Genomic DNA, 54930 nt, shown 5'->3' on the forward strand with positions numbered 1-54930 from the left:
CGCAACTCCCGGCCACTGCTCCAGGGCTTCCCCACCAGTGGGCCGCGCATCCTGGTGGGCCCCGGTGAGAACGCCGGTGTGGTGGACCTGGGCGAGGGCCAGCGCCTGGCCTTCAAGATCGAGAGCCACAACCACCCCTCGGCGGTGGAGCCGTTCCAGGGAGCAGCCACCGGCGTGGGCGGCATCCTGCGCGACATCTTCACCATGGGCGCCCGGCCGATCGCCCTGCTCAATGCCCTGCGCTTCGGTCCCCTCGACGACGAGCGCAACGTGGGCCTGATGGAGGGAGTGGTGGCCGGCATCGCCCATTACGGCAACTGCGTGGGCGTGCCCACCGTGGGTGGGGAGGTGGCGTTCGATCCCAGTTACTCCGGCAACCCGCTGGTGAATGCCATGGCCCTGGGACTGATGGAAACCGAGGAGATCGTCTGCTCCGGTGCCGTCGGTGTGGGCAATCCGGTGGTGTACGTGGGCAGCACCACCGGTCGCGATGGCATGGGTGGCGCCAGCTTCGCCTCGGCCGAGCTGAGTGCGGCCTCCCTCGATGACCGTCCGGCGGTGCAGGTGGGTGACCCCTTCCTGGAGAAGGGGCTGATCGAGGCCTGCCTCGAAGCGTTCCAGAGTGGCGATGTGCTTGCCGCCCAGGACATGGGGGCCGCCGGCCTCACCTGCAGCTGCTCGGAGATGGCCGCCAAGGGGGGGCTGGGTATTGAGCTGGATCTCGACCGCGTTCCCGCTCGGGAGAGCGGCATGAGCGCCTATGAATTTCTGCTCAGCGAGTCGCAGGAGCGGATGCTGTTCGTGGTCAGGCCGGGCTGCGAGGAGGTCCTGATGGCCCGTTTCCGTCGCTGGGGCCTCCAGGCCGCCGTGGTGGGTCGCGTCCTGGCCGACAACGTGGTGCGGGTGCTGCAGGGCGGAGTGGTGGCGGCGGAGGTGCCGGCCAGCGCCCTCGCCGATGACACCCCGATCAACCACCACGAGCTGATCAGCGAGCCCCCGGCCGCCATCTCGGCCCACTGGCGCTGGAGTGAGGCCGAACTGCCCGCGGCCAGCGCCAGTGGCCTCACGCCTGCGGCCGGTCCCCTGGTCGGCCAGCCGCTGGACTGGGGCGCCGTGCTGCTGCACCTGCTCGATGACCCCACCATCGCCAGCAAGCGCTGGGTCTATCGCCAGTACGACCACCAGGTGCAGGCCAACACGGTGATGCCCCCCGGTGGTGCCGATGCGGCCGTGGTGCGCCTGCGCCCCCAGCGGGGTGAGGGCGCCATGGGAACCGTCAGCCGTGGTGTCGCCGCCACCGTGGATTGCCCCAACCGCTGGGTGGCCCTGGATCCCGAACGGGGCGCGCTGGCGGCGGTGGCCGAAGCCGCCCGCAACCTCAGCTGCGTCGGGGCTGAACCCCTGGCGGTCACCGACAACCTCAACTTCCCCTCCCCGGAAACTTCCACCGGCTACTGGCAGCTGGCCATGGCCTGCCGTGGCCTCTCGCAGGCCTGCCTGGCCCTGGAGACCCCCGTCACCGGTGGCAATGTCTCCCTGTACAACGAAACCCGGCGGCCTGACGGCGGCCTGCAGCCGATCCACCCCACTCCGGTGGTGGGGATGGTGGGGCTTGTGCATGACCTTGACCACGTCACCGGCCTGGGCTGGCGGGCCCCGGGCGATCAGATCTGGCTGCTGGGGGTGCCCCTGGCCGCCAGCGACGGCGATGACCGCCTGGGCCTGGCGGCCTCCAGCTATCTGGAGAGCGTCCATGGCCTGGCCACGGGCCGGCCTCCGCTCACCGACCTGAAGCTGGAGCGGGCGGTGCAAAGCCTGCTGCGCCAGGCGATCACGGCGGGTCTGGTGGCCTCGGCCCACGATCTCAGCGATGGGGGCCTGCTGGTGGCGGCCGCTGAGTGCTGCATCGCCTCCGGCCTCGGCGCTGCCCTTGATCTTGACGCTGCTGGGGGGCGCCTGGATCGTCTGCTCTTCGCCGAAGGGGGCGCCAGGGTGCTGGTGTCGCTCAAGCCCGCCCAGGAGCAGGCCTGGCGGCAGCTGCTGGCGGCGCAGCCGCCGCTGGCTTCCGAGCTGCTGGCCACACCGATCGGCCGGGTGGCCGGTGCCGATGCAGCCCTGAGCTGCGTGCACAACGGCACCGCTCTGCTGGCCGTTGGGGTGGAAGAGCTGCGGGCGAGCTACGAGAATGCCCTGCCGCGCCGACTGGCCGCGGCCGGCTGAGGCACAATGCAAAGGTAAAAGAAAGGTGAACGGGCCTGTGGCAAGTGCGCACCCCACGCCGGAACGGCCCGACCGGATGGAGGAGGCCTGTGGGGTCTTCGCCGTCTACGCCCCTGGCCAGCAGGTGGCCAACCTCACCTACTTCGGTCTCTACGCCCTGCAGCATCGCGGCCAGGAATCGGCGGGGATCGCCGTGTTCAACGGCGACAAGGTGCGCCTGCACAAGGACATGGGCCTGGTGAGCCAGGTCTTTGATCAGGACGTGCTGGAGCGCATGCCCGGTGATCTGGCCGTGGGCCACAACCGCTATTCCACCACCGGCAGCAGCCGGGTCTGCAACGCCCAGCCGGTGGTGCTGATGACCCGCCTCGGCCCCTTCGCCCTCGCCCATAACGGCAACCTGGTGAACGTCGAGGACCTGCGCCTGTCGGTGCAGGCCAGTGAGATCCAGTTCACCTCCACCACCGATTCCGAGCTGATCGCCTTTGCCCTGCAGCACGCCGTTGATGGCGGGCTGGGCTGGGAGGAGGCGATCCGCGATGCGGCCGGCCGTTGCCGCGGAGCCTTCAGCCTGGCGATCGGCACCCCCGCTGGACTGTTCGCCCTGCGCGATGGCCACGGGGTGCGGCCCCTGGTGTTCGGCCACATCGGCGACAAGCACCAGGGGCAGTGGGTGGTGAGCAGCGAAACCTGCGGACTTGACATCATCGGTGCCGCCTACGACGGTGACGTGGGTCCTGGTGAACTGATCCGCTTCAGTGCCGGAGATCCGCTGCCGGCCCGCCAGCGCTGGTGTGAGGAGCCCACCAAGCTCTGCATCTTCGAGATGATCTACTTCGCCCGGCCCGACAGCCGCTTCTTCGGCGAATCCCTCTACAGCTATCGCCACCGCATCGGTGAGGTGCTGGCGCGGGAAACGGCGGTGGAAGCCGACATCGTCATCGGCGTGCCCGACTCCGGGATTCCCGCCGCCATCGGTTTCTCCAAGGCCAGCGGCATTCCCTTCGCCGATGGACTGATCAAGAACCGCTACGTGGGCCGCACCTTCATCCAACCGACCCAGGCGATGCGGGAGGCGGGGATCCGCGTCAAGCTCAACCCCCTTCCCGATGTGCTCTCCGGCAAGCGGGTGCTGGTGATCGATGATTCGATCGTGCGCGGCACCACCAGCCGCAAGCTGGTGCAGGCGCTGCGCGAAGCCGGTGCCACCGAGGTGCACATGCGCATCAGCTCGCCGCCGGTCACCCACCCCTGCTTCTACGGCATCGACACCGACAACCAGGATCAACTGATCGCTGCGCGCTTCAACCTCCAGGAGATCACCGATCACCTCCAGGTGGATTCCCTCGCCTACCTCAGTCAGGAGGGCATGCTCGAGGCCGCCCACGACAACGCCTCACATTTCTGCACCGCCTGCTTCGATGGCAACTACCCGATTGAGATGGACGATTCGGTGCGTTCCAGCAAGTTGATGCTGGAGCCCACCGGCCTGGCCGCCCGGGTCTGAGCTGGGTTGCTCAGCTGAGCACCTCAGCTGAGCAAAGGCACCAGTTCCAGCACGGTTTCACTGGCGGAGCAGGGCCAGGATGGCTCATCCGCGCCCTGCTCGGCTGTGCTGAGTGGCAGGTCGGCCACCGCCAGCCGCAGGCTTCGGCCTGTGGAGAACCTCAGCGCCATGATCGCGGCGCTGCCAGCCTGCAGATCCACCAATTCGTCTTCCCGCTGGCGGAAGCGCAGGCCGATCTGACCCAGGTCGCCCCGTTCGCAGCGGCGCAGGCTCTCCACCTCCAGCCGCTTGAGCTGGCTGTGGCGGCTGACCAGCAGCACATCGGTCCCGGGGTCGACGCAGGCCGCCCCCACCACGCGTTCGCCCGGCAGCAGGCGCAGCAGCATCGGGCCCTGGGCGGCCTTGCCCATCAGCGGCAGGGTCTCATCAGTCACCGCCAGCCTGAGCAGGCGGCCGGTGCTGCTGGCGACCACCAGGTCCTGACCGTCCCTGCAGGGCACGACCCGTCGCAGCTGCACGCCGTCCTTGAGCTTCAGCACGGTGGCGGCCCGGCCGGAGAGCTCGCTGAAGGTCTCGATCGGCAGCCGTTTGAAGCGGCCGTCGCTGCTGAGCAGACCCAGGGTGCCCGTGGAGTGCTGCGGCAGGGGCAGCACCTCCACGATCGGATCACCCTGCAGACTCTCGGGCAGAAATTTCTCCAGGGACCCGGGCTGCTGGGCTGCGAATTCCCAGCGCAGCATGGCCACCCGGCCACTGGCGCTGAAGGCCAGCAGCGAGGGCTTCTCGGCCACCGGCAGGATCAGGCGCGCCGGCGCTGGATGCTCCCCCAGCTCCGCCGCTGCATCGAGGTGCAGCCGGCCCAGCACCTGGGGTGCCACGATCCGCACCACCCCATCGGCCTGAATCAGCAGCCGTCCATCCCCGGGCAGAGCCTCAAGGGCCTGTTGGCGTTGCAATTCGGTGTTCGGCCGCACCGCTGCCGCCCGTTGGGCCACCAGGTCGTCGCCGCCGGCCACGAGCCGGGTGCGGCGGGGGGTGGAGAAGCGTTTTTTGAGGGCCCTGAACTCGGCCACCATGGCGTCGAGCAGGGCCGGCCGATCGTCGAGCAGGTGGCGCAGCCGCTCCCGCTCCGCCACCAGCTCCCCCGATTCCTTGCGCAGCCCGTCCTGCTCCAGGCTGGTGAGCCGGCGCAGGGGCATCGCCAGCACGGCATCGGCCTGCCGTTCGCTCAGGTCGAAATGCACCTGCAGACTGGCTCTGGCGCTGGCGGCGTCGCTGGCGGCCTGGATCCGCTCGATCACGTCCGGCAGAGCATCGAGGGCGCGGATCAGGCCTTCCACCACCTCCAGCCGGTCTTCGGTGCGCCGCAGGGCATGGCTGGTGCGGCGGATCAGGGTGTGCTCCCGATACTCCAGGAAGTGGTTGAGCATCTGGCGCAGGCTGAGCTGCTGGGGCTGGCCGTTCACCAGGGCCAGCAGGATCGCGCCGAAATTGCTCTGCAGGGAGGTGCGCCGCTGCAGGTCGCTGAGCACCTTGCTGGCTTCGGCGTCGCGACGCAGCTCGATCACCACCCGCATTCCTTCCCGGTCGCTCTCGTCGCGGATGTCGGCGATGCCGCCGATCTTGCCGTCGTTCACCTGGTCGGCCAGCTTCTCGATCCAGCCGGCCTTGCTCAGTTGATAGGGCAACTCGGTGACCACCACGGCGCTGCGCCGATGTCGGCCCTTGCCGGGCTGCACTTCCTCGATGTGGGCGATGCCACGCATGGGGATGCTGCCGCGCCCCTGCAGGTAGGTGTCGCGCACACCGCTGCCCACCAGCACCTCGCCGCCGGTGGGGAAATCAGGCCCGGGCACCAGTTCCAGCAGTTTCTCGTCGGGCAGCTCCGGTTTGCGGATCAGGGCGATCAGGGCCTCCACCACCTCCCCCAGGTTGTGGGGGGGAATGCTGGTGGCCATGCCCACGGCGATGCCTGAGCAGCCGTTGAGCAGCAGGAACGGCAGCTGGGCTGGCAGCACGGTGGGCTCCTGCTGGGAGCCGTCGAAGTTGGAGGTGAAATCGACCGTTTCGTTGCCGATCTCATCCAGCAGCGCCTGGTGGGCAATCGGTGCCAGCCGGGTTTCCGTGTAGCGCATGGCGGCCGGTGGGTCGTCATCGACCGAGCCGAAGTTGCCGTGGCCATCCAGCAGCGGATGGCGACTGGCGAAGGTCTGCACCTGGCGCACCAGGGCGTCATAGACCGCCTGGTCGCCATGGGGGTGGTATTTGCCGAGCACATCGCCCACCACCCGGGCGCATTTGCGGTAAGGGCGATCTGGGGTCAGCCCCAGTTCATGCATGGCGAACAGGATGCGGCGCTGCACGGGCTTGAGGCCATCGCGCACATCCGGCAGGGCGCGGCCCACGATCACGCTCATGGCGTACTCGAGGTACGAACGCTGCATCTCCTGATGCAGGGCGATGGGCTGAACGCGCTCCTCGGCCATCCGGTTCTGAGGTCTGAGGGCGGAAGGCGCTCAGCCTACAGATCCCGTCTGGTGGGACCCATTCCTAGCGCTGGATCTCAGCGCCGGCTTCACTCCTCGCCGGAGTCTTCGCCCTCGCTTGTGCCGGTGGCATTGGCATTGGCCCGGTCGGTGGCGGCTTTGATCGCCGGGTTCTCGAGCAGCAGGCGGGCGCTGCTGCGCAGCTTCGGACCCCAGAGCTGTTCCTTCTGGTAGGCCTCCAGGACGTAGTTGGGTTCGATGGCCAGGGCCTCACTGGCCATGTCCAGGGCTTCCTGCTGATCACCCGGCCGGGTACTCAGGGCCGTGGCCAGGGCGAGCATCGGTTCGGCGGCCTTGGGGTTGATCTCCAGGGCCCGGCGCCAGCGCCGGATGGCATCGTCGTTGCGGCCGAGCTCGAACAGCACCAGCCCCTGGTTGTTGATCGCCTCCCAGAAATCCTTGCGCAGGCCCGAAGCCCGCTCAAAGGACCCCAGGGCCGTCTGGGGATTGTTGAGCAGCAGGTGGGCATTGCCCAGGTCGAAATGGGCGCCGGCATTCTTGCCGTCGAATTTCAGCCCGGTTTCCAGCAGACCCACCGCCTCTCCGGGTTGGCCATCGCGCAGGGCCAGGGAGCCTTCGGCGAACCAGATGCCGGGGTTGCGCGGATCGAGCTGCTTGGCCCGCGCCAGAGACTGAGAGGCGTCCTTGATCTGATTGCTGCGCAGCTGCGCTTCCGCCAGCAGCACCCAGCCGCGGGGATCGTTGGGCAGCAGCTGCACCGTCAGACCCGCCAGCCGGGCCGCATCATCGGCCTGACCCAGCCGCAGCAGGCGGGTGGCCGCCTGGGCGATGCCCAATCCAGCCGCCTCCAGTTCCTCGCTTCTGGGCACATACACGTAGGGCACCAGAGCCTGTGCCGAAGCGGCCGGGCCGATCGCCAGGGCCAGAGCCAGAGGAGCCGTCGCCAGACATTTCAACCAGCGCGGAGCCATGCCAGGGTCTCGATCCATGGCTCAGCCTAAAGGTCCACTTCTGGGGTACTGGGCCGGGCCGACCGCAGATTGCGCCGCCACATCCAGGGTTTGATCCGGCGCAGGGCTGATCCCCGCAGCCGCTCATCCCAATCGGCATCACTCCAGCCGAGGGCTTCGTCGGCCTGCAGGTTCAGCAGCCAGTCCCTGGGTTGCAGGTCGGGATCCTCCGAGCTGGGCAAGGGTTGCTGGTTCCAGGGACAGACGTCCTGGCAGATGTCGCAGCCCGCCACCCAGGGACCCATGGCCTCCGCCATGGCGGCCGGAAGGGTCTCGTCCCGGTTCTCAATCGTGTGATACGCGAGGCAGCGATTGGCATCCACCACAAACGGTTCGCTGATGGCGCCGGTGGGGCAGGCATCGAGGCAGCGGCTGCAGCGGCCGCAGAGGGGTTCAGAGGGAGCGTCGCCGGGGAGATCGGCGGTGGTGAGCAAATGGCCGATCAGCATCCACGACCCCCGGCGGGGGTGGATGAGGTTGCCGTTCTTGCCGATCCAGCCCAGACCCGCCTGCTCGGCCCAGGCCTTGTCCAGCAGGGGTGCGCTGTCCACGCAGGCCCGCCAGCCCACGCCGGGACACTGGCCCTCCAGCCAGCGCCCCAGTCGGCGCAGGCGCCCATCGATCACCCGGTGATAGTCCCTGCCCCAGCCGTAGCGGGCGACAGCCAGGCTGCCGGGCGCTCGCGTGCTGGCCACGTGATAGTTCAGTCCCACCGCCAGCAGGCTGCGCACGCCCGGCAGCAGGCTGCTGATCTGGCGGCGGCGGGGATCGGCCATCCAGGCCATGCCCGCCTGGTGACCGGCCTCCAGCCAGCGTTCCAGGGCCGCATGGCGCAGGGGCATCCGTCCATCGCCCGGCAGGGTGGCCAGGCCCACCGGCTCGAATCCCAGCGACCTGGCCTGGTCCTTGAGCGCCATCGCCAGTTCCAGCCGCCGAGGCTCAGGGCCGGCAGACGATTTTGGCTGTGGGGGATGGCCTGATCTCACCCGTAGAGTTACCTCGCTTGATCGCCATCCTGCTTTGACTCCTGCGTCCACCGGCCGTCTCGGCTACCTGTTGCGCTGGCTCGGCCTCACCCTCGTTGTGCTGCTGGGGCTGCAGCTGGCAGCGGTGGCCTCGGCCTGGAGCTGGCAGGAGGAAGCGTTTCGTCAGATGGTGATCGAGCGCCTGATCACCCAGTCGCCCATGGCCCTGGTGGGCCTGCTGCTGGCGCTGTTCGGTTCCCGCCTCGATCAGACCGAGGCCCGCACTCCCCTGCGCTGGCTGGTGGCGGCCCTGGCGGCCCTGCTGGCCATTGGCCTGGCGGTCTCGGTGCCGGTGGCCATCAGTGGCGATGGCGCGCTGACCGCCAAGACCGAGCAGACCCTCACCGCCCAGCGCAGCCAGCTGGAGATGGCCAGGCAGCAGAGCCAGAACCCCCAGGTGCTGGAGCAGCTGGTGCGCCAGGCCGAGCAGTCGGGGCAGGTGCCGCCCCAGGCCACCCAGGAGCAGAAGCAGCAGGCGGCCCGTGGCTTCATCGACCGCCAGTTGCAACAGATGGAGCAGCAGGTTCAAGAAGCGGAGCGGGCCCAGGGCATGGCGGTCAATCAGCGCCGCTTCGCCGGCACCGGCTCGGCCGCTGTGCTGGCCGTGGCCTTCACCCTGCTGACCCTGGCCGCGTTGCTCTGAAAGTCATCGGAACCGCCCCGCCTGCTGCTGGACCCCCAGGCGGCTGGCTAGGTTGCTCTGAACAATCCGAACACCGGACAACCGAGACCATCCTTGGTGCAGTCGACCCCCAGACCTGATCAACCCCTGGGGAAGCGCTTGCAGCAGGACCTCAAGAATGATCTGATCGCCGGTCTGCTGGTGGTCATTCCCCTGGCTACCACCATCTGGTTGGCCACCACGGTGAGCCGCTTCGTGCTGGCTTTTCTCACCTCGATTCCCAAGCAGTTCAATCCCTTCAACACCCTCAATCCACTCCTTCAGGAGTTGATCAACCTGGGGGTGGGGTTGCTGGTTCCCCTGCTGGGAATCCTGCTGATCGGCCTGATGGCCCGCAACATCGTCGGGCGCTGGCTGCTGGATTTCGGCGAGGGGACTCTCCAGCGCATTCCCCTGGCGGGCTCGGTCTACAAGACCCTCAAGCAACTGCTGGAAACCGTGTTCCGTGACAACTCCACCCGCTTCCGCCGGGTGGTGCTGGTGGAATATCCCCGCAAAGGTCTGTTCGCCCTTGGCTTCGTCACCGGGGTTCTGGGCAATGCGATGCAGGGGGGCTTTGATCAGCCGATGCTGAGTGTGTTCATTCCCACGGCTCCCAACCCCACCACCGGCTGGTACGCCGTGGTGCCGGAAACCGCGGTCCGTGATCTGGACCTTTCGGTGGAGGATGCCTTCCGCACGATCATCTCCGCGGGGATCGTCAGCCCTGATGATGAGCGTGAAACTCCGGCCAGCCGCAGTTTTTCCAGCTTGCTGGCCCAGCTGCGCGCTCCCGTCTTCTCCTCCGTTCCGCCCAACAAGTCCTGATCCGCGGCCTGCCACCCTCGCCCCACCTGATGTCGAGTCGATCCGTCTCCCGAGAACTGGCCCTGCTGATGCTGGGCCAGGTCAATGACCGCGTGCCACCGGCTGATCTGCCGCTTGAGAGCCTGCTGCAGCAGGCCCTCTCCAGCCTGGCTCAGCATGCGCGCGAGGCCCTCGACAACTCCGAGCTCGATCTGCAGCAGGCGCAGCAGCACCTGCTGGAGAGCGAACTGATCGATGGGGCTGAGCAGATGCCACGGGTGCGGGATCTGCTGCAGCGGGGTCTCACCCATGCCGAGCAGGCCCTCAACCGGCTTTCAGCCAGCCTGGAGTTGCCGCGCCTGTTGATGCTCGCCGATCAGAGCGAGATCCGTGAGGGGGCGATCGCCCGGACCCGCGCTGTGCTGCAGGAGCGCGATGTACTGGATTCCCGCCTTGATGGGGTGATGGAGGGCTGGCGCCTCGGCCGCTTGCCCCGCATCGACCGCGACATCCTGCGGCTGGCGGCTGTTGACCTGCACACGTTTGGAACCCCTGCTCCGGTGGCCTGCAACGAAGCCGTGGAGCTGGCCAACCGCTACAGCGACGAACAGGGCCGCCGGATGATCAACGGCATCCTGCGCCGCCTCACCACCTCCGTCTCCTGAGCCACCATGGTCTTCGACTGGTTCCGGCGGCGCACGACCAGCAGCGAGCCGGCGGCTGAACCGGCCCCGGCGCCAGAGGCGCCAACACAACCTTCAGCTGAGCCCCCTGCTCCGGCCGCGCCAGCCGCTGAGCCCGCACCCCAGCCGGCCGCCGAGTCCTCCGCTCCCGCTGTGGATCAAGGCGCGCTGGAGTGGGCCCGCCAGGCCTATGCCCGCCTCAAGGCGGAGCAGGAGCGCAGCCAGCAGGCCGCTGAACCGACGCCGGAACCTGTTGCGAGCGAGGTGCCTCCACCGGAACCCTCTGTTGCTGCAGAGCCGGAGACATCCCCGCAGCAGCCTCCAGAGCCGGAGGCGCCCCGCCTCGCCGGTCCCTCTCTGTTGGAGCTGGCGGCGGCCAGTCGGGCCGAGCGCCAGCAGACCGTGGTGGCGCCCAGCACGGCTCCCCCCGCCGAGGAGGCGAGCCCCCAGCTGGGCTCCTTCGATGCCGACTTCACCTGGTCCGCCGAGGTGCTCGCGGCCCAGGGCCGGAGCGTTGATCAGGTGTCGCTTGAGGAGATCGACTGGCTCAGTCGCCTGCGCCGCGGCATGGAGAAGACCCGCCGCGGCCTGGTCACCCAGCTGCTCGACAATCTGGGCGACGATCCCCTCACCCCTGAGGTGCTCGACGATCTCGAAACCAGCCTGCTGCGCGCCGATGTGGGCGTGCAGGCCACCGACCATGTGCTCGAAGCCCTGCGCCGGCGCCTGAACGAAGAGGTGGTGGAGCCGGCGGAAGGCCTTCGCTTCCTCAAGGAGCAGCTGCGCGGTTTGCTGGACACACCGATCACGGCCAGCGGCGAGCCGCTGCTGGCTCCCCGGCGGGATCGGCTCAACGTCTGGCTGCTGGTGGGGGTGAATGGAGTGGGCAAGACCACCACCCTGGGCAAGCTGGCCAATCTGGCGGTGCGCAGCGGCTACAGCTGCCTGATCGCCGCCGCCGACACCTTCCGCGCCGCCGCCGTCCAGCAGGTCAGTGTCTGGGGCGAGCGCAGCGGTGTGCCGGTGATCGCCAACCCCAGCGCCAATGCCGATCCGGCTGCCGTTGTCTACGACGCCATCGGCGCGGCCCGCTCCAAGGGCACCGAGCTGGTGCTGGTGGACACCGCCGGCCGGCTGCAGACCAAGCACAACCTGATGGAGGAGCTGAGCAAGGTGCGGCGCATCATCGACAAGCTGGCCCCGGAGGCGGCGGTGGAATCGCTGCTGGTGCTCGACGCCAGCCAGGGGCAGAACGGTCTGCGCCAGGCGATGGCCTTCGCCAGTGCCGCCGGTCTGACCGGTGTGGTGCTCACCAAGCTCGATGGCAGTGCCCGGGGGGGCGTGGCCCTGGCGGTGGCCTCCGAAGCCGGGCTGCCCATTCGTTTCATCGGCGCCGGCGAGGGCATCCGCGACCTGCGGCCCTTCAACAGCTTTGAGTTCGTCGAGGCGCTGCTCTCCAGCTGAGCGGACGGCCGGAGGGAATCCTGCTACCGTTCGGCCCCTGCAGCCGCCTGTTTCGAGCCGCAGGCCGCCAGCTCGCGTGCCCCTGCCACCGCCCCGGCCCCATCAGGTCCTCACGGCATCGGCTTCCCTGCGGCAACTGCTCGACAGCCTCAGCCGGGAGCAGCGGCGCAACCAGGAGTTGCTGGCCTCCCTGGGCTTCGCCCTGCGCAGCTTCACCAACCTGAACCGCTTTCTGGAGCTGGTTCCCCTGGTCTCCTCCCGGCTGGTGGGCGCTGAGGCCAGCTTGCTGGTGGTCTTCCACCCCGATGGCCGCCTCTGGCTGGAGCACACCCAGGCCAGCCCCGCGGCCCGCAGCGCTGAACTGGTGCGGCTGCTGGCGGAGCTGGATCTGCCCGCCGGTCTGGTTGAGGAGGAGGAGGTCTCCCGGCTGGATCTGCAGGTGCGCCGGCTGCTGGGGGAGGCGGAGCTGTTTGGCACCTCCGTGGTGGCCCGCAACCGGGCGCGTGGACGCCTCTATGTCTTTGGCAGCAGCGAAGGGCTGAGCTGGAGCGATGTCCACCGCCGCCACGTGCAGCTGGTGGCCGACCTCACGGGGGTGGCGATCGAAACCGAGCAGCTGCAGGACGACCGCCGCCGCCATGAACGCCTCGATCGCCAGCTCAACACCGGCGCTGAGATCCAGGCCCAGCTGCTGCCCGATCAGTGTCCGGTGATCGAGGGGGTGGAGCTGGCCGCCCGCTGCCGACCGGCCTTTGAGGTGGGGGGCGACTACTACGACTTCATTCCGACCCGGCCCCAACTCACGGGTCGTCGCCGCGAAACCTCCCGCTGGGCCCTGGTGATGGGTGATGTCATGGGCAAGGGGGTGCCCGCCGGTCTGCTGATGACCCTGTTGAGGGGGATGCTGCGGGCCGAGGTGCTCAGCGGCCATGCTCCCGACCGGATCCTGCACGACCTCAACGAACTGGCCCAGGAGGACCTGGCCCAGTCGCACCGTTTCGTCACCCTGTTCTATTCCGACTTCGACCCCCGCAGCCGCCTGCTGCGCTACGCCAACGCCGCTCACAATCCACCCCTGCTCTGGCGGCATCAGGGCCATGGGGTGGAGCGGCTCGATGCCCCAGGACTGCTGATCGGCCTGCAACCGCAGGCCGACTACGGCTGTGAACGGGTGCTGCTGGAGCCCGGAGATGTGGTGCTCTACTACACCGATGGGGTCAGTGAAGCGCTCGGCCTCAGCGGTGACCGCTTCGAGGAGGAGCGCCTGCAGCGGCACCTCGCCGAAGCCTGCCGGGCCGGCAAGGGCGCCCAGGCTGTGCTCGATACTCTCTTCGAGCGCCTCGACCGCTTCGTGGGCGCTGACCGCCAGCTCAGTGACGATGCCTCGATGGTGGTGCTGAAGGTGCGCGAGGAGGTGATGCTCCCCTCCCTGCCCGGCTGAGGGCGGCCCCGCCCAAGGCGCCCCGGCAGGGAATCCCCCAGGCTCGGATGCGAAGCTGACCCTTCGCGGCATGGTTCGGCTTCGATGGCGGCACAGGCTTCCCAACCGGCGCGATGGAGTGACCGTTTCGAGGAAGGGCTCCACCCGGCGATCGAGCGCTTCAATGCTTCGATCGGCTTCGACATCACCCTGCTGCAGCAGGATCTCGATGCCTCCATCGCCCACGCCCGCATGCTCGGCCGTTGCGGGGTGATCAGCGTTGCCGAGGCCGACCAGCTGATCGCAGCCCTCGAAACGGTGCGCACCGAGGCGGCCGAGGGCCACTTCCGCCCTGGCCTTGAAGACGAAGACGTTCACTTCGCGGTGGAGCACCGCCTGATCGCCCTGATCGGGCCCCTGGGCAAGAAGCTGCACACCGGCCGCAGCCGCAACGACCAGGTCGGCACTGATCTGCGCCTCTGGCTGCGCCAGGCGATCGATGGCCTCGATGCCGGTCTGCGCCGCTTCCAGCAGGCCCTGCTCGACCAGGCGGACAGCCACCTGCACACCCTCATTCCCGGCTACACGCACCTGCAGCGGGCCCAGCCCCTCTCCCTGGCCCACCACCTGCTGGCCTATGTGGAGATGGCTGAACGCGACCGCCAGCGCCTGGCGGATGTGCGCGGCCGGGTGAACATCTCGCCCCTGGGGGCAGCGGCCCTGGCCGGTACGCCGGTGCCGATCGACCGGCGCCTGACGGCCAATGACCTGGGCTTCGAGGCGATCTATGCCAACAGCCTCGATGCCGTCAGCGACCGCGACTTCGCCGTGGAGTTCAGCGCCGCCGCCAGCTTGATCCTGGTGCACCTCAGTCGCCTCTCGGAGGAGGTGATCCTCTGGGCCAGCGAGGAGTTCGGCTTTGTGCGCCTCACCGACCGCTGCGCCACCGGCAGCAGCTTGATGCCCCAGAAAAAGAACCCCGATGTGCCTGAGCTGGTGCGCGGCAAGGCCGGCCGGGTGTTCGGCCACCTGATGGGCCTGCTGACGATGATCAAGGGGCTTCCCCTGGCCTACAACAAGGATTTCCAGGAGGACAAGGAGGCCCTGTTCGATGTGGTGCGCACCACCGCGGATTGCCTCGAAGCGATGGCGATCCTGCTGGAGGAGGGCATCCGCTTCCGGCCTGAGCGGCTGGAGCAGGCCGTGGCGGCTGATTTCTCCAATGCGACCGATGTGGCCGACTACCTGGTGGCCCGGGGGGTGCCCTTCCGCGAGGCCTATCAACTGGTGGGCGGCCTGGTGAAAACCTGCCTCAGCGAGGGGCTGCTGCTCAAGGATCTGCCCCTGGAGCGCTGGCGGGAACTCCATCCCGCCTTCGAAGCCGACATCCATGCCGCCATCGAGCCGCGGCAGGTGGTGGCCGCCCGGCGCAGTGAGGGGGGCACGGGCTTTGAGCGGGTGGCCGAGCAGCTCCAGCGCTGCCGAGAGCGCCTCGGACCGCAGCCGGAACCCCAGGCCCCAGCCCCCTAGAGGCCCCGCTGCTCCAGCTCCAGGGCCGCGGCCTCCAGCACCTCGGGCCCGGCGCTGCGCTCCCCCGCCCGCTCCCCCAGCCGGCGGCGCCAGTGCCGGGCCCCCGGCACCCCCTCCACCAGGTGCACCAGGTGGCGGGCGATCGGCCAGAGCCGTCCGCCGGCCCCGCACCAGCGGCTGGCATGGGGGATCAGACCCCGCACCACCGCTGAGGCCGAGGCCAGAGGCCGCCCATGGCAGCCGAACAGCTCCTGGTCGACCGTGGCCCAGCGCAGGGGATGCTCGTAGGCGGCGCGACCCACCATCACCCCATCCACCTGCGTGAGGTGCTCCTGGCAGGTTTCCAGGTTGAGCAGGCCGCCATTGATCTCGACCGTCAGCTGGGGCCGGTCCCGTTTGAGCTGATGCACCAGGTCGTGGCGCAGGGGCGGAATCGTGCGGTTCTGCTTCGGATCCAGGCCGTGGAGCCAGGCCTTGCGGGCATGCACGCTGAAACGGCTGGCCCCGGCGCCGGCCACGGTGTCCACGAAGGCCAGCAGCAGCTCGTAGCTGTCCTGATCATCGATGCCGATGCGGTGCTTGACCGTTACCGGCAGGGGAGCGGCGCTGGCCATCGCCTCCACGCAGCGGGCCACCTGATCCGGGTCCGCCATCAGGCAGGCCCCGAAGCGTCCCTGCTGCACCTTGGGGCTGGGGCAGCCCACGTTGAGGTTGATCTCGTCATAGCCCCAGGCGGCCGCCAGCTGGGCCGATTCCGCCAGCAGCGCCGGATCGTCGCCCCCCAGCTGCAGGGCCAGGGGGTGCTCCTGGGGATCGAAGTCCAGCAGGGTGTCGCGGCGGCCGTGGTGCAGGGCCTGGGCCACCACCATCTCGGTGTAGAGCAGGGCGCGACGACTGATCTGCCGCATCAGCACGCGGAAGTGCCGATCGGTGCAATCCATCATCGGCGCCACACTGAAGCGGTAGGCCCCGGCAACGGGCGTCGTCGCGTTCTCTCCCTGCCCCATCCGCCCATGCTGCCTGTCGACTGGTCCCTGGTGGTCGCCGGGGGCGGACCCGCCGGCTACATGGCGGCCATCACCGCCGCGGAGCAGGGGCTGGCGGGGGTGCTGCTGCTGGAGGCCACGCCCCAGCCGCTGGGCAAGGTGCTGATCAGCGGCGGCGGGCGCTGCAACGTCACCCATGCCTGCTGGGATCCCCTGGCCCTGGTGGGCCACTACCCCCGGGGCTCGCGGGCCCTGCGTGGACCGTTCAGCCGCTTCGCCACCGGCGACTGTCTGGCCTGGTTCGCCGAGCGGGGGCTGGAGCTGGTGGAGGAGCCCGATGGCCGCCTCTTTCCCCGCAGCAACCGCGCCAGCAGCGTGGTGGCCGTGCTGGAGGCCGCCGCCGCCGCCGCCGGGGTGATCGTCTGGAGGGGGGCCTCCCTGCGCCAGGTGGATGTGCGCGCGGGGGGTGGCTTCCAGCTGACGCTGCGGCTGGCGGCGGGGCTGGCCCCCGGGGCTTCCAGCCCCGTTGGCGCCGATCGCCTGCTGTTGGCCACCGGCGGCCATCCCAGTGGTCGCCAGCTGGCGGGCCAGCTGGGCCATGGCGTGGTGGCGCCGGTGCCTTCCCTGTTCACCCTGGCCCTGGAGGCCAATCCCCTGGCGGCCCTGCGCGGGGTGGTGATGGATCCGGTGGGACTGGAGTTGCGCCTGCCCTGCGGGCGCTTTCGCGAGCGCGGGGTGCTGCTGATCACCGGCTGGGGGGTGAGTGGTCCGGCCACCCTGAGGCTCACCGCCTTTGCGGCCCGGGCGCTGAAGGAGTGCGGGTACCGCGGTGAGCTGCGCCTCGACTGGAGCGGCGGCAGCAGCGCCGAGGAGCTCAGTCAGCTCTTTTCGGCCGCCCGCAATGGGCAGGCCCGCCGCCAGTTGCTCAATGCCCGCCCCTGGCCGGAGCTCAGCCGCCGCCTCTGGATCCACCTGCTGGAGCGCCATGGGGTGGCCCCCGACCAGCGCTGGGCCGACCTGCGCCGGCGCGACGAGGACAGGCTGGTGGCTGCCCTGCGCTCCAGCTCCTACGCGGTGGGTGGTCGCGGCCCCTTCGGCGAGGAATTCGTCACGGCCGGCGGCGTGCGTCTGGGGGAGGTGAACCTGGCCACGATGGAGAGCCGCAAGCAGCCGGGCCTCTATTTCGCCGGTGAGCTGCTGGATGTGGACGGGGTCACCGGCGGCTTCAACTTCCAGCACTGCTGGACCAGCGGCTGGCTGGCCGGCGGCGCCATCGCAGAGGCCGCCCGGGAGGGATTGGCAGCGGCAGTGCGTTCAGCGGATCTTGTCGAAGACGGAGAACATCGGTAGGTACATGGCCACAAGAATGGCCCCCACGATCAAGCCGACGATCACAATCATGATCGGCTCCAGCAGCGAGGTGAGTGCTTTGACTGCCACGGCCACTTCGTCGTCGTAGAAATCAGCCACTTTGGAGAGCATGGCATCCATTTCTCCGGTCTCTTCGCCGATGGCCAGCATGCTGAGGGCCATCTCCGGAAACACGTTCTTGCGCGCAAGGGCCACACTCACAGGAATGCCGTCCTGAATTTCCAGACGGCAGCCCTCGATCGCATCGGCAATGATTGAATTACCGGAGGTGTCTCGAACGATCTCCAGGCTCATCAGAATCGGCACACCTGCTCTGCTCAGACAACTGAGGGTTCGGCAGAATTGAGCTGTTTCGGTTTTCTGAATCAGATCACCGAACAGGGGAATCTTGAGGATGAAACCATCGACTCTGCGCTGGCCCAGGGGAGTTTTATAGAAGCCGATGAACAGCCATCCGACCAGGATTAAAATGGCGACCAAGACCAGGGAAAACGCTGAGCGCAGCAGCGCACTCAGATTCACCATCATCTGGGTGAACACCGGCAGCTCCGCACCCAGTTGCTCGAAGATATCGGCGAAGCTGGGGATCAGGATCATCGTCATGCCGAGGAACACGACAATGGCGATCAGCAGCACGATCAGTGGATAGGCCAGGGCTCCTTTGATCTGATTCTGGAGCTTGGCGTTCTGCTCCAGCACCAGGGCCAGCCGCTTGAGGGTTTCATCGAGAACCCCACCGAGTTCTCCGGCTTCGATCATGGCCATGGTGATCCGATCGAAGACCCTGGGCCAGCGGCGCAGCGCCATCCCCAGGCTCATCCCCTGGCTCACATCGCCGGCAACGGCTTCCAGGGCCTGCCGGAACATCGGCTTCTTCTGTTGCCTGGCCACCAGGGTGAGGCCGCGCACGATCGGCACCCCTGAATCCACCAGTGCGGAGAGCTTGCTGGCGAACAGCGCTTTCTCGCGGACGTTCGGCCTGGCCTGGAACAGCGTCCCCAGATCCCGGCGGGCCCCACTGGTGCGCCCCTGGTGGTCGCTTGCCGGCAGCGATGGGCTGGATTCCAGGGGCAGCAAGGAGCTGGCGGCAATGCCCCGTCGGCGCAGGTTCCGTTTGGCGCTGGCCAGATCGGGGGCCTCCAGCTGGATCAGCTTCTGCTGGCCCCGTCGGTTGGTGTACGTGGCCCTGAAGGCAGGCATGTGGAGCTCTGATCAGAGCGAGTGGCCCAGCAGCCGATTCAACTCATCCGGCTTGCTGGAGCGGTTGCGGGCCTCCTCCCGGGTGATGGCTCCCTGTTTGACCAGCTCCGCAAGAGCTTTCTCCATGGTCTGCATGCCCTGCTGGCCGCCGGTCTGAATCTGCGAATAGATCTGAGCGGTTTTCGCTTCTCGGATCAGGTTTGCCAAGGCCGGCGTGTTGATCATGATCTCCTGGGCCATCACCCGGCCCCCGCTGGGGCTGGAGGACGAGCTTCTTCCGCAGAGCGTCTGGGCAAAGATCGCCGCCAGGCTGTTGCTGAGTTGGCTGCGGACCTGCGCCTGCTGGCCTGCCGGGAACACATCCACCATGCGATCCACAGTCTGGGCGGCGGAACTGGTGTGCAGGGTGGCGAACACCAGGTGACCGGTTTCGGCAGCGGTGATGGCCAGCTGAATCGTTTCGAGATCACGCATTTCCCCCACCAGAATCACATCGGGATCCTCACGTAATGCTGCCCGCAGGGCATTGCTGAAACTTTTGGTGTCCTCGTTGAGCTGACGCTGATGGATCAGGCTCCTGTCGGCGGTATAAATAAACTCGATCGGATCTTCGATCGTGATGATGTGCTCGGCCCGGCTGTGGTTGATGTGATCCAGAAGGCAGGCCAGGGTGGTGCTCTTGCCCGATCCGGTGGGGCCCGTCACCAGCACCAGCCCCGAAGGCCGCTTGGTGATGTCCACCACCACCGCAGGCAGGCCCAGCTGCCGGGGTGTGGGCACCTGGCTGTTCAGCGCCCGCATCGAGGCGGCGAAGCTGCCGCGCTGGCTGAAGACATTGATGCGGAAGCGGGCCAGATCGCGCAGGGCGTAGCCGCAATCGAGTTCCCAGGTCTGCTCCAGTTGCTGGCGCTGGCTGGCGCTGAGCATCGACAAGATCATGCGATTGCAGACTTCCTCGCTGAGGGCCTGCTGCCGCATCGGTCTGAGTTCCCCGTTGAAGCGCCCGTAGGGTTGATGACCGGCCGAGAGGTGAAGGTCGCTGCCCTTCTGCTTCACCAGCTCTTCCATCAACTCCTCGATCTGGGGCTCCATCGGGACCGCGGCGGATTGATCTGAATTCTGAGCGTCGTCGTGATGGCCGGCAACAGTCAGCCGCGCAGAGTCAGGCAGTAGGGGCACTCCAGCCATTCATCCCTGAGACCCGCCCCGCAGCCCTGGCAGGTCAAGGTGGTGAGGGCCTGGGCGCGCCGCTGCGAGTCCAGTTCGGTGTCGGTGAGCAGCATCCGCTCCACTTCCTCGAGCGTGGTCTGGCCCTGCCGCACCAGCTCCAGGCCATAGACCAGCAGCGTTTTCATGCCGCTCTGGATCGAGAGCTTGCGGATCACATCGGTGCTGGCGCCCTTGGCGATGGCGCTGGCGAGCCCGTCGTTGATGGTCAGCACCTCATAGACGCCGATGCGGCCCTTGTACCCCCGCCCCTGACAGCTGGAACAGCTGCTGCCGCCGGCTCCGGGGCCCCGCTGAGCTCTGTGGAACGTGATCGCCTGTTCCTGGCTGGCGAAGAGGCCGAAGTGGCCCAGTTCCTCCTCCCCTGGGTGATACGGCACCCGGCACGATGCGCAGACCTTGCGCAGCAGCCGCTGGGAGACGATCCCGATCAGGGAGGCACTCACCATGAAGGGTTCCACGCCCATGTCGTTGAGCCGGGCGATCGCACTGGGGGCGTCGTTGCAGTGCAGGGTGGTGAGCACCAGGTGGCCGGTCAGGGCCGCCTCGATGGCGGTCCTGGCGGTTTCGCCATCGCGGGTTTCGCCCACCAGCAGCACGTCCGGGTCCTGGCGCATGAAGGCCCGCAGGGCGGTGCTGAAGTCGTAGCCCTTGTCGCGGTTCACCTGGGTCTGGGTGATGCCCCTGAGCACGTACTCAATCGGATCCTCAACCGTCGAGATGTTGATGCCCGGTTGGTTGCGCTCCGAGAGCAATGAATAGAGCGTGGTGGACTTTCCTGATCCCGTGGGCCCGGTCACCAGCACCATGCCGAAGGGCCTTGAGCCCATCGAGCGCACGCTCTTCAAGCTGGCTGGCTCGGTGATCAGCCGGTCCAGGCCCAGGCGGGTGCTGCCGCTGTCGAGCAGACGCAGCACCACCTTCTCCCCCCAACGGCCCGGCAGGGTGCTCACCCGCAGTTCGATCGTGCGGCCGCGGAACAGGCGGCGGATGCGGCCGTCCTGGGGCATCCGCCGCTCGGCGATGTCCAGCTCGGCCATGATCTTGAGGCGTGAGGTGATCGCCGGCGCCAGGCTCCTGGGCAGCTGCTCCACTGGATGCAGCACCCCATCCTGGCGAAAGCGGATCCGCAGCCCGTCCTCCTCCGGCTCCACGTGGATGTCGCTTGACTCCGCCTCCATCGCCTGGACCAGGATGCGGTTCACCAGGCTCACCACCGGCGAGGCGTCGGAGTCCTGCAGGCTCTCCTCCAGATCCAGCTCCCGCTGGTGCCCGTCGGCAATCTCCTCCAGGCGGCTCTCGAGGCTGAGGCCCTCCAGCAGTGAGAGGCCGCTGGGCTGTGGTGCCAGGGCGGTGTCGTCGCTGGGGTGCTGGCGATGGTCAGCCATGGTCTGCTGCAGGGCCTCGCCGATCTCCTCCTCCAGGGCCAGGCGCAGCTCCGGGGTGAGGCCGCTGGCCAGCACCGACTCCTCCAGTTGCCGTCGCCGTTGGGCCGGCCAATCGCTGGGGATCGCAATCTGGAGCCGCTCCCCCTGGCGATCCAGGGGCAGAGCCAGCCACTCCCGCCACTGCTGGGCTGTGATCGTCGGACAGGCCTCAGCAGCCCGCGGATCGGCCCGTTGCAGTTCTTCGGGCCGCAGCAGCTGTTCGCCGCTGAGCAGTTCGGCCTCCAGGCGCCTGTGCTGGAGGGTCCTGGCGGCAGGAACCGGGCGTGTGCTCGAGGGGGTCATGGCCGGGGCGGGGCCGAAGGGAGCAGGTGCGGGCTTCCGCCGCTTGTGGGAGGAGCCCATCGACCAGCAACATGTTTAAGACCGATTGGCGTTGCAGTCAGCATGAGCGGCGAAGCCACTCCCTTCCCCCAGGACCTCTCCGCTGAGGCGGACTCCCTGATTCAGGACCTTGCTCAGTCGGGGGGGGACTCTCCGGCTGACACCGGCCCCCAGGAGCCGGTCTCCGGCGATCCGGCGGCTGCCGCGGCCGAGGCGGCCGGGCAACCCCCGGCCCAGCGATTGGCGGCCGAACTGGAGACCCTGCGGCGGGAGCACGAGACCCTGCGCTCCCAGTACATGCGCATCGCCGCCGACTTCGACAACTTCCGCAAGCGCCAGAGCCGCGATCAGGAGGACCTGCGCCTGCAGATCGCCTGCTCCACCCTCAGCGAGATCCTGCCGGTGGTCGACAACTTCGACCGCGCCCGCCAGCAGCTCGATCCCCAGAGCGAGGAGGCCCAGGCCCTGCACCGCAGCTACCAGAATCTCTACAAGCAGCTGGTGGAGGCCTTCAAGCAACTGGGGGTGGCCCCGATGCGGGTGGAGGGAGAACCCTTCGATCCCAACCTGCATGAAGCGGTGCTGCGGGAGCCCAGTGACCTGGTGAACGAGGACCTGGTGATCGAGGAACTCCAGCGCGGCTATCAGCTGAATGGGCGCGTGCTGCGCCATGCTCTGGTCAAAGTCTCGATGGGACCGGGCCCCGGGGCCTCGCAGGGGGCCCCGCCCCTGGCCCAGGACGGGACAGCGGGTGGTGAGGAATCCAGCTGATGGCCGAGTACTACGACCTGCTGGGGGTGTCCCGCGACGCAGACGCCGACACCCTCAAGCGGGCCTACCGACGCCTGGCCCGCCAGTACCACCCCGACATCAACAAAGAGCCCGGCGCGGAGGACCGCTTCAAGGAGATCGGCCGTGCCTACGAGGTGCTCGGTGATCCCCAGACCCGGGCTCGCTACGACCAGTTCGGGGAAGCGGGCGTGTCCGGTGCCGGCGCTCCCGACATGGGCGACATGGGCGGGTTTGCCGACCTCTTCGATACGTTCTTCAGTGGTTTCGGTGGTGCTGCAGGTGCTGGCGCTGGGGGCGCCCCTCGCCGCCGTGGCCCCCGCCAGGGGGATGACCTGCGCCTCGATCTGAGCATCAGCTTCAACGAAGCGGTCTTCGGTCAGGACAGGGAGGTGCAGATCCGCCACCTGGAAACCTGCGCCACCTGCAAGGGCAGCGGCGCCAAGAGCGGCAGCGGCCCCACCACCTGTGGCACCTGCGGCGGCCAGGGACAGGTGCGCAGGGCCACGCGCACCCCCTTCGGCAGCTTCACCCAGGTGGCCCCCTGCCCCACCTGTGAGGGAACCGGCCAGGTGATCGCCGACCCCTGCGGCGCCTGTGGCGGCCAGGGGGTCCAGCAGGTGCGCAAGAAGCTGCGGATCACCATTCCCGCCGGCGTCGATTCCGGCACCCGTTTGCGGGTGGCTGGCGAGGGCAATGCCGGCCAGCGGGGCGGCCCCGCCGGTGATCTCTACGTGTACCTGTTTGTGCAGGCCCACGACAAGCTGCGCCGCGACGGGATCCACATCCACTCCGATGTGGCGGTGAGCTACCTGCAGGCCATCCTGGGCGACACCATCGAGGTGGACACGGTGGACGGTGCGGCCACCCTGGAGATTCCAGCGGGCACCCAACCCGGCACCACCCTCACCCTCAGCGGCAAGGGCGTTCCCAAGCTGGGCAATCCGGTGGCCCGCGGCAACCACCTCTTCAACGTCAAGGTGCAGGTGCCCACCAAGCTCAGCAGCCATGAGCGGGAGCTGCTGGAGCAGCTGGCTGGCCACCATTCCAACAAGGAGCATCCCCACAAGAGCGGTCTCTTCGGCGGGCTGTTCGGTTAGCGCCATGGCCCGCCTGTGACCTTCAGCCCTGCCTCGGGCTCTCCGCCCGCGCAACCCAGCCGCCGGCTGGACCTGCGTGGTACCCCCTGCCCCCTCAACTTCATCCGCAGCCGGCTGGCGCTCGAGACGCTGGCGGCGGGCGAGTGGCTGCAGCTCGACCTCGACGCCGGCGAACCCGAGCGCATGGTGGCTGAGGGCCTGCGCCAGGAGGGGCATCGGGTTGAGCAAGGGCCCGGGGCCGCCCCGGAGACCACCGAGACGGCAGGCCAGGAGGGCGTTCAGTTGTGGATCTGCCGCCATGGGGGCTGAGGTCGGGCCCAGGGCCGAGGGGGAGAGGGCGATGGTTCAGGGTCTGGTCACCGCGATTCAGGCCAACTTCTGCCAGGTGAACCTGGAGATCCCCGGCCCCGGCGGACTGGAGCAACTGCTCTGCACCCGGCGCAGCCGGCTGGGTCAGGCGGGAACGCGCATCCATGTGGGTGATCGCGTGGGCCTGGAGGGGATCGACTGGCCGGCTGGTCGTGCCGCCGTGGGCGACCTGCTGCCGCGCACCAGCCTGCTGGGGCGTCCACCGGTGGCCAACTGCGACCGCATCGTGGTGGTCATCGCCATGGCCGAGCCCGAGCCGGATCCCGAGCAGCTCAGCCGCTTTCTGCTCACCGCCGAGCACAGCGGCCAGCCGGTGGAGGTGGTGTTCTCCAAGGCGGATCTGGTTCCTCCCGCTCAGCTCGAGAGCTGGCGGCAACGGTTGATCAGCTGGGGCTATGAGCCGATGGCGGTCAGCACAGCCAGTGGCGACGGGCTGGTCCGCCTCAGGGAGCGGCTCACCCAGCCCGGCATCGCCGTGGTCTGCGGTCCCTCGGGGGTGGGCAAGAGCAGCCTGCTCAATGCCCTGGTGCCGGCCCTGGCCCTGCGGGTGGGCCGTGTCTCGGGTCGGCTCCGGCGCGGACGCCACACCACCCGCCACGTGGAGCTCTTCCCCTTGGCCGCCGGGGCCCTGATTGCCGACACCCCTGGTTTCAACCGGCCCGAGCTGCCCCGTGATCCCGCTGTGCTGCCGGCACTGTTTCCGGAGATCGTCGCTGCCCTGCGGGAGGGTTCCTGCCGCTTCAGCAATTGCCAGCATCGCGGGGATCCCGGCTGCCGGGTGGGCACCGGCTGGGATCGCTACGCCTTCTATGCCGAGGCCCTGGCGGAGTTGCAGCTGGCCAGCGCTGCGGCTCTGGAAAGCCGCCCCCAGCGGCCCTCCAACCGGCTTTCCCGCCGCCGTCAGCGTCAGCAGGCTCCGGATCTGGGCTGATCGGATGGTCGATCGTCCTGGGTTGCTTCAGCCCCCCAGGCCGGGCAGGTTGAGGCCACCGGTGAGTTCCTCCATTCGCTCCTTCATCGTGCCGGTGGAGACGTCGTAGGCGGCCTTGAGGGCCTCGAGGGTGGCGGCTTCGGCCACCTCGGCGCCATCGGCCAGCAGTTCGGGGGAGAGCCGCACCTTCAGCGGTTGCTGATTGCCGGTCAGCCAGACACTGGCGCGGCCATCAGCGCTGCTGCCCTCCAGTTCCATGGCATCGAGCTCCTCCTGGAGCTTCTGGGCATCCTGCTGGATCTGCTGGGCCTTGCGGAAGGCTTCGGTCAGCTGTCCGAAGTTGGGGAGTCCGAAGCCGGCCATGCAGGAATCAAGAGCGCTGGTTCAGGCTACGCCGCAAGGGAAGTCTCCCAGGCGCTTCACCTCGGTGTGCAGCTCGATGCCGTGGGCGCTGAAGACCCGCTGCTGCACCAGCCGGATCAGTTGCTCGATGTCGCCGGCAGAGGCGCCGCCGGTGTTGACGATGAAATTGGCATGGATCGGCGAGACCATGGCCCCTCCGAGCGCCAGACCCTTGAGCCCCAGCTGCTCGATCAGCTGGCCGGCCTTGCGTGGCTCCGGGTTGCGGAAGACGCTGCCACAGCTGGGTTGCTGGTAGGGCTGGCTGCTGGTGCGGCTGGAGAGGTTGGCGCTGGTGCGCCGGCTGATCTCGGCGGGCTCATGGCCGGAGCTGAGGCGAAACCTGGCCGAGAGCACCAGCAGGGGTTCCCGCTGCAGGCGGCTGTGGCGGTAGGCGAAGTCCAGCTCGCTGGCCTGCAGCACGAAAGGGTCGCCCTCGCCGCTGGGATCGAGCACCGTGACCTCCTGGAGCCAGTCCGCCGTGCAGCCCCCCTGGGCGCCGGCATTCATCACGGCGGCACCGCCCACGGTGCCGGGGATGCCCACCGCCCACTCCAGGCCGCTCAGGCCAGCGCGGGCCGCCTTGCGCGCCAGGGTCGGGATCGGCTCTCCGGCCTGGGCCTCCACCAGACCGCTGGCCGCATCGATCACGCTGCCCTGCAGCTTGCGGTTGCAGAGGGTCAGTCCCGCCAGGCCGCCATCGCTCACCAGCAGGTTCGAACCGGCTCCGATCAAACGCAGGGGCAGGCCCCCGGCCAGGGCCCAGCGGGCCAGGGCCATCAGCTCATCGCCGCTGGCCGGTTCAGCGAACCATTCAGCCGGGCCGCCCACCTTCCAGGTGGTGTAGTCGGCCAGGGAGACCTGGCTCAGGGCTGGCGCGTGGGCCGGGGTGAGGGGCACGGTTCAGGCCGCCACTCGGGCGGTGGGCGCATCGGGTGCATCGGGCGACTTCAGTGGCTCGAGGGCCTCAAGTCGAGACCAGAGGCCGTTCACATCGCCCGCTCCCATCACCAGCACCAGATCGCCGGGCTGGCTGCTGCGCACCACCTGTTCAGCCAGCTGGTCCAGGCTGCCGCTCACCTTCAGTGGCAGCTCAGGCCGGAGTTGGTGTAGGCAATCGGCCAGGATCTGGCTGTCGACACCGGGAATGGGCGCTTCGCCGGCGGCGTAGAGCGGAGCGAGCAACACCGTGTCGGCGAGGGCGAGGGCAGCGGCGAACGCATCCAGGAATTCGGCGGTGCGGCTGTAGCGGTGGGGCTGGAACACGGCCACCAACCGCTGGGGCACCTCCGGCAGGGGGCTGCGGCCGCTGGTCACCATCAGGCGGGCCATGTGCAGCGTGGCCTCCACTTCGCTGGGGTGGTGGGCGTAGTCATCGACCACCTGGCGGCCGGCCCAGCCACCGCGAAAGTCGAAGCGGCGCCCCGGGGAGCGCAGGGTTTCCATCGCCGTGGCCAGGGCGCCGAAGGGCACCCCCTCGAGGCGGCAGGCCGCCAGGGCGGCGGTGGCGTTGCTGAGGTTGTGACGGCCGGGCAGGGGCAGGTTGAAACGCCCCACCAGCTCCCCGCTTTCGTAGAAGTCGGCCACGGTGCCCTCTCCGTGCTCCTCCACGGCCAGGGCGGCGAACTCCACCCCCTCGCTGCGCTCGTTGGACCACCAGGCTCCGGGCTGGAAGTGCTGGCTGAGCACCGGACAGTCGGCATTGGCCAGCAGGGAGCCGCAGCCGGCGGCGAAGCGCTGGAGCGTCTGGATCAGAGCCTCGAGGTCGGGGTAGTGATCGGTGTGATCAAGCTCCAGGTTGGTGATCAGCCCGAGGCTGGATCTGAACTTCACCAGGGAGCCGTCGGATTCATCGGCCTCCGCCACCAGCACCCGACCCTGGCCGCTGCGGGCATTGCTCTGAAAGGCGGGCACGATGCCCCCGATCACGGCGGTGGGGTCCTGGTCGGTGGCCGCCAGCAGGGTGGCGATCAAGGTGCTGGTGGTGGTCTTGCCATGGCTGCCGGCCACAGCGATCGAGGGCTGGGCGTTGATCAGAGCCGCCAGCACATCAGAGCGGTGGCAGATGGTCAGCCCGGCTTGGCGCGCCGCCATCAGCTCGGGATTGCTCTCCGGCACCGCTGTGCTGATCACCACCAGCGCTGAGCTGCCGCCCTCTTGGCCGAGGGTGGCGATGGTGCCGGCGTCCTGTTGGCTGAACACCCGCACCCCACGGCGGCGCAGGGATTCCAGCACCGGACTGTCGCGGGTGTCAGACCCACTCACCCGAAAACCGCGGTCCGCCAGGATTCCGGCCAGAGCCGACATTCCAATGCCGCCGACCCCGATGAAGTGATGCGGAGCCCGGTGGTCGAGCAGCGGTGCCAAAAGCGTCTCCATGCGGACCCGAAGGTAGATGGTGACGCTGCGCTTGTCTCTCCCTGTTTAACGCTTGTTTGGTTCCGCCAAGGAATGCGCCGGCGGAGCGGCTCCAGGAGAGGGGAGACCATTTCTGTATGATCGGCAGCCAAACTCCCCTTGTCAACGGGTTTCCCGTTCCTGCCATGACCCTGCGCGTTGCGATCAATGGATTCGGCCGGATCGGTCGCAACTTCATGCGTTGTTGGCTCAGCCGTGGCGAAAATACCGGGATTGAGGTGGTGGGCCTCAATGACACTTCTGATCCGCACACCAATGCCCACTTGCTCGAGTATGACTCGATGCTGGGCAAGATCCGCGACACGGTGGTTGGCTATACCAATGACACGATCACGGTTAACGGAAAGTCGATCAAGTGCATCTCCGATCGTAATCCTCTCAACTTGCCCTGGAAAGACTGGGGTGTTGATCTGGTGATCGAAGCTACAGGTGTTTTCATTGATACTGAAGGAGCTGGCAAGCACCTCAAGGCCGGAGCCAAAAAAGTCTTGATCACCGCCCCGGGGAAGGGTGAAGGCATCGGCACCTTCGTTGTTGGGGTCAACCACGAGGATTACCGTCACGACGACTTCGACGTGATCAGCAACGCCAGCTGCACCACCAACTGCATGGCTCCTCTGGTCAAGGTGCTGGACCAGTCCTTCGGCATCGTCAAGGGCACGATGACCACCACCCACAGCTACACCGGTGACCAGCGCATTCTGGATGCCAGCCACCGCGATCTTCGCCGTGCCCGCGCCGCCGCCATCAACATTGTTCCCACCTCCACCGGGGCTGCCAAGGCCGTGGCTCTGGTCTACCCACCGATGAAGGGAAAGCTGAACGGCATCGCCATGCGCGTGCCCACCCCCAACGTGTCAGTGGTCGACCTGGTGTTGGAAGTCAGCCGCGGCACCAGCCGTGAAGAGGTCAACGCAGTGCTCAAGGAAGCCTCTGAGAAGGGCATGAAGGGCATCATCAAATATTCCGATCTGCCCCTGGTTTCCTCCGACCACGCCGGCACCGATGAATCAACCATCGTCGACGCCGATCTCACCCTGGTGATGGGCGACAACATGGTCAAGGTCATCGCCTGGTACGACAACGAGTGGGGGTATAGCCAGCGGGTGGTCGATCTGGCCGAACTGGTGGCCAAGAACTGGAAGTGAATCCAGCGTTCTGAGTGAATCAATTGAGCCGTCCTGCAGGGGACGGCTTTTTGATGGCCCCGAGCCGGGGTCCAGAGGGGCTCCCTGCGCTCACTCAGTGAAAATGTGTGAAGCCTTTGCTGTCGTCCGCCAGGGGTGAACCGCTGTCGGCCCAGCGCAGCAGCCCCGATCCCGGGGTCAGTGCTCCGATTCGGCGGCTCCCGGGCAGAGCCGTGATCAGCCGCTGCGCCCAGGCGGGATCGAGGGCCAGCACCAGTTCGAAGTCTTCGCCGCCGCCCAGGCACCAGGATCCGGCCCCAGCCAGGGCTGCCATCTCGGGGTCCAGCGGCAGCTGCTCGCGCTCCAGCAGAGCGTCGCAGTGGCTTCCCCGGGCCAGGGCCTTCAACGCTGCCGCCAGCCCATCGCTGCTGTCGGTGCCGCCCACCCTCCAGGGGCCGTCCATGGGTTGGCAGCAGGCCAGCACTTCCACGACATCCAGCCGGGGCCGGGGCCTGCGGTGCGCCTGAACGGCCCGCTCCAGCAGGGTTGGCGAGGCCTGACGCCAGTCGGGAGTTCCCGCAGATGGGACCTCCTGCAGCAGTGCCGCGAGCCCCAGCCGACTGAGGCCATGGGTTCCGGTGCTCACCAGGGCATCACCGGCTCGGCCATCCCGGCGGCGGATCGGCCCGTGGGCTCCCAGCCGTCCCAGGGCCGTGATGGCCAGCAGCCGCTGGCTGCCGCCACTGCAGTCGCCCCCCAGCAGCGTGCCGCCATAGCACTCCAAAGCGGCGCTCAGCCCCTGATACACCCCCTCCACCCAGGCCCAGGGGGTGGTCGCGGGCGCCACCAGGGCCACCGTCAGCCCCAGCACCTCCGCGCAGCCCATGGCCGCCAGGTCCGAGAGGTTGGCCGCCGCCGCCCGCCAGCCCACATCGGTGGCAGCCATCGTGGCATCACTGAAATGGATGCCCTCCACCAGCACATCGCTGTTGACCACCAGGGCGGTCTGCCAGCGGTCCTGCAGCAGGGCGGCGTCATCGTTGAACTGACCGGGGGGAGCGAAGGCGGCCAGCCGCTCGATCAGCTCCCATTCGCCCAGATCGGCCAGGGTGGGCGCTCGGCTGTCGCCCTCAGGCATGGGGCCGCAGGTTCTCGGCCCCCTCCACCACAGTCACCTTGACGATGCCATCGTCGGCGGTGAGCTCCTGGAGCACATCGAAGCCCTCCACCACATAGCCGAAGGCGGCATAGCGACCGTCGATCAAATTGAGACCGGCCGGGGTCAGTTCCGCCTCGAACAGGAAGAGGAAGAACTGGGAGGAGCCATCGTCCAGGGCGTTGTCAGAGTGGGCCCAGCCCAGGGTTCCCTTGGTGGCGAAAGGCAGCACCGGTGTGGCCTTGAACAGGCCGAGGTCTTCGAAGGTCTGGTTGTAGAAGGGCTTGCTCTGGCCGGGCACCATGATCTCCAGCGGCACCTGCCGCTCCTGGCCGGAGGCATCCACGTAGCCGCTGGCCGGTCCTTTGGGATCACCGGTCTGCAGCACGTAGAAATCCTCGGCGCGGATGAAGGGGAGGTTGTCGTAGAAGCCCCGCTGCACCAGGTCGACGAAGGCTCCGGCGGTGAGCGGTGCGTTGTAGCCATCCACCACGGCGCTGAGGTCGCCTTTGCTGGTGGTGATCTTCACGGTGGCGCGACCCAGCAGCCGGGGCAGGTCGGCGAACTCCTCAGGAATCTCGAAGGGGAAGGGCCCCACCAGCAGAGCTTCGGCTTCACCGATGGTGCTCAGGGCCAGTCGGCGGGTGCTCAGGAAGGTCTCGCGGTCCTGCCGCTCGGCAGCTTCGGCCACGGCCTGCAATTCCGTCTCAAGGTCGGCGAGCAGAGCGGTGGCCTGGTCGCGCTGTTCGGGCTGGAAGGCCTCCAGCAGAACGCCGCGCCGTCCACTCAGCTGCGCCTGAGCCCTGCGGACTTTGCCGGTGAGCGCGTTCCAGCGCTTGGCCCGCAGGTCGTCGCTGCTGTCCTCGAGGCGATGTTGCAGCTTCTGAAGATCCGGCTGATCGATCGGCAGAGCGTTGCGCAGCAGGGCGGTTGGATCGGTGACGGCGTTCCCCGGTGGCAGGGCCGCCAGCACGGGGCTGACCCGGCTGAAGCTGGCGCTGCACCCCAGCACCAGGGCCAGCAGCAGCAGCGCCATGGTCCGCCAGGGACTGCGGCGCTGCGGCCTGAACTGGTGCTGGTCAGGCCGGAGGGCCTGTGGGTGCTGCGAACTCCTGTTCATGGCTGTCTCTTCCGGTCTCCGGGCGATCTGCCGATCCTCGGACTTTGGCACAGCTCACCGGGGCCCAGAGCCAGTCCCACAGGGGGGTTCGACGGCCAGCCGTACAATCCCGCTCACCCGTTCCGCCGGAATGATCTCGAGCAACGACTTCCGAACTGGCACCACCATCGAGCTCGATGGACAGGTCTGGAGGGTCGTCGAGTTCCTGCACGTCAAGCCTGGCAAGGGATCCGCCTTCGTGCGCACCAAGCTCAAGGCCGTTCAGAGCGGCAGCGTGGTGGAGAAGACCTTTCGCGCCGGCGAAACCGTTGCCCAGGCCCAGCTGGAGAAATCCACCCTGCAACACACCTACATGGAGGCGGACGAGTACGTCTTCATGGACATGTCCTCCTACGAGGAGACCCGCCTCACCGCCAAGCAGATCGGGGATGGGCGCAAATATCTCAAAGAGGGCATGGAGGTGAATGTGGTGGCCTGGAACGGTTCCCCGCTCGAAGTGGAGCTTCCCAACTCCGTGGTGCTCGAGGTCACCCAGACCGATCCGGGGGTCAAGGGTGACACCGCCACGGGGGGGACCAAGCCCGCCATCGTCGAGACCGGCGCCCAGGTGATGGTGCCCCTGTTCATCACCATCGGCGAAAAGATCAAGATCGATACTCGCAACGACAGCTATCTCGGCCGGGAGTCCTGATTGCCATGCAGCTCGACAACGACCAACTGCAGAGCCTGCTGATCTTTCTGGAGCAGAGTGACATCCAGGAGCTGAAGCTTGAGGGTGACGACTTCCGCCTGGAGGTGCGTCGCAACCTGCCGGCCCCGCTGGCCCCAGCTCCGGCCCCGCTGCCGGCTTCTGCTCCCACCTCAGTCGCACCCATGCCGGCTTCCGCCGGCGTCACGGCCCCGTCCAGCCCGCCGCCGTCCCCATCGGCGCTCCGGGCCGACCTGGTGGATATCACGGCCCCGATGGTGGGCACCTTCTACCGATCCCCCTCGCCTGCCGATCCCCCCTTCGTGGAGATCGGCAGCCGCATCGGCGTCGGTCAGCCCGTGTGCATCCTTGAGGCCATGAAGCTGATGAATGAGCTGGAGGCGGAAGTCAGCGGAGAGCTGGTGGAGATCCTGGTGGAGAACGGCACACCGGTGGAATTCGGCCAGGTGCTGCTGCGGGTCAAGCCCGGCTGAGTCAGCCCAGCTCCGAGGCGGTCTCCAGGGCCGCCAGCATGCTGTCGGCGCGGGCCAGGCCTGAGCCGGCGATGTCGAAGCCTGTGCCGTGATCCGGTGAGGTGCGCAGAAAGGGCAGCCCCAGGCTGGTGTTCACGGCCGCATCAAAGGCCAGCAGCTTGACGGGAATCAGCCCCTGATCGTGATAGAGCGCCAGGTAGCCATCGGCGCCCTGCCCCTCGCCCCGCCAGGCGGCCGCGGCCCCCAGCCAGCAGCTGTCTGGAGGCAAGGGTCCCGTCAAGGTCACGCTGGGGTGCCGCTGCTGCCAGCTGTTCAGCAGGGGGATCAGCCAGTCCTGTTCCTCCAGGCCCAGCTGGCCGCCTTCGCCGGCATGGGGGTTCAGACCGGCCACCGTCAGCCTGGGTTGGGGCTCGAAGCGTTGGCAGAACGCCAGCAGCATCTCCAGCTGATGCTCCACCAGGGCTGGGGTGAGCGCCTGGGGCACCTGGGCCAGGGGGATGTGGGTGGTGGCCAGCAGGGTGTTCAGCCGCCAGTGCCCACCTGGTGAGCGGGCGGTGAACAGCATGGAGGCCCGCTCCCGTCCGCAGAGTTCCGCCAGCCGCTCGGTCTGGCCGGGATAGCGATGGCCGGCGGCGTGCCAGGCATGCTTGGCGATCGGTGCGGTGGTCAGTGCCCGGGCCTGGCCGCTGAGCACCAGATCCACCGCCGCGCTCAGCCAGTCAAAACTGGCGGCACCACTGGCGGCCGCCCCCTGGCCCGGGATGACCTCCCCCCGCAGGGGGAGGTCGAGAATGGGGTAGTCGCCGGGATCGGCCAGCGGCGTGGCGCTGCGCTTGCGCAGGTCGATGTAGGTCTGCTCCAGCCAGCGGCGACAGCCCACCAGATGCACAGGGATGGCTCCGCCCCGCGCCTGCAGGGCGGCCAGCGCCTTGAGGGTCACCTCGGCGCCGATGCCGGCTGGATCCCCGAGGGCCAGGGCGATCACCGCTTGATTAGCGTTGTTGTCGGTGGATTGGAGTGTCATGATCCGCTGGTTGCTTCTGGGGGGACTGGTGTTTGGCCTGACTCAGGGGCTGCAGAAGCAATGGGTGGTGATCGATTGGTGCCGCCTGAAGGCTGACCTGAGCATCCCCAGCCTCAGCATTCTTCAGCCCCTGGCGGCTCCGGTGTGCCCTGAGGAGGAGGAGCCCGCCTCCCGCTGAAGGGCCTGCTCCTCCTGCAGGGAGGCCCTGAATCCCTCCCGGTAGCTGGGATAGAGCAGCTTGTAGCCGAGCTCGATGCAGAGCCGCCGGTTGCTGGTGCGCCGGTTCTCGCTCCAGAAGCTGCGGGCCATGGGGCTGAGGCTGTCCTGGATCCGCCCGTAGGTCTCCACCTCCGGCAACGGGCAGTGCAGCAGATGGGCGGCGTAGCCCAGGGTTTCACTGGAGGGGCAGGGCCTGTCGTCCGCCACGTTCAACAGCGCCGGCCGCTGGCCGGCTGGCAGGGCCAGGTTGTGCAGCAGGGCACCAGTGATGTCATCGACGTGGATGCGGCTGAACACCTGGGCGGGTTTGTGGATCAGGCGGCTGCTGCCGGCGCGCAGGCCGTTGAACGGGCAGCGCCCTGGTCCGTAGATCGCCGGCAGGCGGAACACCTGCAGGGGCAGACCGCTGGCCTGCCATGCCTGCTCGCAGGCCAGGCGTGCGCGGCTGCGGGCCAGCCCTGGGTTGGGCGTATCGCTCTCCTCGACCCAGGCGCCGCCGCGATCGCCATAGACGCCGGAGGTGGAGAGGTAGCCCAGCCACTGCAGCGACAGGCCGGCCAGGCTGGCCCCCAGGCTCTCCAGCACCGGATCCCTGCCGTCACGGCCAGGGGGAACCGTGACCAGCACATGGGTCACGCCCTCCAGAGCGGCGGGCTCGATCCCCGGCCTGAGCGCACTGGCGAAGGGCAGCGAACGGATCCCTTCACCGAGCATGGGATCGCCGTCGGGGCGGTGGCTGATCAGCACCGGCATGCCGGTGGCGGCCACGGCCGCGGCGAAGCGCCGGCCGCTGTAGCCGCCCCCCAGCACCAGCATCCGGCCGGAGGCCCCCCTCCAGGGGCCGCGGTTGACAACGGCATTCACCATGAGTACACCTGTATCACTGCTCAGCTGCGTCGATGGCCGCCTCCAGCTTCTCTCCGCCCCGTCCCCTCCCCGCCTGGCGGGCAGGAGCCGGCTGGTTCCGCTCCCGCTCCTGGAGTCTTCCTCGCCCCCTCCGGGTCTTCTTTCCCTGGCTGGTGGTGGCCCTGGTGCTCACGGCCGCTCTGGTGGCGCCTGAGCAGCCCGAGCAGCTCGCGGCCCTCTGCGAGCGCCACAACGGACCCGCCGCCTGCCGCGTCTGGTGACGGGCGAGGGTTGGCTTCAGGCTGCCTGCAGGCTCATGGCGGCTCCCTGGGACAGGGGGGAAGGCTGGCTCGCCGCCGTCGGTTCAGGAGTGGCCCACTGCAGCAGGCGTACGGCCAGGCGCAGGTCACCATCCGTCCAGGCCCGGATCGCCATCGCCCGGCGCGGGTCGTAGAAGCGCTGGCGCCGATACCAGTCGAAGGCGTCGGCATCGCTCTTGTGCCCGTTGCAGCCCAGGCAGGCGGGAACACAGTTTTCGGTGACGCTCAGGCCGCCGCGGCAGCGTGGTAGCACGTGATCAATCGACTCGGAGCGATTGCCGCAATAAATACAGCGATGTTGGGTTTGTTTGTGCAGGGATTGTCTCCAGCGTCTGACACGCAACTTGGGGCAGAGATCCTCAAGGAAAACCGCATCCCTGACCTGCATTCCCATGCCTCGGTTGCGAACAGTTTGGCCTTGGTCGCTGATCTGTCAATGTGTCGACGACTTCATTTCTTCAACCTGATCGCCAGGGCTTGTTCGCCGCCCCGGCCTGACTAGAATGCCAACCCAAGGCGCACCCCGGGTGTCCCTGCAAGCCAGGCAAGGGTCACCGTTGCGTTGCCTGATGCGGCTCGGGTCCTGCGGCCTGATCGAGGTGATCTCCCCATTCGACCCGGTCACCCAGGCCCAGCTGCGACGGGTCAGGCCAGCGGGCCGCTGGCGAGCTCGGCGTCACTGCTGGGAATTTCCGCTCCAGGCCGCCGGTCAGCTGGAGGCGCTGCTGGGAGAACGCTTTGCCACCGAGCCTGATCTGGCCCAGTGGATGGCCTGGCTGAGGCAGCCCCTGCCGCCCCTGCCGCTCCACCGCGAGCTGGTGGCGGCCGCCCAGCTGGAGGCTCCCCTGCCGGATGGGCGGCGCCTGTTCAGCCACCAGCGCACGGCCGCCCGCTGGTTGCTCGCTCGTCGGGGGGCGGTGCTGGCCCATGCCATGGGGCTGGGCAAAACCCTCACAGCCCTGGTGGCGGCCCGGGCCCTCTCCCGCTGCGCCGACTGCCGCATCGCTGTGGTGGCCCCGGTGGGCCTGCATGGCTTCTGGCGGCAGGAGTCCCTGGCCCTGGAGCTGGCCGTGGAGCTGTTCAGCTGGGCGCGGCTGCCGGCGGAGCTGCCCCCTGCCGGCACGGTGCTGATCGTTGACGAGGCCCATTTCGCCCAGAACCTGGGGGCTGCCCGCACCCGTGCCCTGCTGCGCCTGGCCCGCCACCCGCGCCTGCGGGCGATCTGGCTCCTGAGCGGCACCCCGATGAAGAACGGTCGCCCGCTGCAGCTCTTCCCCCTGCTCGCCGCCATTGACCACCCCCTCGGCCGTGATCAGCTCAGCTTTGAGCAGACCTACTGCCAGGGCCACTGGCGCGAAAGCGGTGGGCGCCGCCACTGGCAGGCCAACGGCGCTGAACGGCTGGAGGAGCTGCACCGCTTGATTCAGCCGCTGCTGTTGCACCGACGCAAGCAGGATTGCCTCGATCTTCCCCCCAAGCATCGCCGGATCTGCCCCGTGGCGCTCCGTGACAGCGAGGCCCAGGGCTTCGAGCATGAGCTGCAGCAGCGGGTGGAGCAGTACCGCCTGCGCGCGGCCCGCGGCGAGGTGCGCCGTGATGCGGAATCCCTGGCGATGCTCACGGTCCTGAGGCAGATCGGTGCGGCCTACAAGCAACCGGCGGCCCAGGCCCTGGTCAGCGAACTGCTCGCCACTGGAGCCGCGGTGGTGGTGTTCACGGCCTTCGTGGCTGCGGCCGAGCGTCTGGCTGCGAGCCTGGGCGGTGCCGTGCTCACGGGCCGGCTCAAGCCGCCGGAGCGGCAGCGCCAGGTGGAGCGCTTTCAGGCGGGCCGGGTGCCCCTGCTGGTGGCCACCTTCGCGGTGGCGGGCCTCGGTTTCACCTTGCACCGCGCCAGCCATGTGGTGCTGCTGGAGAGGCCCTGGACGCCGGGGGACACCGAGCAGGCGGAGGACCGCGCCCATCGCATCGGCATGGTGGGCCCCCTCACCACCCACTGGCTGCAGCTGGGGGTGATCGATCAGCTGGTGGATGGACTGATCGCCAGCAAGGCCGAGCGGATCGCCCTGGCCCTCGGAGGCCGCCAGGCGATCCTGCGCCGCCAGGCCCTGCCGGCGATGGTGCGCCAGCTGCTGGAGGCCTGGTGAGTCAGGGCGACGGGGATCAGCTCGGCGGCCCGCTCAATGTCCCGGCAGGCCAAGTCCTGCTCGCCCCTGAGGGTGTGGATCACGAAGCGGTCACTGAGGGGACGGGCCAGGCGCGGGAAGGTGCTCACCACCTGGTCGCAGCGCTTCAGGGCCCGGTCGAGCCGATCCACCTTGACCTCATCGAGGCATTCGTCCTGGCGCAGCCGTGGTTCTTCGCTCGTGGGCGGTGCTGCCGCTGCACAGCCGGCCAGGGTCACTGTCGTCAGCGCCACGACGCACCAGAAGCCCCGCTGGAGCTGCGGGCGAGGTGGCTCAGAAGGAATAGCGGTCATTGCGTGTGGTGCCGCGGCTGCTGGGGATGGCAACAGGGCCCGTGCTGCCACTGGCGGGGATGTCAGTTGTCAGTGGGGCGGGTTTCTCACTGCCGAAGAGGGCTCCGAGAAAGCGGCCGCAGTCGGGGAAGGCATCAGGGGACTTCACCACGGCCTCGGTGATCATCACAGCGCCGTGTTCAGGCGAGGTTTTGAACAGGCTGGCACTCTGACGTTTGATCAGGGCGTAGGCGGCGGTCCAGCTCACCTCGTGGTTATTGCCGGCCTTGCGCATGAAGCAGTACACCTCAGCGCCCTTGCTGCCTGGATCGTTGGGGTCCGGCTGATTGACCTGGGCGATGGGCATGGGTTGGCTCAGCAGGGGCAGCGGGCTGGCCAGCAGCAGGGCAGGCACCAGACCCCCCCCCAGGGCTAACCGCAGCCTGCGCCCACGCCTCTTGACGGACGCCGTGGCGGTGGGTGAAGGGAAGGGGAGACGGGTCAACATCGAGTCGATTCGTGGAGCCAGGCATCGGGCCCCAACGTATCGGTGGACTTCCAACTGTCGAGGGGGGCTCAGGAGACGCTCAACTTGAGGAATGACCAGCTGTGAATGACAACACAAGCCGGATCACCGTGGGCACCACCAGCAGCACCGTGATCAGCCGCACCGCGTGCAGGGCCGCCACGGCGGCACCGACACCGAATTCAGCGCCCACCAGGCTCATGCCGCTGATGCCGCCGGGGGCGGCCCCCAGCAGAGTGATGATCGGATTCACCCCCAGCAGCCGGCTGCTCCAGAGGCCCACCACCAGGCCGGTGGCCACCAGGCTGACGGTGATCAGAATCGCCGGCCGCCACAGCTGACGCAGTTCGTTCAGTGCTGTGCTGGTGAGGCCGGTGCCGATCACGGTGCCGATGGCGATCTCCAGGCCGGTGCGGGTCCCAGGGGGCCAGTGGGCCACCTCCCAGCGTCCGCTCATGCTCACCAGGCCCGCGCCCAGCAGGGCGCCCGCCAGGGGCGCGGCCGGAATTCCCGTCCGCAGGGCCAGCAGGCCTCCGCCCAGGCCGGCCAGAAGGTAGATCGCCAGAGTGGCCAGGCTGGACATGCCACAGGTGAGGCCAGGACGACACAGTCTGGGAGATCACTTGAGCCCTGCGCGGTTCTGTGTTGTGATCGGCCCTCTTGGTTCGATGGCCATGGCCCCTGAATCGGTGTCGTTCCGCATCACCCGCACGGCAGAAGATCTGGCCCAGACGGTGGCGGCCCTCTCGCACCGGCTGGTGCATCTGGAGCAACGGATTGGCTTGCTCGAGATGGCGCAGGAGGACGAGCAGCAGCCGGAGCCCGATCAGCTCCGGGCCCTCGCCAATGTCGAGGTGCTGCTGCGGGACTGCCGCCAGCTGCTGGAAACGTCTGCTCCCCTGCCCGCTCCGGCGGCGAACGAGCCTGCCCCGCCGCAGGAATCGGACCTGGATCTGGCCGCCTAGCCCGTGGGCCCAGCCGTTGGCCGAAGGGAGTGAATCCCTACCACTCAACCTGGCGGTGACCTGCTGCTCAGTGGCAGAATGAAAAGAAAAACAACCATGGCCCACACCTATCCGGCCTGCCCCCTGCCCCGCAGCGGCGGGTCGCTGACTCCTCAGCCGTCTGTGCATCGCCCTGGCTACATCGAAGGGGGGCACCAGCTCGAGAAGCTGGAATTTGCCCTGGCCATCGCCATCAGCCGTGGAGACAGTCACCGGGCCAGTGAGCTGAGGACTCAGATCGACGCCCTCGGGGAGTTGGGTGAAGAGCCAGGAACCTGATCAGCGGCCATCGTCTCATCTGGTCTGGATTTCTCTCTTTCTGCAGCCAACTTCTCGCTCAAGCGTTAAAGTGGTTGCAGATTGATTTGTTGTTGTGATTGCCGTTCAGATGCGATCTCCGATCGCCACGCCGCAGGGAACTGAGCAACGCAGCCAGTTCCTCCACGCTGCAGCCGAGCACGAAGCTCGTGCAGCAGCAGCAGCCCAGCGGGGTGATGTCGTTGAGGCGGCCCGGGCTGTATTGAAATCTCTGGATTGTGAGCGCCGTGCCAGCAGCCTCGGTCCCCAGATTCTTCAGTTGATCAAGCCCAGGGCCTGAGCCACCGAATTGATGTTGAGATCACAAGCGGGTGACCGGGCTCGAACCGGCGACGTTCAGCTTGGGAAGCTGACATTCTACCACTGAATTACACCCGCATTTGTTCACCCTAGCAAAGCGTGAACACGTCTGGAGCTGAACGCTTCAGCTCCAGACGTTGCTGGCAGCCCTCAGGCCGCCAGCTCCCTGGCCGCGGCGGCCAGGCCTGAGCCCACCGGCTGACGGGCGGCGCCCAGCTCCTGCAGGGTCGCTTCGATGGCCGCCACGGCTGTGAGCACGTCGCGATCACAGACGAAGCCCAGATGGCCGATGCGGAACACCTTGCCCTTGAGGTGGTCCTGGCCGCCCGCCAGCAGGATGTCGTAGCGCTCCTTGACCTTTTTGCGCAGGACCTCGGCGTCGAGGCCCTCGGGGGCCACTGCCGTGATCGCCGGGCTGCCGTGGCCTGCCGCGGCGTACAGGGGCAAGCCGATGGCGCGCATGGCGGCCTGGGTGGCTCGCTGCAGCCGGGCGTGGCGCTCGAAAATGGCTTCCAGCCCTTCCTTCTGCATCATCTCCAGGGCGGCTTCCAGGGCGTAGTACAGCGTCACCGGAGGGGTGAAGGGGTTGCTGTCGGCGGCGGCTGATTTCCGGTACTTGCCCAGATCCAGGTAGAACTTGGGCAGGTCGGAGCGTTTGTGAGCCTCCCAGGCCCGCTCGCTCATGGCCACAAAGGCCAGGCCCGGCGGCATCATGTAGCCCTTCTGGGAGCCCGAGCCCACCACGTCGAGGCCCCAGGCCTCCACCGGCACCGGGCAGGCCCCGAGGCTGGTGACGCAGTCAGCCACCACCAGGGCCTGGCCGTGGGCATGGGCATGACGGGAGATCGTCTCCAGGTCGTTGATCACCCCGGTGGAGGTTTCCGAGTGGGTGACGATCACCGCGCGGATCTCTTTGCCGCTGTCGGCCTCGAGGGCCTGGCGGAAGGCCTCCGGATCCAGGGGCTGGCCCCAGTCGGCGCGGATCACCTCCACTTCCAGGCCGTAGGCCCTGGCCACCTTCACCCAGCGCTCGCCGAACTTGCCGTTGTCCCCGCAGAGCACCTTGTCGCCCCGGCTCAGCACATTGATGATGCCGGCCTCCATGGCGGCGGTGCCGCTGCCGGTGATGGCCAGCACATCCCCTTCGGTCTGATGCAGCCACTTGAGCTGCGCGCTGGTGCGCTTGACGATCGCCTGGAATTCAGCACTGCGATGGCCGATCGGGTGGCGGCTCATGGCCAGCAGGACGGTTTCCGGCACCGGCGTGGGGCCGGGGATCATCAAGGTGAGCTTGTCCTGCATCGGAGGTGCTGGGGGGGCGGGCACGGCGGCCCAATTCACCACCTTAAAAAACGAAGGTCCCCCCGCCCGCTCCAGCGTCCAGCCACAGCTCTCCGTTCAGCGTCCCGATCCCCCTCACAGCCAGGCCCCAGCCGATGACCCATGCGACGCCCTTCACGCTGCCGGTCTGGGTGGCGGCGGCAGCCCGTGCGGCCCTGGAGGCGTTGCTGCAGGCCGAGGGCCAGGCGCCCACAGCCGCGACCCCCAGGGGCAGCAGCGAGGACCAGCCGCTGGAGTTGCTGGAGCCCCCCGGCGTTGAGCGGGTGCCGGTGGAGGCCGCCGCCGCCCTCGGCGATGGCCAGGCCCTGGGCATGGCCCGCTGTGATCCCGGCGATGGCCTCGACCTCACCCGGGGCCTGCTGGTGTGGGTGCGGGCCAGTTGGTGGGAGCCGCCCCAGCAGGGGGCAGAACCATCCCAGCGGTTGCTGCTGGAGGCGGGGGAGGGGCTGGGGGTGCTGGCCGGCAGCCGGGAGCTGTGTCTCTCCGCCTACGCCCGCCGCCTGCTGGAGGTCAACCTTCTGCCCCTGTTGCCAGCGGGGCGCGGATTGCGGCTGCAGCTGGTGTTCCCCCGGGGCCGGGAGCTGGCCGGCCGCACCAGCAACGAAGCCTTCGGGGTGGTGGACGGCCTGGCCCTGATCGGCACCCAGGCCGTGGTCCAGAGCAGTGCCGCTCCCGATCGGCTGGAGCAGTGCCTCGAAACCTTGCGCCAGTGGCCCCACTCACCGCATCCCCGCGATCTGGTGCTGGTGATCGGCGAGAACGGACTGGATCTGGCGCCCCGGCTGGGGCTGCCCGCCGGCCTGCTGCTCAAGGCCGGCAACTGGCTCGGTCCTTTAATCGTGGCGGCGGCCGAAGCCGGCGTGGAGCGGCTGCTGCTGTTCGGTTATCACGGCAAGTTGATCAAGCTGGCGGGAGGAATCTTCCACACCCACCACCACCTGGCCGATGGCCGCGCCGAGGTGCTCACGGCCCTGGCGGCGCTTGAGGGGATGGGTGGCCCCGAGCTGCAGCGGTTGTTCCAGGCGCCCACGGTGGAGGCGGCCCTGGCGGAGCTGCACGAGCTCGATGGGGCGTTGGCGGCCCGGATCGAGGCGCGCCTGGCCCTGGCGATCGAGACCCGCAGCCAGGCCTACCTGGCCCGCTACGGCCGTTTCCCCACCCGAATCGGGGCGGCGCTGTTCGATCGGGCACGGCAGCTGCGGGTGGCGGGCCCCTGCGGTCAGGAGCTGCTGGAGGCTTTCCGGCACGACCTAGGGTGAGCCCAAAAGGCCAGGCAGGCCGTGATTCGGTCCCTATGTCCCACCCGTCTTCCTCGACCGAACAGCCCGAGAGCTCACGCCTGCCGGCGATCGTCATCCTCGATTTCGGCTCCCAGTACTCCGAGCTGATTGCCCGGCGGGTGAGGGAAACCGAGGTTTATTCCCTGGTGCTGGGCTACGCCACCAGCGTGGAGGAGATCAAACGGCTGGCACCGAAGGGAATCATTCTCAGCGGCGGTCCCAGTTCGGTCTACGAGGACGGGGCACCCCTCTGCGATCCCGCCATCTGGGGACTGGGCATCCCGGTGCTGGGGGTCTGCTACGGCATGCAGCTGATGGTGCAGCAGCTCGGCGGTCAGGTGGTGGCCGCCGGCAGGGGCGAGTACGGCAAGGCGCCCCTCTATGTGGATGACCCGGTTGATCTGCTCACCAACGTGGAGCACGGCTCAACGATGTGGATGAGCCACGGGGATTCGGTTCAGGCCCTGCCGCCGGGCTTCAGCCGCCTCGCCCACACCGACAACACCCCGCAAGCGGCGGTGGCCGATCACCAGCGGCGCCTGTATGGCGTGCAGTTCCACCCCGAAGTGGTGCATTCCCTCGGCGGAATGGCGATGATCCGCAACTTCGTTTATCACATCTGCGGCTGCGAACCCGACTGGACCACCGCCACCTTCATCGATGAAGCCCTGGCTGATGTGCGTGAGCGGGTGGGGGATAAGCGGGTGCTGCTGGCGCTCTCCGGTGGAGTTGATTCCTCCACGCTGGCCTTCCTGCTGCACCGGGCCATCGGCGATCAGCTCACCTGCATGTTCATCGACCAGGGCTTCATGCGCAAGGGGGAACCGGAGTTCCTCACTGAGTTCTTTGATGCGCAGTTCCATATCAGGGTTGAGTACATCAATGCCCGTGATCGCTTCCTCGCCAAGCTCGATGGCATCACCGATCCGGAGCAGAAGCGCAAGATCATCGGTGCTGAATTCATCCGTGTGTTCGAGGAGGAAAGCAAGCGGCTCGGACCCTTTGATTACCTCGCCCAGGGCACCCTTTACCCCGATGTGATCGAGTCGGCCGGCACCAACCCCGATCCCAAGACCGGCGAACGGGTGGCGGTGAAGATCAAGAGCCACCACAACGTGGGCGGGCTGCCCAAGGACCTGCAGTTCAAGCTGGTGGAACCCCTGCGGCGCCTGTTCAAGGATGAGGTGCGCAAGGTGGGCCGCAGCCTCGGTCTGCCCGAGGAAATCGTGCGCCGCCACCCCTTCCCAGGGCCTGGCCTGGCCATTCGCATTCTTGGGGAAGTCACGGCCGAGAGGCTGAACATCCTGCGCGACGCCGATCTGATCGTGCGCGAGGAGGTGCACACCGCCGGGCTGTATCACGAGATCTGGCAGGCCTTTGCGGTGCTGCTGCCGGTGCGCAGCGTCGGCGTGATGGGTGACAAGCGCACCTATGCCTATCCGATCGTGCTGCGCTGCGTCTCCAGCGAAGACGGCATGACTGCCGACTGGTCCCGCCTGCCCTACGACCTGCTGGAGCGCATCTCCAACCGGATCGTCAATGAGGTGCAGGGGGTGAACCGGGTGGTGCTTGACATCACCAGCAAGCCCCCCGGCACGATCGAGTGGGAATAGGCGCAGAGCTGGCCCCGTCGCTTGGCGTTCGATACCATCGGCTCCCAGCCTGTTTCCCTTGACCGCCGTCACCCAGCAGGATCCCCAGGTGCAGCGCCGCCTGCAGCAGGACAGCATCTTGCTGGGGGGGAAAACCATCTACCTCAATCCCTTTCTGTACTGGCGTCGCTTCGATGCCAACACCGATCGCTGGTTGCGCGAACCCGGTCAGTTGCCGGAGGAGCAGATCCTGGCCAACCGTGGCCGCTTCTACCCGGAAGTGCACTGGGAGGAACTCAGTGACGGTGAGCGCCAGATCAAGGATGGCGCTGTGGAGATGTTCATCAAGAGCCTGGAGTTGATCAGCACCTTCCACCCCGATCTCAGCGCCGGCCACCTGCTGGAGGTGGAGCGCAAGATGGCGGTCACCAAGAAGCGGGCCTTTGAGCGCTGGGTGGAGAAATCGCTGCAGCGCCGCAGGAAGCTGGAGCAGCGTGAGCGCCGCCGCTTTGATCGTGAGCGGACCCTGCGGGGCTGGGGCGAGTGGTTCAGCCTCGAGATCACGCGCCAGGCTCTGCTGCCCATCACCGCTGCTGTCGCCCTGGCCATGGTGGGGGGCTGGTGGCTGGGATCGCGCGAATTCTGCCGGGCGGTGATTCTTGAACCTGGGATCCAGCGCACCCCTTGAACTCTCGGGCGCTCCCCTGGGCGTCAGACTGTGTGAACGGTCCGATGGTGCTTGCCAGCGGCGTTCGCTTCAGGAGTTGTGCCATGGCTGCCGATCCCTTTGATGCCCTGCGGCTCGCCCTGATGGAAGAGATCCTTCCGGTCGGTATCGCCGTGGTGGATCGGGCTCGCCGGGGCGGTCCCCGCCAGGTGGTGGAGGCCTTCACCGCCACCGACGACCCCCTCGCTCAGCTGCGTCAGGAGGGAGATGCGGCCGCCAAAGCCGTGCGCGAGAGCCTGGATCAGGTGCAGCCAGGTCTGGGCAACCCCGTGCTGAAAGTGGAGGTGCGCGACGTGCCCTTCGAGTCCTCCAGTGATCTCAGCGGCCCCCAGGCCACCACCAGCACAGGGCCCGAAGAGAGACGCGCGCTGCAGGCGGCCCTGACGCGAATCTCCGGCCGGCTGGAGCAACTCGAACGTCGCCTCGGGGCCTGAGTCGATGGCCACTGGATTCCTGCCCGGCTCGCCGCGGCATTCGGGGATGAAGCACCAGCCGGCCTGGTTGCTGGCGGTGGTGCTGCTGGCGACCTCGGCGATGGGGGCTCGCCTGGCTTGGCTGCAGCTGGCCCAGGGCTCTGAAAACCGCTTGCGCGCCGACCAGAACCGCATCCGCCTGGTGCCCCGCCATCCCGTCCGCGGCCGCCTGCTCGATCGCCACGGGGAGGTGCTGGCCACCAGCCGCCTCACCTACAACCTCTACCTGCAGCCTCGGCTCGTGCCCAGGGAGCGCTGGCCGGCCCTGCGTGAACAACTCGCCACACTGCTGGCGCTGCCGGCGCAGCAGCTGGAGCAGAACTACAGCGAGGGGCTCAAGGGCGACGGCTACCGGATCGAGCTGGCGAGCTCCCTCAACAGCGTTCAGGTGCTGCGGTTCCGGGAGCAGGCGGTCAATCTCGATGGCGCCGAGGTGGATGTCGACTACCTGCGCTCCTACCCCGGTGGTCCCCTGGCGGCCCATGTGCTCGGCTACACCAGCGGCATCACCGAGGAGGAATTCGCCCGTCTGGCCGAGAAGGGCTACCGGGTGCAGGACCGCATCGGCCGCACCGGCCTCGAGCAGGTTTACGAGTCCCATCTGCGTGGTGAGTGGGGCGGCCAGCAGCTGGAGGTGAATGCCGCGGGCCAGGTGCAGCGGGTGCTGGGGGACAAGCAGGCCCGCGCTGGCAAGGACCTGCGTCTGACCATCGATCTGGAGTTGCAGCGCACTGCTGAGAAGGCCCTCGATGGGGTGAGCAAGGGGGCGATCGTGGCCATGGACCCCCGCACCGGCGCCATTCGCGCCATGGCGAGCCGTCCCAATTTCGATCCCAACATTTTCTCCAGCGGCCCCACCACGGCCCAGTGGAACACCCTCAACCGTCCGGAAGCGCCCATGCTCAACCGGGCCATGCGGGCTTTCCCCCCCGCCAGCACCTTCAAGCTGGTCAGTGCGATCGCCGGCCTCGAATCGGGGCGCTACGGCCCCACGTCCACCATCCCCACCTCCGGTTCCTTCTGCTTCGATGGCCAGTGCTATGCCGATCACGGCAGCTTCGGCAGCATCGGCTTTCCCTTCGCCCTGGCTGTGAGCAGCAACAGCTTCTTCTACCGGCTGGGCCTCAAGGTGGGCTCCGAGGAGCTGTTCAAGGCGGCGCGCCGCCTGGGTTACGGCAGCTTCACCGGCATTGAGCTGCGCGATGAGGAGAGCCCAGGGCTGCTGGGGGACAAGGCCTGGAAGAAAGAGGTGCTGGGTGAACCCTGGACATCCGTTGACACCATCACCTCCTCCATCGGTCAGGGGGCCGTTTCGGTGACGCCGCTGCAGATGGCCCGGCTCTACGCGGCTGTGGCCAATGGCGGCTGGCTGGTGACGCCCCACCTGGTGGAGCGCGACACGCCCCGGACCTGGATCGGTCTCAAGCCCAGCACGCTGCAGGTGATGCGCCAGGGTCTGCGCGAGGTGGTCACGATCGGCACCGCCACCGCGCTCAACGATGCCAGCCTGCCGGCGGTGGCCGGCAAGACCGGTACGGCCGAGGACCCGCCGCGCCCGGATCATGCCTGGTTCGGCGGCTATGCCCCAGCTGAGAAGCCCGATCTGGTGATCATTGCCTTCGGCGAGAACAGCGGCGGTTACGGCGGCACCATCGCCGTGCCGATGGTGAAGGCCCTGCTGACCACCTGGTTCAAGCCGGCTCAGGCCGCCAACTGAAGGCCGGCGCCAGCCACATCGCGGTAGAAGCGGCGCAGCTGGGCGGTGGCTCCGGCCCAGCCCCAGCGCTCGGCTTCCTGGCGGGCCGCCAGCCGCAGCTGCTCGCGCCGCTCGGGGCTGGCCAGCAACCGCAGGGTGGCGGCGGTGAGGGAGGCGTCGTCGTCGGGGTCGTAGAGGCAGCCGTTGATGCCATCGGTGACGATGTCGGGGATGCCGCCGCGGTTGGCGCCCACCACCGGACAGCCCGCCGCCATCGCCTCGAGCAGCACCAGCCCCAGCGTTTCGGTGCTGGAGGGGAAAAGGAAGGCATCGGCACTGGCATAGGCACTCGCCAGCTCCTCGCCCCCCAGATAGCCCACGAAGGTGGTGGCGGTTCCCTCGAACACTTTCTCCAGCTGGGCCCGGTGCGGGCCGTCGCCCACCAGGGCCAGCCGGGCCTGGGGCAGGGCATCGAGCACGGGCCGGATCCGCTCGATCTGTTTCTCGGCCGAGAGCCGACCCACGTAGAGCAGCAGGCTGTCGCTGTCGGGATGGGGGCCCATCAGCCGCCGCCGCATCGCTTCTGAGCGCAGCTCGGGCCGGAACATCTCGGTGTCGACCCCCCGCTGCCAGAGGGCAGTGTGCTGGATGCCCCGCTGAGCGAGCTCTTCCACCATCACCGAGGAGGTGCAGAGATTGAGCACGGCCTGGTTGTGGGCGGCCTTGAGCAATTCCCAGAGCAGGGGCTCGAGCACGCCCATGCCGTAGTGCTCCAGGTATTTGGGCAGGTGGGTGTGATAGCTGGCCACCAGTGGAATCTGGCGGGTGCGTGCCATCCAGATGCCCCCCAGCCCCAGCACCGCCGGGTTGACCACATGCACCACATCGGGCTGGAACGCTTCGAGGGCTTCGGCCACCGCCGGACGGGGCAGGGCGAGCTTCAGCTCCGGGTAGAGGGGCAGGGGCAGGGCCGGAACGCCGATCACCCGCGCTCCCATGTAGAGCGAGGGGGCGCCCTCCGGGCAGAACAGCAGCACCTCATCCCCCGCCTTCACCAGATGTTCCACGGTCTTGGTGAGACGCGTGACGATGCCGTCCACCTTGGGCAGGAAGGTTTCAGTGAACAGGGCGATCTTCACGGCAGCCGCAGTCGGGGCATGGTCCTCGGCTCAGACGACGGCCTTGAGGGCCGCCGCCTGGGTGGTGGTCCAGGAGGATACGCAGGGGATGCGTGAGCGGTCGCAGCGGTCGGCCCAGCGCCGGGCCACATCCACCACTTCGCTGAGCAGGCCATCTTCCAGGGTGGTGGGCTTGAGACCCAGCTCGATCAGACAGCGGTTGTCGACGATCAGATCATTTTCGATCGCCTCCTTGCGCGGATTGGGCAGATGGCTCACCTGAGCGCCGGTGACCGCCGCCACCTTCTCCGCCAGGTCCTTGACCTTGTGGCTTTCGGTCATCTGGTTGTAGATGCGCACCTTCTCGCCGGAGCTGGGCGGGTGATCGATCGCCAGCTCCACGCACTTGACCGAATCACGGATGTGAATGAAGGCGCGGGTCTGGCCGCCGGTGCCGTGAACGCTGAGGGGATAGCCGATCGCGGCCTGCATCAGGAAGCGATTGAGCACCGTGCCGTAATCGCCGTCGTAGTCGAAGCGGTTCACCAGGCGGGGGTCCCGATCGGTGAGATCGGTGTTGGTGCCCCAGACGATGCCCTGATGCAGGTCGGTGACGCGGATGCCGTCGTTCTTGTTGTAGTAGTAAAAAAGCAGCTGATCCAGCGTTTTGGTCATGTGATAGACGCTGCCCGGATCCGTGGGATGCAGGATCTTCTCGCGGAAGCGGCTGCCGTCGGCCTGGGGCACCTCCACGGTGAGGTAGCCCTCGGGAATCGTGGCGCCGCGGTGGGAGCCATAGCCGTAGACCCCCATGGTGCCCAGGTGGACGATGTGAATGTCGAGGCCGCTCTCAACGATCGCGCAGAGCAGGTTATGGGTGCCGTTGACGTTGTTGTCGACGGTGTAGCGCTTGGTGGTACTCGATTTCATCGAGTAGGGCGCAGCCCGCTGCTCGGCGAAATGGACCACGGCCTCGGGCCGCTCGCTGCGCAGCAGCTCCAGCAGCAGCTGGTAGTCCTGGGCGATGTCCAGGTGCACGAAGCGGATGGCGCGGCCACCCGTCTCCTCCCAGGCCCGCAGGCGGTCATGGACGGTGGCGATCGGGGTCAGGGATTCCACCCCAAGATCCACATCAATCTTGCGCCGGCTGAGGTTGTCGACCATGACCACGTCGTGGCCGGCCTCGGCCAGATTCACGCAGCACGGCCAGCCGCAGAAGCCGTCGCCGCCGAGAACGAGAACCTTCACGTCTGAACTCCTGCTGAACGAGCCGATGCTCCTCGGGGCAAGCTACTACAGGCGTTCCGCACCCCAAGCCGGCGGCTGGCTTTCAGCAGCTCAGCTGATCCCCGCGGCCACCGCCACCATCACCAGCACCAGGGCCAGGCCCGCCAGCAGCAGGACGGTGGTGGAGCGGCTGCGCCCAGTCCCCGTCTCGATCACCTCCATGCGCGGCTCCCTGGCGAAGGCATTGAGTTTGCCGCCGTCTTCCTTGGTGACCGACATGGCTGAGGTGCGGGGGAACCCGAAAGTTACCCAGTGTCAGCGGCCTTGACTCCGCCCTGAGAAGGACTGTTACGGGACCTGAGCCTGGCCGGCAGCGCCCACCAGGCCCTGCTGCGGTGAGCTGGCGCTGGCTTCGGAACGCACCGGCAGCCGTCCGGCCCGGTAAGCGCTGCGGCCCGCCTCGGTGGCCATGGCCATGGCACGGGCCATGGCTGCAGGATCGCCGGCCAGGGCGATGGCGCTGTTGATCAGCAGGGCATCGGCGCCCATCTCCATGGCCTGGGCCGCTTCGCTGGGAACGCCGATGCCGGCGTCCACCACCACGGGAATGCGGGCACTCTCGATGATCAGGGCGATGTTGGCCGCATTGCGGATCCCCTGGCCGGAGCCGATCGGAGAGCCCAGAGGCATCACCGTGGCGCAGCCGGCCTCCTCCAGCCGCCGGGCCAGCATCGGATCGGCATTGATGTAGGGGAGCACCACGAAGCCTTCCCGCACCAGGATTTCGGCGGCCTCGAGGGTGCCGATCGGATCCGGCAGCAGGTGGCGGCTGTCCGGGATCACCTCCAGCTTCACGAAGTTGTTGTCCTCCTGGCCGGCCAGCCGGGCCAACTCCCGTCCCAGCCGTGCCACCCGCACCGCCTCCTCGGCGCTGGCGCATCCGGCGGTGTTGGGCAGCATCCAGTGGCGGCTCCAGTCGATGGCCTCGATCAGGCCCCCATGGCCAGCGGCCAGCGACTGCACCCGCCGCACCGCCACGGTGACGATCTCGCAGGAGCTGGCCTCCAGGCTGGCTTTCATCGCCTCCAGGCTCGGGTATTTGCCGGTGCCGGTCATCAGTCGGCTGCGGAAGGATCGTCCCGCGATCACCAGGGTGTCGCTGTTCATTGGGATGTCGTCAAAGCCCCTGCCAGGTCGCGAAACTACCGCGAACAGCGGACTCGGCGGCCGCTGCCGCGCTCCAGGTGGCCCCTTCGCCCTTAGCCTGAACCTTCGTGCCCTGAACCGTTCCGATGCCGCTGCTTCTGCCGCTGCTGCTGGCTGCAGCCGACCCTCAGCTGGCCATGAACCCCCTGCCGGTGGGCAGCGTTGTGCCCTTCGGAGCACCACCCTCAGCCGCGGCGCAGGTCTTTGAGACCGAGCTGGGGCCGGTGGAAACCTTCGACCCCATGGGACGCGCTGTCGATCTGGCCCGCGACCTGCCCAGGGTCTGGTCCGGCGTCTACCGCTCCTTCAGTGGCGGGGTTCCCCTGCCGGTGCAGCTGGTCCTGATGGAGGCCACCCCCATGGGCCAGATGGTCGATCTGCGCGGTGAGATGCAGGTGGGAGACACCACCGTGGCGGTCCAGGGCAACCTCAACGCCAAATCTGACCAGCTGGATCTGCTGATGCTCTGCGACTGCGAGGTCGGTGGCATGGAGTCCGGTGGTGAGATCAGCGGTGTGCAGGGGCTGGAGCTGGCGGGTTGGGTCGCGCCACGGCTGACCAATCCCGGCGGCCGCTTCGATCTGCGCCCTGTGGTCCCACCAGCCGGCAGCCCGTCCGGCGGTGCTCCGGTGCGCGGTCTGTGGTGAGCGCCAGCCTCAGGTGAGTGTGAGTTCCAGCCTCAGGCCGCTTTCTTCGGCCCCGAGGCGTCTTTGTCGCTTTTGCCGGAGCCGGTGGCGCCAGATCCGGATTTTCTGCCAGTGCTGGATCGCAGGCTTGCAGGACCCATCCCCTGGGCGGGCCCAGCCGGCTCAATGATTTCGGCAGGGAAACGGCGATCCAGCAGCTTCAGGCGCTTGCTGGTGGTCTTGTTGCCGGGATCAAGGATCAGAGCCTGGTTGTAGGCCTGCCGAGCCTCCTCTGTCAGCGACTGGCGCTCCAGGGCATAGCCCAGGTTGTTCAGGGCCACCGGATAGTCGGCTTTGGCCTGTAGGGCCGATTTGTAGTGACGGGTGGCTGCGGCATGGTTGCCCTGGGCCGCCAGAGCGAAACCGAGCGCATTCTGGATCAGCGCGCGGGCTTCCCCCGGTTCACCGTCCGAGCGCTTCAACGCCAGCTTGAGCGTGTCAACCGCCTGGTCGTAGAGGCGTTTGCGCAGCTGAACCGAGGCCAGTTCGTAGAGCGTGGCGGAATCCTTGGGATCGTCCTTGATCTGCACCTCCAGCTTGGCCAGGCGGACTTCATCCGCCCGCACCCGCCAGACCTGCAGGCCGACCACCACGGCGGCACCCCCCAGCAGAACGATCAGGCCGATCAGATAGGCCTGTGGAAGGAGAAGGTCCATCGGGCCTGCGGGGGTTGGCTGAGTGCGCGGAGTTGGTTAGGGAAGCCTGAAGTTCAGGCGTTGGCGGCGCCCACCACGGCGCTGAAGCTGCCGGGATCGGCCAGGGCGAGCTGGGCGAGCATCTTGCGGTTCAGCTGCACATCGGAGCGCTTGAGACCACCGATCAGGCGGCTGTAGCTCAGGCCGTTGAGGCGAGCGGCGGCGTTGATGCGGGCAATCCAGAGACGACGGAAGTCGCGCTTGCGCCGGCGACGGTCGCGGTAGGCATTGCAGAGGGCCTTCATCACCCGCTGGTTCGCGGTGCGGAACAGGCTGCCGTTGCCGCCCTGGAAGCCTCGGGCGAGGCGCAGGACCTTGTTACGGCGTTTGCGGGCGACATTGCCCCTCTTGACGCGGGCCATGAAAATCTCTCAGTGGAACGGTGGGAATCAGGAGCTGCCGGCTTTCACCAGGCGTCTCAGCCTGCGTAGGGGAGCATGCGGCTCACGTTGTCGGCATCGCGCTCATCGACGACCGCCATGGTGCCGAGATAACGCTTGCGCTTGGGGCTCTTGTGATCGAGCAGGTGGTTGTGAAAGGCACGCCGACGCATGAACTTGCCACTGCCGGTGACCTTGAACCGCTTGGCAGCTGCTCGGCGGGTCTTGAGCTTCGGCATGTCTGGCGCCCCATTCACAAACAACCAAAGTACGACGTGGTTGTCCCATCCGCCAACTCCCCCAGGATTCCCCGCTCGGCCGTACGGTTTTTCCATGCGATTTCCCGCTCCTCCCTCGCCGCTCTGCCTGCCCCGTCTGGCGCCCCTCGCCATGGGCCTGGGCAGTTCTCTGCTGCTGGCCCCGGGCTGCCAGGCCATGCCCGCAGCGGCCATGTACTGGCCCACCTCCCCCCGTCCCGCCATCGAGCGCAGCCAGCCAGTGCTCTGGGTCGCCCTGGGCGCCAGGCTCGGGCCGGCGCCCGGAGTGGCGGCTGCCAAGGCTCCCCCGCTGCGGCTCAAGGCCGCCGCCGGCAGCCTTGAACTCGAGGACGCCAGTGGCCGCAAGCTCCAGGGCCCCAGCCTGAGCCTGCGCTGGCGCCAGCGGCCCCTGCCGGAGCCCCTGCTGCTGGAGCGCACGGTGATGGGCCCTTTCCCCAGTTTTGAAACGGCGGATCAGGCCGCCTCCGCCTGGCGCTCGCTCGGCGTGGAGCCCGTGATCGCCCATCCGGCCGAGTGGGAAGTGTGGGCGCCCGCCCGCACGGCTCCCCCCGAGGGATTTCAGGCCAGGGCCTGGGCGCGGGAGGAAACAACCCGCCTGGAGCTGGAGGCCACGGCGGCTGACGGCAGCGTGGTGGCCCTGCAGGGTCCCCTGCGCCTGAGGGCCCCCCAGGGCCTGAGCTGGGGCAAGGGCGTGTTCCAGGGACCTTTCCGCCTGCAGGCCAATGCCTACGGCGGCTGGAGCCTGATCGAGCAGGTGCCGCTGGAGCGCTACCTGCTGGGAGTGGTCCCCCACGAGATCGGCGCCGGCTCGCCAGCGGCCGCCCTGGCGGCCCAGGCGATCCTGGCCCGCACCTGGGCGCTGCGCAACAGCCATCGCTACGACGTCGATGGCTATCACCTCTGCTCGGACACCCAGTGCCAGGTGTATGCGGATCCGCGCCAGGCCGGTGCTGCCGTGCGCCGTGCAGTGGAAGCCACCCGCGGCCAGGTGCTGAGCTGGCAGGGCCAGCCCATTCACGCGGTGTACCACGCCAGCAATGGCGGCATTTCGGCCGGATTCGAGGAGGTCTGGAGCGGCCCTCCCTCGCCCTACCTCCAGGCTCGTCCCGACGGGCCGCCGGCCTTTGCCCAGCGCTTTGCCCTGCCCCTGCCCGCGGCCTCTCTGCCGGAGCTGCTGCGCCAGGGAGGCAGCGCCTACGGAGCTGACCATCCCCTGTTTCGCTGGAATCGCCAGCTGGATGTCACCCGCATTCGCCAGTCGCTGGAGAAGGGACCCGGCGGCGTTGGCGAACCCCGGGAGATCAAGGTGCTCGAGCGCGGCCCCAGCGGGCGGGTGCTGGCCCTCTCGGTGGTGGGCAGCAGCGGCCAGCAGGTGCTGCGCCGTGACGCCATTCGCCGCACCTTCCGGCAACTGCCGAGCACCCTCTTTGTGGTCCAGGCCGATGGACCCGGCCGCTGGAGTTTCAGCGGTGGTGGTTTCGGCCATGGCGCCGGCCTTTCGCAGCAGGGGGCCATCGATCTGGGCGGCCGCGGCTGGACCCAGAACAGGATCCTGGAGCGCTATTACCCGGGCACCGAACTGGTGACTGTCGAAGCCCTCAGTGGGGGCCTTTAGAGTTCACTCCGACGCGGACCAGCCACGCCGGCGCGCTTGCCATGACGGAGTTGCCATGACAGCCACCGGTTTCAGCCCCAGAGGTCGCCGCGGCAAAGCCGCCCTGTTCGTTGTGCTCTGCGGCTGGGCCGGTGCTGCACCCCACTGGCTGGAGCCGCCCCGCAACCTTCTGCCCGCCGCCAGCCTCACGCTGCTGCTGGGTGCCTACGTGTTCCGCACCGTGCTGGGGCAGCTCTGGCGCCGTAACCGGGCGCAGGGCTCAGCCGATGGATCAGCCCCTGGGGCCAGCGGCGCTGATGGCCTCTGGCCGGGGCCCTGGCCAGCGGTGGATGTGGTGGTGGCGGCCCGCGATGAACAGGCCGTGGTCGGTCGGCTGGTGGAGCGGGTCAGCCGCCTGCGCTACCGCCAGGGGGCGCTGCGCCTCTGGGTGGTGGACGACGGCAGCGAGGACCGCACGCCCGAGCTGCTCCAGGCCCTCGAAGCCAGCACACCGATGCTGCGGGTGCTGCGCCGCCCCCGCCATGCCGGCGGTGGCAAATCAGGCGCTCTCAACGCGGTGTTGGAGCAGCTGGAAGGACGCTGGATGCTGGTGCTCGATGCCGATGCGGGCCTGCAGGAGGATCTGCTCGAGCGCTTGATTCCCCGGGCGGAGCAGGACGGCTGGTCGGCGATGCAATTGCGCAAGGCGGTGGTGAATGGGGGTTGCAACCTGCTCACCCGTGCCCAGGCGATGGAAATGGCCCTCGATGCGGTGGTCCAGGAGGGCCGGCTGGCGAGCGGTGGGGTGGCGGAATTGCGGGGCAACGGTCAGTTGCTGCGCCGGGATGCGATCACCCGGGTGGGTGGGTTCAATGAGGACACCGTCACCGACGACCTCGACCTCAGTTTTCGTCTGTTGCTGGCCGGTGAGCCCGTGGGCGTGCTCTGGGATCCCCCGGTGGAGGAGGAGGCGGTGCTCACCCTCCCGGCCCTCTGGCGCCAGCGTCAGCGCTGGGCGGAAGGCGGCCTGCAGCGCTTCTTTGACTACTGGCCGGGGCTGCTCTCGGATCGCCTGAATCCGGCCCAGAAGCTCGACCTCAGCAGCTTCTTCCTGCTGCAGTACGTGCTGCCGATGGTCTCGGTTGTCGACCTGCTCACTGCCCTGGTCACCCGCACGGCCCCCACGGTCTGGCCCCTCTCGATCGTGGCCCTCGGCCTCTCCGGTGCAGCCACGGTGGCGGGCTGCCGCCGACCCAGCGCAGGCCCCCCGCTGCCGGCGATGACCCCCCTGGCGGGCGCTCTGGGGATCACCTACCTCATGCATTGGTTCGTGGTCATCCCCTGGGTCACTCTGCGCATGGCCCTTCTGCCCAAGCGGCTGGTCTGGGCCAAGACGCAGCACCTGGGAGGCGAGACCGCCATGGAGGGCAACGCCGACGATCTCAGCGGCAGCATCGATCCCCTGGCTGATCCGCTCCCGGATCCCTCCAGCCAACCCTCCTGAGCTGGCCGGTTCACTCCTCCAGGCTCACCACCTCGCCGTTGAAGAAGTCGGCCAGGCGGCGGGCCTGAACATCGAGCGGCTGGCGCTCAGGCCGATCAGGGGCTGGGTCCCCTGCAGCTGGCGCGGCCGTGGGCTGAGGAGCC

54 protein-coding genes and 1 tRNA gene (2 of these 55 cut by a window edge) are annotated in these 54930 nt (G+C 68.1%); 28 read left to right on the forward strand and 27 right to left on the reverse strand.

The window, feature by feature from the left end:
• Both purL and purF read left to right on the forward strand, forming a co-directional pair.
• Nucleotides 1–2220, forward strand: partial view of a phosphoribosylformylglycinamidine synthase subunit PurL gene (gene purL / locus KQ304_RS07295; protein ID WP_259736441.1) — the 3' portion only. The gene continues 156 nt to the left of window position 1, outside the view; the window shows 2220 of its 2376 coding nt (coding positions 157–2376); its start codon lies off the left edge, out of view; the stop codon is at nt 2218–2220.
• Nucleotides 2221–2296: 76 nt separating this feature from the next.
• Nucleotides 2297–3727 carry an amidophosphoribosyltransferase gene (gene purF / locus KQ304_RS07300; RefSeq protein ID WP_259736564.1) on the forward strand — a complete coding sequence of 477 codons (1431 nt, stop codon included), beginning with the start codon at nt 2297–2299 and terminating at the stop codon, nt 3725–3727.
• Between the two features lie 23 nt (nt 3728–3750).
• Here the strand turns inward: purF and KQ304_RS07305 are convergent, their stop codons facing one another.
• The 3 genes from KQ304_RS07305 to queG form a co-directional block, all read right to left on the reverse strand.
• Entirely contained in the window at nt 3751–6213 is a 2463-nt protein-coding gene (locus KQ304_RS07305; RefSeq protein ID WP_259736442.1) for a DNA topoisomerase (ATP-hydrolyzing) subunit A, read from the reverse strand.
• An 89-nt stretch (nt 6214–6302) separates the two neighbouring features.
• Nucleotides 6303–7223: a tetratricopeptide repeat protein gene (locus KQ304_RS07310; protein WP_259736443.1), complete on the reverse strand. Its 921-nt coding sequence runs from the start codon at nt 7221–7223 to the stop codon at nt 6303–6305.
• Between the two features lie 8 nt (nt 7224–7231).
• Nucleotides 7232–8161, reverse strand: a complete 930-nt coding sequence (gene queG, locus KQ304_RS07315) for a tRNA epoxyqueuosine(34) reductase QueG (RefSeq protein WP_259736444.1) — start codon at nt 8159–8161, stop codon at nt 7232–7234.
• A gap of 103 nt (nt 8162–8264) precedes the next feature.
• Between queG and KQ304_RS07320 the strand changes: the two genes are divergently transcribed.
• The 6 genes from KQ304_RS07320 to argH all read left to right on the forward strand — a co-directional run bounded on the left by KQ304_RS07320 (nt 8265) and on the right by argH (nt 14834).
• Nucleotides 8265–8912, forward strand: a complete 648-nt coding sequence (locus tag KQ304_RS07320) for an HpsJ family protein (protein WP_259736445.1) — start codon at nt 8265–8267, stop codon at nt 8910–8912.
• A gap of 93 nt (nt 8913–9005) precedes the next feature.
• Nucleotides 9006–9758 (forward strand): DUF502 domain-containing protein, encoded by a 753-nt coding sequence (locus KQ304_RS07325; RefSeq protein WP_259736446.1) that lies wholly within the window; start codon nt 9006–9008, stop codon nt 9756–9758.
• A 29-nt stretch (nt 9759–9787) separates the two neighbouring features.
• Entirely contained in the window at nt 9788–10402 is a 615-nt protein-coding gene (nusB, locus tag KQ304_RS07330; RefSeq protein ID WP_259736447.1) for a transcription antitermination factor NusB, read from the forward strand.
• Nucleotides 10403–10408: 6 nt separating this feature from the next.
• The gene (ftsY, locus tag KQ304_RS07335) at nt 10409–11884 is read left to right on the forward strand and encodes a signal recognition particle-docking protein FtsY (RefSeq protein WP_259736448.1); all 1476 of its coding nucleotides are present in this window, start codon (nt 10409–10411) and stop codon (nt 11882–11884) included.
• A 76-nt stretch (nt 11885–11960) separates the two neighbouring features.
• Nucleotides 11961–13325: a PP2C family protein-serine/threonine phosphatase gene (locus KQ304_RS07340; protein WP_259736449.1), complete on the forward strand. Its 1365-nt coding sequence runs from the start codon at nt 11961–11963 to the stop codon at nt 13323–13325.
• An 84-nt stretch (nt 13326–13409) separates the two neighbouring features.
• Nucleotides 13410–14834 (forward strand): argininosuccinate lyase, encoded by a 1425-nt coding sequence (gene argH / locus KQ304_RS07345; protein WP_259736450.1) that lies wholly within the window; start codon nt 13410–13412, stop codon nt 14832–14834.
• On the opposite strand, the gene dusA is transcribed toward argH, so the two are convergent.
• On the reverse strand, nt 14831–15841 hold the full coding sequence (gene dusA / locus KQ304_RS07350) for a tRNA dihydrouridine(20/20a) synthase DusA (RefSeq protein ID WP_259736451.1): 1011 nt from the start codon (nt 15839–15841) through the stop codon (nt 14831–14833). The genes argH and dusA overlap by 4 nt on opposite strands.
• A 6-nt stretch (nt 15842–15847) precedes the next feature.
• On the opposite strand from dusA, the gene KQ304_RS07355 reads away from it, so the two are divergent.
• Nucleotides 15848–17170: an NAD(P)/FAD-dependent oxidoreductase gene (locus tag KQ304_RS07355; protein WP_259736452.1), complete on the forward strand. Its 1323-nt coding sequence runs from the start codon at nt 15848–15850 to the stop codon at nt 17168–17170.
• On the opposite strand, the gene KQ304_RS07360 is transcribed toward KQ304_RS07355, so the two are convergent.
• From KQ304_RS07360 to KQ304_RS07370, 3 genes are read right to left on the reverse strand one after another with little or no spacing between them, the layout of a single operon-like run.
• On the reverse strand, nt 17135–18391 hold the full coding sequence (locus KQ304_RS07360; protein WP_259736453.1) for a type II secretion system F family protein: 1257 nt from the start codon (nt 18389–18391) through the stop codon (nt 17135–17137). The genes KQ304_RS07355 and KQ304_RS07360 overlap by 36 nt on opposite strands.
• A 12-nt stretch (nt 18392–18403) precedes the next feature.
• Nucleotides 18404–19483, reverse strand: a complete 1080-nt coding sequence (locus tag KQ304_RS07365) for a type IV pilus twitching motility protein PilT (RefSeq protein WP_259736454.1) — start codon at nt 19481–19483, stop codon at nt 18404–18406.
• 56 nt (nt 19484–19539) lie between these two features.
• Nucleotides 19540–21348, reverse strand: coding sequence for a GspE/PulE family protein (locus KQ304_RS07370; RefSeq protein WP_259736455.1), 1809 nt, complete (start codon nt 21346–21348; stop codon nt 19540–19542).
• Between the two features lie 102 nt (nt 21349–21450).
• Between KQ304_RS07370 and grpE the strand changes: the two genes are divergently transcribed.
• The 4 genes from grpE to rsgA are packed head-to-tail and all read left to right on the forward strand — an operon-like array spanning nt 21451 to nt 24576.
• A complete protein-coding gene (gene grpE / locus KQ304_RS07375) occupies nt 21451–22158 on the forward strand; it encodes a nucleotide exchange factor GrpE (protein WP_259736456.1) in 708 nt (235 codons plus the stop codon).
• Nucleotides 22158–23276, forward strand: a complete 1119-nt coding sequence (gene dnaJ, locus KQ304_RS07380; RefSeq protein ID WP_259736457.1) for a molecular chaperone DnaJ — start codon at nt 22158–22160, stop codon at nt 23274–23276. Before grpE ends, dnaJ begins: the two co-directional genes overlap by 1 nt.
• Nucleotides 23277–23291: 15 nt before the next feature.
• Nucleotides 23292–23585 carry a sulfurtransferase TusA family protein gene (locus tag KQ304_RS07385; protein ID WP_259736458.1) on the forward strand — a complete coding sequence of 98 codons (294 nt, stop codon included), beginning with the start codon at nt 23292–23294 and terminating at the stop codon, nt 23583–23585.
• Nucleotides 23575–24576 carry a ribosome small subunit-dependent GTPase A gene (gene rsgA, locus KQ304_RS07390; protein ID WP_259736459.1) on the forward strand — a complete coding sequence of 334 codons (1002 nt, stop codon included), beginning with the start codon at nt 23575–23577 and terminating at the stop codon, nt 24574–24576. Before KQ304_RS07385 ends, rsgA begins: the two co-directional genes overlap by 11 nt.
• Before the next feature lie 27 nt (nt 24577–24603).
• Here the strand turns inward: rsgA and KQ304_RS07395 are convergent, their stop codons facing one another.
• From KQ304_RS07395 to murC, 3 genes are read right to left on the reverse strand one after another with little or no spacing between them, the layout of a single operon-like run.
• Nucleotides 24604–24939, reverse strand: coding sequence for a YbaB/EbfC family nucleoid-associated protein (locus KQ304_RS07395; protein ID WP_259736460.1), 336 nt, complete (start codon nt 24937–24939; stop codon nt 24604–24606).
• 21 nt (nt 24940–24960) lie between these two features.
• A complete protein-coding gene (murB, locus tag KQ304_RS07400; RefSeq protein ID WP_259736461.1) occupies nt 24961–25875 on the reverse strand; it encodes a UDP-N-acetylmuramate dehydrogenase in 915 nt (304 codons plus the stop codon).
• A 3-nt stretch (nt 25876–25878) separates the two neighbouring features.
• Nucleotides 25879–27342, reverse strand: coding sequence for a UDP-N-acetylmuramate--L-alanine ligase (gene murC, locus KQ304_RS07405; protein ID WP_259736565.1), 1464 nt, complete (start codon nt 27340–27342; stop codon nt 25879–25881).
• A 176-nt stretch (nt 27343–27518) separates the two neighbouring features.
• Between murC and KQ304_RS07410 the strand changes: the two genes are divergently transcribed.
• Nucleotides 27519–28541, forward strand: a complete 1023-nt coding sequence (locus KQ304_RS07410; RefSeq protein WP_259736462.1) for a type I glyceraldehyde-3-phosphate dehydrogenase — start codon at nt 27519–27521, stop codon at nt 28539–28541.
• 94 nt (nt 28542–28635) lie between these two features.
• Here KQ304_RS07410 and thiL read toward each other — a convergent pair whose 3' ends face one another.
• Both thiL and KQ304_RS07420 read right to left on the reverse strand, forming a co-directional pair.
• Complete coding sequence (gene thiL, locus KQ304_RS07415; protein WP_259736463.1) at nt 28636–29658, reverse strand: thiamine-phosphate kinase; 1023 nt, start codon at nt 29656–29658, stop codon at nt 28636–28638.
• Nucleotides 29651–30712 (reverse strand): peptidylprolyl isomerase, encoded by a 1062-nt coding sequence (locus KQ304_RS07420; RefSeq protein WP_259736464.1) that lies wholly within the window; start codon nt 30710–30712, stop codon nt 29651–29653. Before KQ304_RS07420 ends, thiL begins: the two co-directional genes overlap by 8 nt.
• A gap of 214 nt (nt 30713–30926) precedes the next feature.
• Here KQ304_RS07420 and efp point away from each other — a divergent pair, with 214 nt between their 5' ends.
• On the forward strand, nt 30927–31487 hold the full coding sequence (gene efp / locus KQ304_RS07425; protein WP_255107401.1) for an elongation factor P: 561 nt from the start codon (nt 30927–30929) through the stop codon (nt 31485–31487).
• Nucleotides 31488–31492: 5 nt separating this feature from the next.
• Nucleotides 31493–31978 carry an acetyl-CoA carboxylase biotin carboxyl carrier protein gene (accB, locus tag KQ304_RS07430; RefSeq protein WP_259736465.1) on the forward strand — a complete coding sequence of 162 codons (486 nt, stop codon included), beginning with the start codon at nt 31493–31495 and terminating at the stop codon, nt 31976–31978.
• Between the two features lies 1 nt (nt 31979).
• Here the strand turns inward: accB and pdxA are convergent, their stop codons facing one another.
• Nucleotides 31980–33002, reverse strand: coding sequence for a 4-hydroxythreonine-4-phosphate dehydrogenase PdxA (gene pdxA / locus KQ304_RS07435; protein WP_259736466.1), 1023 nt, complete (start codon nt 33000–33002; stop codon nt 31980–31982).
• Between the two features lie 123 nt (nt 33003–33125).
• Nucleotides 33126–34088: an SDR family NAD(P)-dependent oxidoreductase gene (locus tag KQ304_RS07440; RefSeq protein ID WP_259736467.1), complete on the reverse strand. Its 963-nt coding sequence runs from the start codon at nt 34086–34088 to the stop codon at nt 33126–33128.
• A gap of 32 nt (nt 34089–34120) precedes the next feature.
• On the opposite strand from KQ304_RS07440, the gene KQ304_RS07445 reads away from it, so the two are divergent.
• The gene (locus tag KQ304_RS07445; protein WP_259736468.1) at nt 34121–34348 is read left to right on the forward strand and encodes a hypothetical protein; all 228 of its coding nucleotides are present in this window, start codon (nt 34121–34123) and stop codon (nt 34346–34348) included.
• A 16-nt stretch (nt 34349–34364) separates the two neighbouring features.
• Here the strand turns inward: KQ304_RS07445 and KQ304_RS07450 are convergent, their stop codons facing one another.
• Nucleotides 34365–34775, reverse strand: coding sequence for an HNH endonuclease (locus KQ304_RS07450; protein ID WP_259736566.1), 411 nt, complete (start codon nt 34773–34775; stop codon nt 34365–34367).
• 181 nt (nt 34776–34956) lie between these two features.
• On the opposite strand from KQ304_RS07450, the gene KQ304_RS07455 reads away from it, so the two are divergent.
• Nucleotides 34957–36531 (forward strand): DEAD/DEAH box helicase, encoded by a 1575-nt coding sequence (locus tag KQ304_RS07455; protein WP_259736469.1) that lies wholly within the window; start codon nt 34957–34959, stop codon nt 36529–36531.
• A 312-nt stretch (nt 36532–36843) separates the two neighbouring features.
• Here KQ304_RS07455 and KQ304_RS07460 read toward each other — a convergent pair whose 3' ends face one another.
• Both KQ304_RS07460 and KQ304_RS07465 read right to left on the reverse strand, forming a co-directional pair.
• The gene (locus KQ304_RS07460; RefSeq protein WP_259736567.1) at nt 36844–37209 is read right to left on the reverse strand and encodes a DUF6554 family protein; all 366 of its coding nucleotides are present in this window, start codon (nt 37207–37209) and stop codon (nt 36844–36846) included.
• Nucleotides 37210–37429: 220 nt separating this feature from the next.
• Nucleotides 37430–37951: an AbrB family transcriptional regulator gene (locus KQ304_RS07465; protein WP_259736470.1), complete on the reverse strand. Its 522-nt coding sequence runs from the start codon at nt 37949–37951 to the stop codon at nt 37430–37432.
• Nucleotides 37952–38042: 91 nt separating this feature from the next.
• Between KQ304_RS07465 and KQ304_RS07470 the strand changes: the two genes are divergently transcribed.
• On the forward strand, nt 38043–38333 hold the full coding sequence (locus KQ304_RS07470; protein ID WP_259736568.1) for a hypothetical protein: 291 nt from the start codon (nt 38043–38045) through the stop codon (nt 38331–38333).
• A gap of 96 nt (nt 38334–38429) precedes the next feature.
• Nucleotides 38430–38651, forward strand: a complete 222-nt coding sequence (locus tag KQ304_RS07475; protein WP_259736471.1) for a hypothetical protein — start codon at nt 38430–38432, stop codon at nt 38649–38651.
• 345 nt (nt 38652–38996) lie between these two features.
• Here KQ304_RS07475 and KQ304_RS07480 read toward each other — a convergent pair.
• Both KQ304_RS07480 and KQ304_RS07485 read right to left on the reverse strand, forming a co-directional pair.
• Nucleotides 38997–39068 (reverse strand) — tRNA-Gly (locus tag KQ304_RS07480).
• 72 nt (nt 39069–39140) lie between these two features.
• A complete protein-coding gene (locus KQ304_RS07485; protein ID WP_259736569.1) occupies nt 39141–40292 on the reverse strand; it encodes an alanine--glyoxylate aminotransferase family protein in 1152 nt (383 codons plus the stop codon).
• 134 nt (nt 40293–40426) lie between these two features.
• Here KQ304_RS07485 and cbiD point away from each other — a divergent pair, with 134 nt between their 5' ends.
• The 5 genes from cbiD (at nt 40427) to mrdA (ending at nt 46120) form a co-directional block, all read left to right on the forward strand.
• Nucleotides 40427–41590, forward strand: coding sequence for a cobalt-precorrin-5B (C(1))-methyltransferase CbiD (gene cbiD, locus KQ304_RS07490; RefSeq protein ID WP_259736472.1), 1164 nt, complete (start codon nt 40427–40429; stop codon nt 41588–41590).
• Between the two features lie 35 nt (nt 41591–41625).
• Nucleotides 41626–43224 carry a glutamine-hydrolyzing GMP synthase gene (guaA, locus tag KQ304_RS07495; RefSeq protein WP_259736473.1) on the forward strand — a complete coding sequence of 533 codons (1599 nt, stop codon included), beginning with the start codon at nt 41626–41628 and terminating at the stop codon, nt 43222–43224.
• Between the two features lie 58 nt (nt 43225–43282).
• The gene (locus KQ304_RS07500; RefSeq protein ID WP_259736474.1) at nt 43283–43891 is read left to right on the forward strand and encodes a hypothetical protein; all 609 of its coding nucleotides are present in this window, start codon (nt 43283–43285) and stop codon (nt 43889–43891) included.
• An 83-nt stretch (nt 43892–43974) separates the two neighbouring features.
• Nucleotides 43975–44364, forward strand: coding sequence for a hypothetical protein (locus tag KQ304_RS07505; RefSeq protein WP_259736475.1), 390 nt, complete (start codon nt 43975–43977; stop codon nt 44362–44364).
• 4 nt (nt 44365–44368) lie between these two features.
• On the forward strand, nt 44369–46120 hold the full coding sequence (gene mrdA / locus KQ304_RS07510) for a penicillin-binding protein 2 (protein ID WP_259736476.1): 1752 nt from the start codon (nt 44369–44371) through the stop codon (nt 46118–46120).
• On the opposite strand, the gene KQ304_RS07515 is transcribed toward mrdA, so the two are convergent.
• The 4 genes from KQ304_RS07515 to KQ304_RS07530 all read right to left on the reverse strand — a co-directional run bounded on the left by KQ304_RS07515 (nt 46105) and on the right by KQ304_RS07530 (nt 49611).
• The gene (locus tag KQ304_RS07515; RefSeq protein WP_259736477.1) at nt 46105–47238 is read right to left on the reverse strand and encodes a glycosyltransferase family 1 protein; all 1134 of its coding nucleotides are present in this window, start codon (nt 47236–47238) and stop codon (nt 46105–46107) included. The two genes, mrdA and KQ304_RS07515, sit on opposite strands and share 16 nt — an antisense overlap.
• A 30-nt stretch (nt 47239–47268) precedes the next feature.
• Nucleotides 47269–48465, reverse strand: coding sequence for an NAD-dependent epimerase/dehydratase family protein (locus tag KQ304_RS07520; protein WP_259736478.1), 1197 nt, complete (start codon nt 48463–48465; stop codon nt 47269–47271).
• A gap of 90 nt (nt 48466–48555) precedes the next feature.
• The gene (psb34, locus tag KQ304_RS07525; protein ID WP_259736479.1) at nt 48556–48723 is read right to left on the reverse strand and encodes a photosystem II assembly protein Psb34; all 168 of its coding nucleotides are present in this window, start codon (nt 48721–48723) and stop codon (nt 48556–48558) included.
• Between the two features lie 69 nt (nt 48724–48792).
• On the reverse strand, nt 48793–49611 hold the full coding sequence (locus KQ304_RS07530; RefSeq protein WP_259736480.1) for a thiazole synthase: 819 nt from the start codon (nt 49609–49611) through the stop codon (nt 48793–48795).
• A 125-nt stretch (nt 49612–49736) separates the two neighbouring features.
• Between KQ304_RS07530 and KQ304_RS07535 the strand changes: the two genes are divergently transcribed.
• Nucleotides 49737–50297 carry a hypothetical protein gene (locus KQ304_RS07535; protein WP_259736481.1) on the forward strand — a complete coding sequence of 187 codons (561 nt, stop codon included), beginning with the start codon at nt 49737–49739 and terminating at the stop codon, nt 50295–50297.
• A 32-nt stretch (nt 50298–50329) separates the two neighbouring features.
• Here KQ304_RS07535 and KQ304_RS07540 read toward each other — a convergent pair whose 3' ends face one another.
• Genes KQ304_RS07540 through rpmI form a run of 3 tightly spaced genes read right to left on the reverse strand, consistent with a single transcriptional unit; the run spans nt 50330 to nt 51650 of the window.
• Nucleotides 50330–50992, reverse strand: coding sequence for a tetratricopeptide repeat protein (locus KQ304_RS07540; RefSeq protein ID WP_259736482.1), 663 nt, complete (start codon nt 50990–50992; stop codon nt 50330–50332).
• 53 nt (nt 50993–51045) lie between these two features.
• Nucleotides 51046–51393, reverse strand: coding sequence for a 50S ribosomal protein L20 (gene rplT / locus KQ304_RS07545; protein ID WP_259736483.1), 348 nt, complete (start codon nt 51391–51393; stop codon nt 51046–51048).
• 56 nt (nt 51394–51449) lie between these two features.
• The gene (gene rpmI / locus KQ304_RS07550) at nt 51450–51650 is read right to left on the reverse strand and encodes a 50S ribosomal protein L35 (RefSeq protein ID WP_094554864.1); all 201 of its coding nucleotides are present in this window, start codon (nt 51648–51650) and stop codon (nt 51450–51452) included.
• 94 nt (nt 51651–51744) lie between these two features.
• Here rpmI and KQ304_RS07555 point away from each other — a divergent pair, with 94 nt between their 5' ends.
• Both KQ304_RS07555 and KQ304_RS07560 read left to right on the forward strand, forming a co-directional pair.
• A complete protein-coding gene (locus tag KQ304_RS07555) occupies nt 51745–53304 on the forward strand; it encodes a SpoIID/LytB domain-containing protein (RefSeq protein ID WP_259736484.1) in 1560 nt (519 codons plus the stop codon).
• 55 nt (nt 53305–53359) lie between these two features.
• Complete coding sequence (locus tag KQ304_RS07560) at nt 53360–54787, forward strand: glycosyltransferase family 2 protein (protein ID WP_259736485.1); 1428 nt, start codon at nt 53360–53362, stop codon at nt 54785–54787.
• A gap of 10 nt (nt 54788–54797) precedes the next feature.
• On the opposite strand, the gene KQ304_RS07565 is transcribed toward KQ304_RS07560, so the two are convergent.
• Nucleotides 54798–54930: the end of a DNA polymerase III subunit gamma/tau gene (locus KQ304_RS07565; protein WP_259736486.1), read on the reverse strand. The gene runs 1664 nt beyond the window's last position; 133 of the gene's 1797 nt are visible here — the last part of the coding sequence; its start codon lies beyond the right edge, outside the window — the gene reads right to left on this strand; its stop codon occupies nt 54798–54800.

This window comes from Synechococcus sp. CS-1329 (genome assembly GCF_025128055.1).
Lineage (GTDB): Bacteria > Cyanobacteriota > Cyanobacteriia > PCC-6307 > Cyanobiaceae > Regnicoccus_A.

Coding starts and splice junctions, on each gene's coding strand:
- purF (WP_259736564.1), top strand. CDS start 2,297: ATGGAGGAGGCCTGTGGGGTCTTCGCCGTCTACGCCCCTGGCCAGCAG.
- KQ304_RS07305 (WP_259736442.1), bottom strand. CDS start 6,213: ATGGCCGAGGAGCGCGTTCAGCCCATCGCCCTGCATCAGGAGATGCAG.
- KQ304_RS07310 (WP_259736443.1), bottom strand. CDS start 7,223: ATGGATCGAGACCCTGGCATGGCTCCGCGCTGGTTGAAATGTCTGGCG.
- queG (WP_259736444.1), bottom strand. CDS start 8,161: ATGGCGCTCAAGGACCAGGCCAGGTCGCTGGGATTCGAGCCGGTGGGC.
- nusB (WP_259736447.1), top strand. CDS start 9,788: ATGTCGAGTCGATCCGTCTCCCGAGAACTGGCCCTGCTGATGCTGGGC.
- ftsY (WP_259736448.1), top strand. CDS start 10,409: ATGGTCTTCGACTGGTTCCGGCGGCGCACGACCAGCAGCGAGCCGGCG.
- argH (WP_259736450.1), top strand. CDS start 13,410: ATGGCGGCACAGGCTTCCCAACCGGCGCGATGGAGTGACCGTTTCGAG.
- dusA (WP_259736451.1), bottom strand. CDS start 15,841: ATGGGGCAGGGAGAGAACGCGACGACGCCCGTTGCCGGGGCCTACCGC.
- KQ304_RS07355 (WP_259736452.1), top strand. CDS start 15,848: ATGCTGCCTGTCGACTGGTCCCTGGTGGTCGCCGGGGGCGGACCCGCC.
- KQ304_RS07360 (WP_259736453.1), bottom strand. CDS start 18,391: ATGCCTGCCTTCAGGGCCACGTACACCAACCGACGGGGCCAGCAGAAG.
- KQ304_RS07365 (WP_259736454.1), bottom strand. CDS start 19,483: ATGGAGCCCCAGATCGAGGAGTTGATGGAAGAGCTGGTGAAGCAGAAG.
- KQ304_RS07370 (WP_259736455.1), bottom strand. CDS start 21,348: ATGACCCCCTCGAGCACACGCCCGGTTCCTGCCGCCAGGACCCTCCAG.
- grpE (WP_259736456.1), top strand. CDS start 21,451: ATGAGCGGCGAAGCCACTCCCTTCCCCCAGGACCTCTCCGCTGAGGCG.
- dnaJ (WP_259736457.1), top strand. CDS start 22,158: ATGGCCGAGTACTACGACCTGCTGGGGGTGTCCCGCGACGCAGACGCC.
- rsgA (WP_259736459.1), top strand. CDS start 23,575: ATGGGGGCTGAGGTCGGGCCCAGGGCCGAGGGGGAGAGGGCGATGGTT.
- KQ304_RS07395 (WP_259736460.1), bottom strand. CDS start 24,939: ATGGCCGGCTTCGGACTCCCCAACTTCGGACAGCTGACCGAAGCCTTC.
- KQ304_RS07410 (WP_259736462.1), top strand. CDS start 27,519: ATGACCCTGCGCGTTGCGATCAATGGATTCGGCCGGATCGGTCGCAAC.
- thiL (WP_259736463.1), bottom strand. CDS start 29,658: ATGCCTGAGGGCGACAGCCGAGCGCCCACCCTGGCCGATCTGGGCGAA.
- KQ304_RS07420 (WP_259736464.1), bottom strand. CDS start 30,712: ATGGCGCTGCTGCTGCTGGCCCTGGTGCTGGGGTGCAGCGCCAGCTTC.
- efp (WP_255107401.1), top strand. CDS start 30,927: ATGATCTCGAGCAACGACTTCCGAACTGGCACCACCATCGAGCTCGAT.
- accB (WP_259736465.1), top strand. CDS start 31,493: ATGCAGCTCGACAACGACCAACTGCAGAGCCTGCTGATCTTTCTGGAG.
- pdxA (WP_259736466.1), bottom strand. CDS start 33,002: ATGACACTCCAATCCACCGACAACAACGCTAATCAAGCGGTGATCGCC.
- KQ304_RS07440 (WP_259736467.1), bottom strand. CDS start 34,088: ATGGTGAATGCCGTTGTCAACCGCGGCCCCTGGAGGGGGGCCTCCGGC.
- KQ304_RS07445 (WP_259736468.1), top strand. CDS start 34,121: ATGGCCGCCTCCAGCTTCTCTCCGCCCCGTCCCCTCCCCGCCTGGCGG.
- KQ304_RS07450 (WP_259736566.1), bottom strand. CDS start 34,775: ATGCAGGTCAGGGATGCGGTTTTCCTTGAGGATCTCTGCCCCAAGTTG.
- KQ304_RS07455 (WP_259736469.1), top strand. CDS start 34,957: ATGCGGCTCGGGTCCTGCGGCCTGATCGAGGTGATCTCCCCATTCGAC.
- KQ304_RS07460 (WP_259736567.1), bottom strand. CDS start 37,209: ATGCCCATCGCCCAGGTCAATCAGCCGGACCCCAACGATCCAGGCAGC.
- KQ304_RS07465 (WP_259736470.1), bottom strand. CDS start 37,951: ATGTCCAGCCTGGCCACTCTGGCGATCTACCTTCTGGCCGGCCTGGGC.
- KQ304_RS07470 (WP_259736568.1), top strand. CDS start 38,043: ATGGCCCCTGAATCGGTGTCGTTCCGCATCACCCGCACGGCAGAAGAT.
- KQ304_RS07475 (WP_259736471.1), top strand. CDS start 38,430: ATGGCCCACACCTATCCGGCCTGCCCCCTGCCCCGCAGCGGCGGGTCG.
- KQ304_RS07485 (WP_259736569.1), bottom strand. CDS start 40,292: ATGCAGGACAAGCTCACCTTGATGATCCCCGGCCCCACGCCGGTGCCG.
- cbiD (WP_259736472.1), top strand. CDS start 40,427: ATGACCCATGCGACGCCCTTCACGCTGCCGGTCTGGGTGGCGGCGGCA.
- guaA (WP_259736473.1), top strand. CDS start 41,626: ATGTCCCACCCGTCTTCCTCGACCGAACAGCCCGAGAGCTCACGCCTG.
- KQ304_RS07505 (WP_259736475.1), top strand. CDS start 43,975: ATGGCTGCCGATCCCTTTGATGCCCTGCGGCTCGCCCTGATGGAAGAG.
- mrdA (WP_259736476.1), top strand. CDS start 44,369: ATGGCCACTGGATTCCTGCCCGGCTCGCCGCGGCATTCGGGGATGAAG.
- psb34 (WP_259736479.1), bottom strand. CDS start 48,723: ATGTCGGTCACCAAGGAAGACGGCGGCAAACTCAATGCCTTCGCCAGG.
- KQ304_RS07530 (WP_259736480.1), bottom strand. CDS start 49,611: ATGAACAGCGACACCCTGGTGATCGCGGGACGATCCTTCCGCAGCCGA.
- KQ304_RS07535 (WP_259736481.1), top strand. CDS start 49,737: ATGCCGCTGCTTCTGCCGCTGCTGCTGGCTGCAGCCGACCCTCAGCTG.
- KQ304_RS07540 (WP_259736482.1), bottom strand. CDS start 50,992: ATGGACCTTCTCCTTCCACAGGCCTATCTGATCGGCCTGATCGTTCTG.
- rplT (WP_259736483.1), bottom strand. CDS start 51,393: ATGGCCCGCGTCAAGAGGGGCAATGTCGCCCGCAAACGCCGTAACAAG.
- rpmI (WP_094554864.1), bottom strand. CDS start 51,650: ATGCCGAAGCTCAAGACCCGCCGAGCAGCTGCCAAGCGGTTCAAGGTC.
- KQ304_RS07555 (WP_259736484.1), top strand. CDS start 51,745: ATGCGATTTCCCGCTCCTCCCTCGCCGCTCTGCCTGCCCCGTCTGGCG.
- KQ304_RS07560 (WP_259736485.1), top strand. CDS start 53,360: ATGACAGCCACCGGTTTCAGCCCCAGAGGTCGCCGCGGCAAAGCCGCC.